The organism is Klebsiella sp. 18074 (assembly GCF_902705905.1).
Classification (GTDB): Bacteria; Pseudomonadota; Gammaproteobacteria; order Enterobacterales; family Enterobacteriaceae; genus Klebsiella; species Klebsiella terrigena.
The window spans coordinates 1-57,671 of the sequence record NZ_CACSIS010000023.1; the positions used below are offsets into that span (position 1 = coordinate 1).

The 57,671-nt window shown below is 56.7% G+C and carries 51 protein-coding genes (1 of these 51 running past the window's edge); 17 read left to right on the forward strand and 34 right to left on the reverse strand.

Going from position 1 to position 57,671, the window contains the following annotated elements:
- Positions 1 to 321: 321 nt before the first annotated feature.
- Entirely contained in the window at positions 322 to 888 is a 567-nt protein-coding gene (gmhB, locus tag GVK32_RS20435) for a D-glycero-beta-D-manno-heptose 1,7-bisphosphate 7-phosphatase (RefSeq protein ID WP_159872041.1), read from the reverse strand.
- A 188-nt stretch (positions 889 to 1,076) separates the two neighbouring features.
- On the opposite strand from gmhB, the gene metN reads away from it, so the two are divergent.
- The 6 genes from metN (at position 1,077) to proS (ending at position 6,704) form a co-directional block, all read left to right on the forward strand.
- Entirely contained in the window at positions 1,077 to 2,108 is a 1,032-nt protein-coding gene (gene metN, locus GVK32_RS20440) for a methionine ABC transporter ATP-binding protein MetN (RefSeq protein WP_159872043.1), read from the forward strand.
- Positions 2,101 to 2,754, forward strand: coding sequence for a methionine ABC transporter permease MetI (locus GVK32_RS20445; RefSeq protein ID WP_041144154.1), 654 nt, complete (start codon positions 2,101 to 2,103; stop codon positions 2,752 to 2,754). Before metN ends, GVK32_RS20445 begins: the two co-directional genes overlap by 8 nt.
- A gap of 84 nt (positions 2,755 to 2,838) precedes the next feature.
- Positions 2,839 to 3,654 (forward strand): MetQ/NlpA family lipoprotein, encoded by an 816-nt coding sequence (locus tag GVK32_RS20450; protein ID WP_123710042.1) that lies wholly within the window; start codon positions 2,839 to 2,841, stop codon positions 3,652 to 3,654.
- 108 nt (positions 3,655 to 3,762) lie between these two features.
- Positions 3,763 to 4,170, forward strand: coding sequence for an Rcs stress response system protein RcsF (rcsF, locus tag GVK32_RS20455; protein ID WP_159872045.1), 408 nt, complete (start codon positions 3,763 to 3,765; stop codon positions 4,168 to 4,170).
- A complete protein-coding gene (tsaA, locus tag GVK32_RS20460; protein WP_041144151.1) occupies positions 4,167 to 4,874 on the forward strand; it encodes a tRNA (N6-threonylcarbamoyladenosine(37)-N6)-methyltransferase TrmO in 708 nt (235 codons plus the stop codon). The genes rcsF and tsaA overlap by 4 nt, the downstream gene beginning before the upstream one ends.
- 111 nt (positions 4,875 to 4,985) lie before the next feature.
- Positions 4,986 to 6,704 carry a proline--tRNA ligase gene (gene proS / locus GVK32_RS20465; protein ID WP_159872047.1) on the forward strand — a complete coding sequence of 573 codons (1,719 nt, stop codon included), beginning with the start codon at positions 4,986 to 4,988 and terminating at the stop codon, positions 6,702 to 6,704.
- Positions 6,705 to 6,766: 62 nt separating this feature from the next.
- Here the strand turns inward: proS and nlpE are convergent, their stop codons facing one another.
- From nlpE to GVK32_RS20480, 3 genes are read right to left on the reverse strand one after another with little or no spacing between them, the layout of a single operon-like run.
- The gene (gene nlpE, locus GVK32_RS20470; RefSeq protein WP_159872049.1) at positions 6,767 to 7,465 is read right to left on the reverse strand and encodes an envelope stress response activation lipoprotein NlpE; all 699 of its coding nucleotides are present in this window, start codon (positions 7,463 to 7,465) and stop codon (positions 6,767 to 6,769) included.
- Positions 7,466 to 7,506: 41 nt separating this feature from the next.
- On the reverse strand, positions 7,507 to 7,920 hold the full coding sequence (arfB, locus tag GVK32_RS20475; RefSeq protein ID WP_123710046.1) for an alternative ribosome rescue aminoacyl-tRNA hydrolase ArfB: 414 nt from the start codon (positions 7,918 to 7,920) through the stop codon (positions 7,507 to 7,509).
- Complete coding sequence (locus GVK32_RS20480; protein WP_159872051.1) at positions 7,917 to 8,462, reverse strand: YaeQ family protein; 546 nt, start codon at positions 8,460 to 8,462, stop codon at positions 7,917 to 7,919. The genes arfB and GVK32_RS20480 overlap by 4 nt, the downstream gene beginning before the upstream one ends.
- Before the next feature lie 196 nt (positions 8,463 to 8,658).
- Between GVK32_RS20480 and GVK32_RS20485 the strand changes: the two genes are divergently transcribed.
- Positions 8,659 to 8,859, forward strand: a complete 201-nt coding sequence (locus GVK32_RS20485; RefSeq protein WP_041144146.1) for a YaeP family protein — start codon at positions 8,659 to 8,661, stop codon at positions 8,857 to 8,859.
- On the forward strand, positions 8,846 to 9,106 hold the full coding sequence (rof, locus tag GVK32_RS20490) for a Rho-binding antiterminator (RefSeq protein WP_041144145.1): 261 nt from the start codon (positions 8,846 to 8,848) through the stop codon (positions 9,104 to 9,106). Before GVK32_RS20485 ends, rof begins: the two co-directional genes overlap by 14 nt.
- 15 nt (positions 9,107 to 9,121) lie before the next feature.
- Here rof and tilS read toward each other — a convergent pair whose 3' ends face one another.
- The gene (tilS, locus tag GVK32_RS20495; protein ID WP_159872120.1) at positions 9,122 to 10,423 is read right to left on the reverse strand and encodes a tRNA lysidine(34) synthetase TilS; all 1,302 of its coding nucleotides are present in this window, start codon (positions 10,421 to 10,423) and stop codon (positions 9,122 to 9,124) included.
- A 69-nt stretch (positions 10,424 to 10,492) separates the two neighbouring features.
- Positions 10,493 to 10,882 carry a VOC family protein gene (locus tag GVK32_RS20500; protein ID WP_159872053.1) on the reverse strand — a complete coding sequence of 130 codons (390 nt, stop codon included), beginning with the start codon at positions 10,880 to 10,882 and terminating at the stop codon, positions 10,493 to 10,495.
- Positions 10,883 to 11,271: 389 nt separating this feature from the next.
- On the opposite strand from GVK32_RS20500, the gene GVK32_RS20505 reads away from it, so the two are divergent.
- Positions 11,272 to 12,369 carry a saccharopine dehydrogenase NADP-binding domain-containing protein gene (locus tag GVK32_RS20505; protein ID WP_159872055.1) on the forward strand — a complete coding sequence of 366 codons (1,098 nt, stop codon included), beginning with the start codon at positions 11,272 to 11,274 and terminating at the stop codon, positions 12,367 to 12,369.
- 214 nt (positions 12,370 to 12,583) lie between these two features.
- On the opposite strand, the gene GVK32_RS20510 is transcribed toward GVK32_RS20505, so the two are convergent.
- From GVK32_RS20510 to rpsB, 18 genes are all read right to left on the reverse strand, one after another.
- A complete protein-coding gene (locus GVK32_RS20510) occupies positions 12,584 to 14,728 on the reverse strand; it encodes a lysine decarboxylase LdcC (protein WP_159872057.1) in 2,145 nt (714 codons plus the stop codon).
- Positions 14,729 to 14,841: 113 nt separating this feature from the next.
- Positions 14,842 to 15,801 carry an acetyl-CoA carboxylase carboxyl transferase subunit alpha gene (gene accA, locus GVK32_RS20515; RefSeq protein WP_041144142.1) on the reverse strand — a complete coding sequence of 320 codons (960 nt, stop codon included), beginning with the start codon at positions 15,799 to 15,801 and terminating at the stop codon, positions 14,842 to 14,844.
- 12 nt (positions 15,802 to 15,813) lie between these two features.
- Positions 15,814 to 19,296, reverse strand: coding sequence for a DNA polymerase III subunit alpha (gene dnaE, locus GVK32_RS20520; RefSeq protein ID WP_159872058.1), 3,483 nt, complete (start codon positions 19,294 to 19,296; stop codon positions 15,814 to 15,816).
- 34 nt (positions 19,297 to 19,330) lie between these two features.
- Positions 19,331 to 19,927, reverse strand: coding sequence for a ribonuclease HII (gene rnhB / locus GVK32_RS20525; protein WP_041144140.1), 597 nt, complete (start codon positions 19,925 to 19,927; stop codon positions 19,331 to 19,333).
- A complete protein-coding gene (lpxB, locus tag GVK32_RS20530; protein ID WP_095103630.1) occupies positions 19,924 to 21,072 on the reverse strand; it encodes a lipid-A-disaccharide synthase in 1,149 nt (382 codons plus the stop codon). Before lpxB ends, rnhB begins: the two co-directional genes overlap by 4 nt.
- Positions 21,072 to 21,860 (reverse strand): acyl-ACP--UDP-N-acetylglucosamine O-acyltransferase, encoded by a 789-nt coding sequence (gene lpxA / locus GVK32_RS20535; protein ID WP_123710052.1) that lies wholly within the window; start codon positions 21,858 to 21,860, stop codon positions 21,072 to 21,074. The genes lpxB and lpxA overlap by 1 nt, the downstream gene beginning before the upstream one ends.
- Positions 21,861 to 21,863: 3 nt before the next feature.
- Positions 21,864 to 22,319, reverse strand: coding sequence for a 3-hydroxyacyl-ACP dehydratase FabZ (gene fabZ, locus GVK32_RS20540; RefSeq protein ID WP_004098761.1), 456 nt, complete (start codon positions 22,317 to 22,319; stop codon positions 21,864 to 21,866).
- 150 nt (positions 22,320 to 22,469) lie between these two features.
- The gene (gene lpxD, locus GVK32_RS20545) at positions 22,470 to 23,495 is read right to left on the reverse strand and encodes a UDP-3-O-(3-hydroxymyristoyl)glucosamine N-acyltransferase (protein ID WP_041144137.1); all 1,026 of its coding nucleotides are present in this window, start codon (positions 23,493 to 23,495) and stop codon (positions 22,470 to 22,472) included.
- A 3-nt stretch (positions 23,496 to 23,498) separates the two neighbouring features.
- The gene (gene skp / locus GVK32_RS20550; protein ID WP_041144136.1) at positions 23,499 to 23,984 is read right to left on the reverse strand and encodes a molecular chaperone Skp; all 486 of its coding nucleotides are present in this window, start codon (positions 23,982 to 23,984) and stop codon (positions 23,499 to 23,501) included.
- A gap of 122 nt (positions 23,985 to 24,106) precedes the next feature.
- Entirely contained in the window at positions 24,107 to 26,536 is a 2,430-nt protein-coding gene (bamA, locus tag GVK32_RS20555) for an outer membrane protein assembly factor BamA (protein WP_159872059.1), read from the reverse strand.
- A gap of 31 nt (positions 26,537 to 26,567) precedes the next feature.
- Positions 26,568 to 27,923 (reverse strand): sigma E protease regulator RseP, encoded by a 1,356-nt coding sequence (gene rseP, locus GVK32_RS20560; protein ID WP_159872122.1) that lies wholly within the window; start codon positions 27,921 to 27,923, stop codon positions 26,568 to 26,570.
- 11 nt (positions 27,924 to 27,934) lie between these two features.
- Entirely contained in the window at positions 27,935 to 28,792 is an 858-nt protein-coding gene (cdsA, locus tag GVK32_RS20565; RefSeq protein WP_159872060.1) for a phosphatidate cytidylyltransferase, read from the reverse strand.
- Positions 28,793 to 28,804: 12 nt separating this feature from the next.
- Positions 28,805 to 29,563 (reverse strand): (2E,6E)-farnesyl-diphosphate-specific ditrans,polycis-undecaprenyl-diphosphate synthase, encoded by a 759-nt coding sequence (gene ispU, locus GVK32_RS20570; protein WP_159872124.1) that lies wholly within the window; start codon positions 29,561 to 29,563, stop codon positions 28,805 to 28,807.
- Between the two features lie 239 nt (positions 29,564 to 29,802).
- Positions 29,803 to 31,005, reverse strand: coding sequence for a 1-deoxy-D-xylulose-5-phosphate reductoisomerase (ispC, locus tag GVK32_RS20575; RefSeq protein ID WP_159872061.1), 1,203 nt, complete (start codon positions 31,003 to 31,005; stop codon positions 29,803 to 29,805).
- Positions 31,006 to 31,246: 241 nt separating this feature from the next.
- Complete coding sequence (gene frr / locus GVK32_RS20580) at positions 31,247 to 31,804, reverse strand: ribosome recycling factor (protein WP_041144131.1); 558 nt, start codon at positions 31,802 to 31,804, stop codon at positions 31,247 to 31,249.
- Between the two features lie 289 nt (positions 31,805 to 32,093).
- Positions 32,094 to 32,819, reverse strand: coding sequence for a UMP kinase (gene pyrH, locus GVK32_RS20585; RefSeq protein ID WP_041144130.1), 726 nt, complete (start codon positions 32,817 to 32,819; stop codon positions 32,094 to 32,096).
- A gap of 147 nt (positions 32,820 to 32,966) precedes the next feature.
- Positions 32,967 to 33,818, reverse strand: a complete 852-nt coding sequence (gene tsf / locus GVK32_RS20590; RefSeq protein ID WP_041144129.1) for a translation elongation factor Ts — start codon at positions 33,816 to 33,818, stop codon at positions 32,967 to 32,969.
- A gap of 122 nt (positions 33,819 to 33,940) precedes the next feature.
- A complete protein-coding gene (gene rpsB / locus GVK32_RS20595) occupies positions 33,941 to 34,666 on the reverse strand; it encodes a 30S ribosomal protein S2 (RefSeq protein ID WP_041144128.1) in 726 nt (241 codons plus the stop codon).
- A gap of 323 nt (positions 34,667 to 34,989) precedes the next feature.
- Between rpsB and map the strand changes: the two genes are divergently transcribed.
- The 4 genes from map (at position 34,990) to GVK32_RS20615 (ending at position 39,924) form a co-directional block, all read left to right on the forward strand.
- Entirely contained in the window at positions 34,990 to 35,784 is a 795-nt protein-coding gene (gene map / locus GVK32_RS20600; RefSeq protein WP_041144127.1) for a type I methionyl aminopeptidase, read from the forward strand.
- A gap of 120 nt (positions 35,785 to 35,904) precedes the next feature.
- Positions 35,905 to 38,568, forward strand: a complete 2,664-nt coding sequence (gene glnD / locus GVK32_RS20605; protein ID WP_159872062.1) for a bifunctional uridylyltransferase/uridylyl-removing protein GlnD — start codon at positions 35,905 to 35,907, stop codon at positions 38,566 to 38,568.
- A gap of 34 nt (positions 38,569 to 38,602) precedes the next feature.
- Complete coding sequence (dapD, locus tag GVK32_RS20610; RefSeq protein ID WP_004872026.1) at positions 38,603 to 39,427, forward strand: 2,3,4,5-tetrahydropyridine-2,6-dicarboxylate N-succinyltransferase; 825 nt, start codon at positions 38,603 to 38,605, stop codon at positions 39,425 to 39,427.
- 107 nt (positions 39,428 to 39,534) lie between these two features.
- Entirely contained in the window at positions 39,535 to 39,924 is a 390-nt protein-coding gene (locus GVK32_RS20615; protein WP_004858100.1) for a DUF3461 family protein, read from the forward strand.
- 92 nt (positions 39,925 to 40,016) lie between these two features.
- Here GVK32_RS20615 and GVK32_RS20620 read toward each other — a convergent pair whose 3' ends face one another.
- The 3 genes from GVK32_RS20620 to dgt all read right to left on the reverse strand — a co-directional run bounded on the left by GVK32_RS20620 (position 40,017) and on the right by dgt (position 44,456).
- The gene (locus tag GVK32_RS20620) at positions 40,017 to 41,174 is read right to left on the reverse strand and encodes a CdaR family transcriptional regulator (protein WP_041144125.1); all 1,158 of its coding nucleotides are present in this window, start codon (positions 41,172 to 41,174) and stop codon (positions 40,017 to 40,019) included.
- A gap of 191 nt (positions 41,175 to 41,365) precedes the next feature.
- Entirely contained in the window at positions 41,366 to 42,805 is a 1,440-nt protein-coding gene (degP, locus tag GVK32_RS20625; RefSeq protein WP_159872063.1) for a serine endoprotease DegP, read from the reverse strand.
- 136 nt (positions 42,806 to 42,941) lie between these two features.
- On the reverse strand, positions 42,942 to 44,456 hold the full coding sequence (gene dgt / locus GVK32_RS20630) for a dGTPase (protein ID WP_159872064.1): 1,515 nt from the start codon (positions 44,454 to 44,456) through the stop codon (positions 42,942 to 42,944).
- Between the two features lie 86 nt (positions 44,457 to 44,542).
- Between dgt and mtnN the strand changes: the two genes are divergently transcribed.
- The 3 genes from mtnN to GVK32_RS20645 are packed head-to-tail and all read left to right on the forward strand — an operon-like array spanning position 44,543 to position 46,693.
- Complete coding sequence (mtnN, locus tag GVK32_RS20635) at positions 44,543 to 45,241, forward strand: 5'-methylthioadenosine/S-adenosylhomocysteine nucleosidase (RefSeq protein ID WP_123710058.1); 699 nt, start codon at positions 44,543 to 44,545, stop codon at positions 45,239 to 45,241.
- Complete coding sequence (gene btuF, locus GVK32_RS20640; protein ID WP_159872066.1) at positions 45,234 to 46,034, forward strand: vitamin B12 ABC transporter substrate-binding protein BtuF; 801 nt, start codon at positions 45,234 to 45,236, stop codon at positions 46,032 to 46,034. The genes mtnN and btuF overlap by 8 nt, the downstream gene beginning before the upstream one ends.
- A gap of 35 nt (positions 46,035 to 46,069) precedes the next feature.
- On the forward strand, positions 46,070 to 46,693 hold the full coding sequence (locus GVK32_RS20645) for a TRIC cation channel family protein (RefSeq protein ID WP_159872068.1): 624 nt from the start codon (positions 46,070 to 46,072) through the stop codon (positions 46,691 to 46,693).
- A gap of 91 nt (positions 46,694 to 46,784) precedes the next feature.
- Here the strand turns inward: GVK32_RS20645 and erpA are convergent, their stop codons facing one another.
- Both erpA and clcA read right to left on the reverse strand, forming a co-directional pair.
- Complete coding sequence (gene erpA, locus GVK32_RS20650; protein WP_041144119.1) at positions 46,785 to 47,129, reverse strand: iron-sulfur cluster insertion protein ErpA; 345 nt, start codon at positions 47,127 to 47,129, stop codon at positions 46,785 to 46,787.
- Positions 47,130 to 47,211: 82 nt separating this feature from the next.
- Positions 47,212 to 48,630 (reverse strand): H(+)/Cl(-) exchange transporter ClcA, encoded by a 1,419-nt coding sequence (gene clcA / locus GVK32_RS20655; protein WP_159872070.1) that lies wholly within the window; start codon positions 48,628 to 48,630, stop codon positions 47,212 to 47,214.
- 180 nt (positions 48,631 to 48,810) lie between these two features.
- On the opposite strand from clcA, the gene hemL reads away from it, so the two are divergent.
- A complete protein-coding gene (gene hemL, locus GVK32_RS20660; RefSeq protein ID WP_159872072.1) occupies positions 48,811 to 50,091 on the forward strand; it encodes a glutamate-1-semialdehyde 2,1-aminomutase in 1,281 nt (426 codons plus the stop codon).
- A 181-nt stretch (positions 50,092 to 50,272) separates the two neighbouring features.
- Here hemL and fhuB read toward each other — a convergent pair whose 3' ends face one another.
- The 5 genes from fhuB to mrcB form a co-directional block, all read right to left on the reverse strand.
- Entirely contained in the window at positions 50,273 to 52,255 is a 1,983-nt protein-coding gene (gene fhuB, locus GVK32_RS20665) for a Fe(3+)-hydroxamate ABC transporter permease FhuB (RefSeq protein ID WP_159872074.1), read from the reverse strand.
- A complete protein-coding gene (fhuD, locus tag GVK32_RS20670; RefSeq protein ID WP_159872076.1) occupies positions 52,252 to 53,142 on the reverse strand; it encodes a Fe(3+)-hydroxamate ABC transporter substrate-binding protein FhuD in 891 nt (296 codons plus the stop codon). The genes fhuB and fhuD overlap by 4 nt, the downstream gene beginning before the upstream one ends.
- Positions 53,142 to 53,939, reverse strand: coding sequence for a Fe3+-hydroxamate ABC transporter ATP-binding protein FhuC (gene fhuC, locus GVK32_RS20675; protein ID WP_133600610.1), 798 nt, complete (start codon positions 53,937 to 53,939; stop codon positions 53,142 to 53,144). The genes fhuD and fhuC overlap by 1 nt, the downstream gene beginning before the upstream one ends.
- Before the next feature lie 47 nt (positions 53,940 to 53,986).
- On the reverse strand, positions 53,987 to 56,194 hold the full coding sequence (fhuA, locus tag GVK32_RS20680) for a ferrichrome porin FhuA (RefSeq protein ID WP_159872078.1): 2,208 nt from the start codon (positions 56,192 to 56,194) through the stop codon (positions 53,987 to 53,989).
- Between the two features lie 287 nt (positions 56,195 to 56,481).
- Positions 56,482 to 57,671, reverse strand: the 3' end of a protein-coding gene (gene mrcB / locus GVK32_RS20685; RefSeq protein ID WP_159872080.1) for a bifunctional glycosyl transferase/transpeptidase. Its footprint extends 1,360 nt past the window's final position; only the last 1,190 of its 2,550 coding nucleotides appear in the window; the start codon falls outside the window, past its right edge — the gene reads right to left on this strand; it ends in the stop codon at positions 56,482 to 56,484.

Sequence of the window (57,671 nt, forward strand, 5' to 3'; positions counted from 1 at the left end):
CAGAGACTTGGTATTCATTTTTCGTCCGAGGACGTTAAGAATCCATGTCACTTTGAGTGCCCACACAGATTGTCTGATAAATTGTTAAAGAGCAGTGCAACGCGGCTTTCGCTCACCGTTGCGAGGTGGCGTATATTACGCTTTCCTCTTTCAGAGTCAACCCTTTAATTCAGGATTTTTTCTCTTCAACCGAACCGGCTAGTTGGTGTGAAGTGATTCACATCCGCCGTGTCGATGGAGGCGCATTATAGGGAGCCCGCCGGGAATGACAAGCGGAAAAATACAATTTTATTTCAACCGCTCATCTTTTATACGTAACGCTTATTTTTGCTGCTTTTTGATGGCTGCCGGCAGATCTGCGAGGCTATTAAGCACCCAGTCAGCGGCATTTTCCGCATCAGCCGTGACCGGCTTGCCGGTGCGCACCAGCACTTTAGTGCCAATATCCGCCGCCAGAGCTGCCTGCATATCTTCAACTTTGTCGCCTACCATATAAGAAGCGGTCATATCTATATTAAGGTAGTCACGCGCGGAGATAAGCATCCCCGGATGCGGCTTACGGCAATCGCAGGTCTGGCGGTATTCTTCAACGGTGCCCTGCGGATGATGCGGACAATAGTAGATACCGTCCAGATCGACGCCGCGGTCGGCCAGCGACCAGTCCATCCATTCAGTCAGCGTTTCAAACTGCGCTTCGCTAAACTTACCGCGAGCGATACCGGACTGGTTGGTGACGACCACCAGAGCGAAGCCCATCTCCTTTAATTGACGCATTGCATCAATTACGCCATCGATAAATTCAAAATTATCGATTTCGTGGACATAGCCGTGATCGACATTAATCGTGCCATCACGGTCGAGAAAAATTGCGGGTACTGACTGTGCCACCGGTTTACTCCTGATAAAGGCTAGTCTGATTAGTATCGCATGTTTCCTGATGCAAGAAAGTGCTCATTATACAGAGCCGGATTGATTTAGACGTCTGGATGCCTTAACATCCATTTCATTGACAGGCATCGCCTGGACACGGCAGAAGAAAATGCCACGGCAAACGGCTAACCGATAATAAATAACTGATGATTAAACTTTCGAATATCACCAAAGTGTTCCAGCAGGGGAACCGCACCATACAGGCGCTGAACGATGTCAGCCTGCATGTTCCTGCCGGGCAAATTTACGGCGTTATCGGCGCATCCGGCGCCGGTAAGAGTACGCTGATTCGTTGCGTAAACCTCCTCGAGCGTCCAACTCAAGGCAGCGTACAGGTGGGTGGTCAGGAACTTACCGCGCTTTCTGAAAAAGAGCTCACCCGCGCACGCCGCCAGATAGGCATGATATTCCAGCACTTTAACCTGCTGTCATCACGTACCGTTTTCGGCAACGTGTCGCTCCCCCTCGAGCTGGACAATACCCCGCCGGCGGAGATTAAACGCCGCGTGACCGAGCTGCTGGATCTCGTCGGCCTGGCCGATAAGCATGATAGCTACCCGGCCAACCTCTCGGGCGGACAGAAGCAGCGCGTGGCGATTGCCCGTGCCCTGGCCAGCAATCCGAAGGTTCTGCTGTGTGACGAAGCCACCAGCGCGCTGGATCCGGCGACCACCCGCTCCATTCTGGAGCTGCTGAAGGATATCAACCGCCGCCTCGGCCTGACGATTCTGCTGATCACGCACGAGATGGACGTCGTCAAACGCATCTGCGACTGCGTCGCGGTCATCAGCAACGGGCAGCTGATCGAGCAGGATACGGTGAGCGAAGTCTTCTCTCATCCGAAAACCCCGCTGGCACAGCAGTTTATTCAATCAACGCTGCATCTGGATATTCCGGATGACTATCAGGCACGCCTGAAGCCCACCGCGCTCCCCGATAGCGTCCCGATGCTGCGTATGGAGTTTACCGGCCACTCCGTCGATGCTCCGCTGCTCTCTGAAACCGCCCGCCGCTTTAATGTAAATAACAACATTATCAGCGCGCAGATGGATTACGCCGGCGGCGTGAAGTTCGGCATTATGCTGACCGAGATGCACGGCACGCAGGAAGACACCCAGGCGGCAATCGCCTGGCTGCAGGAAAATTATGTAAAAGTAGAGGTACTGGGATATGTCTGAGGCAATGATCTGGCTGCTGTTGCGCGGCGTGTGGGAAACGCTGGCAATGACCTTTGTCTCCGGCTTTTTCGGTTTTGTCCTCGGCCTGCCGGTAGGCGTGCTGCTGTACGTCACCCGCCCGGGGCAGATTGCCGCTAACGCCAAACTCTACCGAACCCTGTCGGCGCTGGTGAACATCTTCCGCTCTATACCTTTTATTATCCTGCTGGTGTGGATGATTCCCTTTACCCGCGTGATTGTCGGTACGTCTATCGGCCTTCAGGCAGCCATTGTGCCGCTGACGGTTGGCGCCGCGCCGTTTATTGCACGTATGGTGGAGAACGCGCTGCTTGAGATCCCAACGGGTCTTATCGAAGCATCCCGCGCGATGGGTGCCACGCCGATGCAGATCGTGCGTAAGGTCCTGCTGCCTGAAGCGCTGCCGGGTCTGGTGAACGCCGCGACGATTACGCTCATTACCCTGGTCGGTTATTCCGCCATGGGCGGCGCGGTCGGCGCCGGTGGTCTGGGGCAGATTGGCTATCAGTACGGCTACATCGGCTACAACGCCACGGTAATGAATACCGTGCTGGTATTACTGGTTATTCTGGTTTATTTAATTCAATTCTCTGGCGACCGTATCGTCCGGGCTGTGACTCACAAATAACATTATCGACACAACATCGTTCAGGGGCCTCCGCGCGGCCTGGACGACGCGTGTACACACAGACTCTTACAGGAAGGAAATAGCATGGCCTTTAATTTTAAAACCTTTGCGGCAGTAGGTGCGTTGATCGGTTCTCTGGCTCTGGTGGGCTGCGGCCAGGATGAAAAAGATCCGAACCATATTAAAGTCGGAGTCATCGTGGGTGCTGAGCAGCAGGTTGCTGAAGTGGCGCAGAAAGTCGCTAAAGAGAAATATGGTCTCGACGTTGAGCTGGTCACGTTCAACGACTACGTTCTGCCGAACGAAGCGCTGAGCAAAGGCGACATCGACGTTAACGCCTTCCAGCACAAGCCTTACCTCGACCAGCAGATTAAAGACCGCGGCTATAAGCTGGTCGCCGTCGGCAACTCCTTTGTTTATCCGATTGCCGGCTACTCCAAGAAAATTAAAACCCTCGACGAACTGCAGCCGGGCTCCCAGATTGCCATTCCTAACGATCCGACTAACCTCGGCCGTTCTCTGCTGCTGCTGCAGCAGGCGGGTCTGATCAAGCTGAAAGAAGGCGTTGGCCTGCTGCCGACCTCTCTGGATATCATTGATAACCCGAAAAACCTGAAGATTGTTGAGCTGGAAGCACCGCAGCTGCCGCGCTCCCTCGACGATGCGCAAATTGCCCTGGCGGTTATCAATACCACCTATGCAAGCCAGATTGGTCTGACCCCGGCAAAAGACGGTATTTTTGTCGAAGGTAAAGACTCTCCGTACGTCAACCTGATTGTTGCTCGCGAAGACAACAAGGACGCGGAAAATGTTAAGAAATTTGTTCAGGCTTACCAGAGCGATGAAGTTTTTGAAGCCGCGAATAAAATCTTTAACGGCGGTGCAGTGAAAGGCTGGTAATCTTTTTTCACCGTAATATCATTCAGGACGGGCTTTATGCCCGTCTTGTCATTTATGCAAGCACCTGATTCAATAGCGCCCTGTTTTATTATTCATTGAGGAAATACTATGCGTGCTTTACCGGTCTGTTTGTTAGCACTCATGTTAAGCGGTTGCTCTATGCTAAGCAGATCTCCCGTCGAACCTGTACAAAGCACGGCAACGGCACCTGCCAAATCGGAACCGGCAAAACCCAAGGCCGTGCGCCCGGCACCGGTAAGGATCTATACCGATGCGTCAGCGCTGGTCGGCAAGCCTTTCCGCGACCTGGGTGAAGTCAGCGGTGAGTCATGCCAGGCCTCAAATCAGGATTCACCACCGAACATCCCTACCGCCCGCAAACGTCTGCAAATTAACGCCGCGAAAATGAAAGCTAACGCGGTCCTGCTGCACAGATGCGAAGTCACCAGCGGTACGCCGGGATGCTATCGCCAGGCCGTTTGCCTTGGCTCTGCGCTTAACGTTTCGGCGCAATGAGTTCTTTTGAGTTTGCGCAGATAGGTGTTATTCGCTCGCCGTATAAAGAAAAGTTTGCCGTACCTCGCCAGCCCGGGCTGGTTAAAAACGGCGGCGGTGAGCTGCATCTTCTGCCCCCCTATAACCAGGCCGACGCCGTGCGCGGCCTGGAAAACTTCAGCCATCTGTGGGTATTGTTTGTTTTTCATCAAACCATGGACGGCGGCTGGCGGCCTACCGTGCGCCCTCCTCGCCTCGGCGGCAATGCGCGAATGGGCGTTTTCGCCACGCGCTCAACCTTCCGGCCAAACCCCATCGGCATGTCGCTGGTCGAGCTCAAGGGCATTCGCTGCCAGAAAGATCGGGTGATACTCGAGCTAGGCAGCCTCGACCTGGTCGACGGTACGCCGGTCGTTGATATCAAACCCTATCTTCCGTTTGCCGAAGCGCTGCCGGATGCCAGCGCCAGCTACGCCCAGCAGGCGCCGCTGGCTGAAATGACGGTCAGCTTTACGCCGGAGATGGACGCGCAGCTTGCGCTGCTGGAAAAGCGCTACCCGCAGCTTAAAGCGTTCATTCGCGAAGTTCTGGCGCAGGACCCGCGCCCGGCCTATCGTAAAGAGGAAGAAGCAGGAAAAACTTACGCCGTCTGGCTGCTCGATTTTAACGTGCGCTGGCGCGTGATTGCGTCTGGTTTTGAAGTCTTTTCTCTGGAACCACGCTAATTTTATTTTCCTCTCTTTTGGCATCTTTGCCACACTGGTAAACTAAACCACTTTTTTGTTTCAGGCTGGCCCTCCAGCCTGTTCCGATCGTCCAAATGGAACCGTAACAACATGCGTACTAGCCAATATCTGCTCTCCACACAAAAGGAGACACCTGCCGACGCCGAAGTCATCAGCCATCAGCTGATGCTGCGCGCCGGGATGATCCGCAAGCTGGCCTCCGGATTATACATCTGGCTGCCAACCGGTCTGCGCGTTCTGAAAAAAGTCGAAAACATCGTGCGTGAAGAGATGAACAACGCCGGTGCTATCGAGGTGTCTATGCCGGTCGTTCAGCCGGCAGACCTGTGGCAGGAAAGCGGTCGCTGGGAGCAATACGGTCCGGAACTGCTGCGCTTCGTCGATCGCGGCGATCGTCCGTTCGTCCTCGGCCCAACGCATGAAGAGGTGATCACTGACCTGATCCGCAACGAGCTGAACTCTTATAAGCAGCTGCCGCTGAACTTCTTCCAGATCCAGACCAAGTTCCGCGATGAGGTTCGCCCGCGCTTTGGCGTGATGCGTTCGCGCGAGTTCCTGATGAAAGATGCCTACTCTTTCCATACGACTCAGGAATCGCTGCAGGAAACCTACGACGCGATGTATGCCGCCTACAGCAAAATCTTCTCCCGCATGGGTCTCGATTTCCGCGCGGTACAGGCTGACACCGGCTCTATCGGCGGAAGCGCATCGCACGAGTTCCAGGTTCTGGCGCAGAGCGGCGAAGATGACGTGATCTTCTCCGACAGCTCTGACTTTGCCGCCAATATCGAATTTGCCGAAGCCATTGCGCCGAAAGAGCCTCGCGCCGCCGCAGCTCAGGAAATGACGCTGGTCGATACGCCGAACGCCAAAACCATCGCCGAGCTGGTTGAGCAGTTTAATCTGCCGATTGAGAAGACCGTGAAAACGCTGCTGGTTAAAGCGGTGGAAGGCAGCGCTTATCCGCTGGTTGCCCTGCTGGTTCGCGGTGACCACGAGCTGAACGAAGTCAAAGCGGAGAAACTGCCGCAGGTTGCCAGCCCGCTGACTTTCGCCACCGAAGAAGAGATCCGCGCTATCGTCAAGGCAGGCCCTGGCTCTCTCGGTCCGGTCAACATGCCGGTTCCGGTCGTTATCGACCGTACCGTTGCGGCAATGAGCGATTTCGCCGCTGGCGCTAACGTTGATGGCCAACACTACTTCGGCATCAACTGGGATCGCGACGTTGCCACCCCGGAAGTCGCCGACATCCGTAACGTTGTCGCCGGCGACCCGAGCCCGGACGGTCAGGGTACGCTGCTGATCAAACGCGGCATCGAAGTCGGTCACATCTTCCAGCTGGGCACCAAGTACTCCCAGGCGCTGAACGCCTCGGTGCAGGGCGAAGATGGCCGCAACCAGGTGCTGACGATGGGCTGCTACGGCATCGGGGTCACCCGCGTGGTCGCCGCAGCTATCGAGCAGAACTATGACGATCGCGGCATCATCTGGCCGGAAGCTATCGCGCCTTTCCAGGTGGCGATTCTGCCGATGAACATGCACAAATCCTACCGCGTGCAGGAGCTGGCCGAGAAGCTGTATAGCGAACTGCGCGCCCAGGGCATTGAAGTCCTGATGGACGACCGCAAAGAGCGTCCGGGCGTGATGTTTGCCGATATGGAGCTGATCGGTATTCCGCACACCATCGTGCTGGGCGACCGCAACCTCGACAACGACGATATCGAATATAAGCATCGTCGCGTCGGTGAAAAACAGCTGATCAAAACGGGCGACATCGTGAATTACCTGGTTAACGCCATTAAAGGTTAATTCCACGCCTGAATGCAAAAAGGCCTCGCATCTGCGAGGCCTTTTTTATCGGTGCTACTTTTCTACTGGCTACAGTCTTTGCCGGGGATAAACTTCACGTCCTTATCCGCCGTCAGCGTTTTCACCATTTCACCGCTGTCAGGGTTAGGCTCGAGGGTAAAGTGCCCTTCCACCACCAGCAGCACCGGACGCGTATCCGTTCCGCGCGCGGCGGCATAATCACGTTCAAGCTGGGCATTATTGGCAACCGCAGTTCGTTTGCCGGTGGCACAATCGGTAAAGGTCGCCGCATCCGCCATATAGAAATACATGCCGCGCATCGCCATCGGCGTGGTCGGCAGGCTGGCTTTCACCGACTCGAGGGTATAGTTCAGCGTTGATTCAATCGGGTTGCCTTCGCGATCGAGCATCTCCAGCTTGTCGCCCTTCGCGCGATAGTAGGATTTCTCCCCTTTGCTATCGGTCAATACCAGCTTATCCGCGGTGCGGGCCCAGGTACCGTACGACGCAAACGACGACGGCTCGCGGGTCACGCCCTGGTAGCGTTCATTCATCACCCAGCTGCCGTCTTTTTCGAGAAACAGCGAGGTTTCGATGCCTTCGCAATCGGCGCACGGCAGTATCCCGCGCCAGCTCTGCTGCATCGGCTTCAGCTCCGTCAGCGCCGCCGGTTGCAGCGTCTCAACTTCTGCCCGATGATTGCAGCCAAACAGCGCAAAGAGCGAACAGGCTGCCGCCACTGAGAATATGATTTTCTTCACTGTAAATTCCTTATAATCCATGCCACCCGTTCGTCGCATGCCTACTGACGAACCTTCCCACGCAGCGCTTTGACCGATGATTTTTGCGACTTAGAAGCAAGCCGACGCTCTTTTGATGCTCGGGTTGGTCGCGTTTCCCGGCGACTTTTTTGCGCTACGGTTAATTCTTGTATCAGCGCAATCAGGCGAGCGATCGCCGCTTCGCGATTCATCTCCTGGCTGCGGTATTCCTGAGCCTTAATGATAACCACACCGTCGGCAGAAATTAAGTGGTGACTGGCGCTGAGCAAACGCTCCTTGTAGTACTCAGGCAGGCTCGAAGCCTTAATATCAAAGCGCAGGTGGATCGCGGTTGACGCTTTATTCACGTGCTGACCGCCCGCGCCCTGCGCGCGGATCCCCGTCAGGGAGACTTCATCCTCCGCAATAGAGACGCTGCGGCTAAAGGTAATCATGCCGCCGGCTGCCAGGCCGTTAAATGAATTTCCAGATTATTCTTAGCGTCGGATAACCAGATGCTGCCGTCCTGAATGGTGGCCTGCAAAATCATCGTGCGATCGGCAAAGGCGCCGAGCTGCTCCAGCTGCGCATCGTCCAGATACCAGACCGTCAGCTTGCGGAACTGCGCCATTTTACTCTTATTCTGCTGCCACCAAACCTCGGCCGCCCGGCTATTGTAGGCAAACAATGCGACTTCCTGCGAACGCGAGCAGGCTTTTTTAATCCGCTTGTCGTCCGGTAATCCGAGCTCAATCCACAGTTCGACGCCCAGATGATCGTTGAGCAGCCACAGCTCGGCCTCGTCATCCGAGGAGAGGCCGCGGGTAAACTGCAGCCGCTCGTCGGCATACTTAATCCACGCCAGCAGGCGCAGCATCATGCGCTCCTGGGTTTCAGACGGATGCTGCGCCAGCGTCAGGCTGGCATCAATAAACCGGTTGCGATCCATATCGGCTACATTTACCGTCGCTTTATAAATCGTCGCTTTCAGCGCCATGAAAAAACTCCTGAAAAAAATGGCGTACATTGTAGCGAAACTGGCGACAAAAGGCTGTCGACAATCGAGGGATCCTTTTTCATCCTGCTGATATTGCTTAAATGACTATGGTATAGTCACCTTGCTAAACAGAGTTTATCTTCGTAGGCTTAAACTTGCATCCCACGGTTGAGTCAGAATACTGACAGGAGGGCATGTGGACCAATATTGTGAGTTAATACGCAAGCGGTATGCGGAAATAGCCAGCGGAGACCTGGGGTATATCCCGAATGCGCTGGGTTGCGTGTTGAAAGTATTGAATGAAATTGCGGCGGATGAGGCCCTTTCGGAGTCAGTCAGGGAAAAGGCCGCCTATGCGGCAGCAAACTTACTGGTGAGCGATTATGTCAATGAATGATACTTATCAACCCATCAACTGCGATGATTATGACAATCTCGAACTTGCCTGCCAGCATCATCTGGTGCTGACGCTGGCGCTCAAAGATGGTGAGCAGCTGCAGGCGAAGGCAAACGATCTTATCTCGCGCAAAAATATCGAGTATCTGGTGGTGGAACTTGGCGACAACAGTCGCGAGCTACGCCTGGATACCATCGCCAGCTTCAGCCACCCGGAAATCGGTACCGTGGTGGTGAGTGAGTCCTGAATAAAAACGGGTGGCTTAGCCGCCCGTTTTCCTCCATACCAGCCGTACGCCCTCGCTATCCTGCGCTTCTCCTTCACGGGTAATAAACAGCAAATCCGCGGCAGCAATGAGCGTTTCGCCGTAAAACAGCAGCGGCGTGGTATCGCGGCGCCAGGGCGCGATACCCAGCTCCTGCCAGATTTTCTTCAGCTTGCGCCCGCCGTGACGACCGACGATATGCAGATTGCCGCCGGCACGAAAGCGCACCGTCACCGCTTCGCCGGCGAGCGGAGCGCGCAGCGCCCCTCCGGCAAGCAGCAATAGCTCGCCCATCCCCTCCGGCAGCCGCAGCGGCTGACGGCTATCGGGCCATGAGAGCACCGCCTCCGTCTGGCCGGGGAGATATTTCACCCACCACAGCCGCTGCCGGTAGCGGCGAACGGTAAAGTCGCCGAGACGCAGGCAGGGAAACGCATCCTCCCGCGCCAGGGCAACCTCACGCCAGATCCGTTCCGGCATCTCGCGGGATGGCATCGGCGCGTTGTGCCACGCCAGCCAGCGGCGCAGCAGAGCGGCGCGGCGCGCGGCGCTCGCGGCGGCCAAAGGTTCAATCGCTAAGGTTCCGTCATCCGCCATCAGCGACGCCAGCTCTTCTGCCAGCATCTCGTCCAGCAGGCTCTCCTGTTCAGCACAGAGGTCGGCGCTACGAGCCACCGCCTCGGCGAAGTGCGGCCAGCGGGCGCTAAGCCGAGGAATAATCTGCAAACGCAGAAAGTTGCGATCGTAGGTATCGTCCTGGTTGCTCTCATCCTCAATCCAGCTGAGCTGATGGCGCAGCGCCCACTGGTGTAGCGCTTCCCGGCGGGTATGGAGCAGCGGACGCAGCAGCAGAGTGTCAGAAAAGGCGGAAGACGCGGCCATCGCCGACAGCCCGGTCGGGCCGCTGCCGCGCTTGAGCGCCAGCAGGAAGGTTTCACACTGATCGTCGAGATGCTGGGCCGTCACCAGCACCTCTCCCGGCTCGAGGGCCGTTCGGAAGGCCTGGTAGCGCGCCTCCCGGGCGTGCGCCTCGACTCCCAGACCGGTATCCGCCAGCACCACGCGCTCGACCACCAGCGGGACCTGCCACTGCTGGCACAGCTGCTGGCAGTGCGCGACCCAATCGTCGGCGTTGGCGCTCAGGCCATGATGAATATGGATAGCTCGCAGCCTTAACGTCGGATCCTGCGCGCGCCAGCAGACCAGCTGGTGGAGCAGAACCGTTGAATCGAGGCCGCCGCTGAAGGCCACCAAAAACTGGCGGTGCGGCTGAAGGTTTTGCGCAATATCTGGGGTCATCTTCATGATAGTGCTGGCTGAGAGGAGATAGCCCGGCACGTTACCGGCCGGGGCCATCTCTGGCAAGGACTACTGCTGATAAATTTCCAGCGGCAGACCGTCAGGGTCGTTAAAGAAGGTAAAGCGCTTATCGGTGAAGGGATCGATACGTATCGCTTCACACTTCACGCCGTGGGCCTCAAGGTGGGCCACCGACGCGTCAATATCATCCACGCTGAAGGCCAGGTGACGCAGGCCGCAGGCCTCAGGGCGCGACGGACGGGCCGGAGGCAAAGGAAAGGAGAAGAGCTCAATGACGTACTCCCCGTTCAGCGCCAGATCCCCCTTCCACGAGTCGCGCTCTTCGCGGTAGAACTCGCTCTGCAGCGTAAACCCGAGAATATCGCAGTAGAAGGCTTTGCTCTGCACATAGTTGCTCGCAATGATGGCAATATGGTGAACCCGTTTTAAACCTAGCATGTTTACCCCTCAGTTAATATCAACCAGGTTACTCGCACCGATTACTGCGGCGCAAGCCGCGAGCTATTTTTATTTCACCCCGCCGCTTGTGCAAAACTTATCCGGACGAAGGAGTGGGAAAATATAATTTATTTTCAACAAATTACATAATTAAACTATGTTAACGCGGCCCAAAACCTGATTCGATTCAGAAATAGAATACCTGGAGGATGAAAATGGTCATAAAACAGCCATCAAATGACCTCCCGCAAGTCATCGTGGCCTCACAAGGTATAATCTTCCTGATTTCAGTACCTCAGACACTGTTTTTCCCGCGATGCGGGGGAAACGATCATCAAAATCGAATCGCTACGTCTTAAGTCCAGGTCGATACCCAGAGAGGCCAAGCCATGAAGCGAGTTTTGATTGTTGGCGGTTATGGCAATGCAGGGAAATGCATTGTCGAGATGCTATTGGATGCCAGCGATGCTGCCCTTGTCGTAGCAGGGCGGAACGAAATGCGAGGCAGACAATTCATCGAGGAAAAAAACGTTGCTCCTGACCGGCTAACCTTTCTGGCATTGGATGCAACCGATCCTGAGTCGATGTTTAAGGCAGCGGATGGCGTTGATCTTGTCGTTATGGCCTCAGGAACGTCCATGTTTGCTGAAGCCACCGTCCGCTCGACATTGCAAGCCAGTACTGATTATATCGACCTTCAAGTTAATGCTGGAAAAACCCGGGTATTGCAGGAGATTGATCCTTTGGCTAAAAGTCAGGGGCGCTGTGTTATAACCGATGCGGGTTTTCATCCTGGATTACCTGCGGCCATGGTTCGGTATCTCATTTCCCGGGTACCAACGCTGACTACCGCGCGCATTTCCAGCCTTATCGCTATTGACTGGCATCAGTCTATGCCGATATCGGCATCAACAGTTGAAGAGTTCGTTGACGAGTTTCGCGATTTTGCATACGAAGAGTATGCTGATGGCCACTGGCGGGCCGCAGGAAAACCGCGGCGTGTCGTTTTCCCTTCGCCCTTTGGCCGCCGCTTGTGTACGGCAATGGGGCTTGCTGAAATGCACGAAATCACATCTTCATATCCTCAATTGACTGACGCCGGATTCTGGGTTGCAGGCTTTAACCCCGTCACTGATTTTCTGGCTATTCCACTGGCTTTTGTCGGGATGCGCTATTTTCCGAAACACCTCAAGCGCCCACTGAGCCGGCTTTTGCAAGGGTCATTGCTGCATTTTTCCCGGCCTCCCTATGGTGTGGTTCTACAACTTGACGGTAAGGCTGGGGTATCTGCGGAAGGTCCATTGATGCGAATCTCGCATCCAGATGCTTATGTCGTCACAGCCGCGCCAGTAGTGGCTACTATTCTGCAACTACTTGATGGTTCCATCAGTACGCCGGGTGTTCATCTCCAGGCCACAATCGTCGATATAGAACGATTCTTCGTGGATTTAGCACGCCTGGGTCTTCGAATCGAAGTCTTCATTTGAACTATTCGCTAATGAAGCAGCCCTTTGCAATGTTCGACGCTGCAGATTTACCGCTTATCATCACGGTAGAAATAGAAATACGATACCGTTTTCTTTGCCGATGCTTTATGCGACTTCTGTCCCCAGTGAGCGCACGTCTACCTCCCGGCGTTAAAAAGAATTAACCCCATGTTAAGTAATGAGGTTAGCTCCCTGTACTCTTTGCGCGAATAACTTAATGTGGGGTATCTTTTAAGACGCGTATGCGATATACCCCATCCTCGCCGCGCTTCGCCCCGTGAATGTCGGTTTCAAAGCCCGGATAATGGCGCCCAATGGAGCACAGCATCAGCAGGAAATCGAGCACCGCGCGGCTCTCCTCGGTAATCATCTCCCCGGGCATCAGCAGCGGCACGCCCGGTGGATACGGCAGGATCATGTTAGCGGATATGCGCCCAACCAGATTTTCCAGCTCAATGGTCTCCACCTCGCCTTTGATTTGCCGCTGCCAGGCCTGGTGCGGCGTCATCTTCATTTCCGGCAGGACGTCGAAGGCGCTCAGCATCAGCTGCGAAAGCTGGTGCTGACGGATCAGACGATGGATCCCCTGGGCCAGATCCTGAATGCGCATATTGCGGTAGAAATCCGGGTCTTCGGCGTAGAGATCCGGCAGCATATTCTTCACCCGCAGATTAAGATCGTAGGCGCGTTTAAACTCCGTCAGGCCACGCAGCAGCCCCATCGCCCGGGTTTTGTCGATGCCAATGCTGAAAAGGAACAGCAGGTTATAGGGCCCGGTTTTTTCCACCACCACGCCGCGCTCATCGAGGAACTTCGCCACCAGCGCGGCCGGGATGCCTTCGTCATCCATATTGCCCTGCTCATCCATCCCCGGCGTCAGGATCGTCACCTTAACCGGATCGAGGAACATATGGTCGTCATCGGCATCCTGAAAACCGTGCCACTGCTCACCGGTAGCAACCGGCCAGCACCGGGTCTCGGCAATATCTTCCGGCTGCCAGATATCAAAGAACCAGCCGTCCGCCTCTTCGCGCAGGCGCTGTACCTCTTTGCGAAAATCCAGAGCCCGCTCTATCGAGCGCTGGATCAGACGCTTGCCCGAATTCCCGCGCAGCATTGCCGCGGCGGTTTCAATCGAGGCGACGATGGGATAGCTCGGCGAGGTAGAGGTATGCATCATAAAGGCTTCATTGAAGGTCTCTTCGTCATAGCTGCCTTTAATATGGATCAGCGAAGCCTGCGACAGCGCCGCCAGCATTTTGTGCGTCGACTGGGTTTCAAAGATAACCTTTCCCGGCACGCGATCGCCGCTCATGCCACTCTTCCCCTGATAAATCGGGTGGAAATGGGTATAGGGCACCCACGCAGAGTCAAAGTGGATAGAGGGGACGTCGAGCGTCTCTTTTATCCAGGTGGTGTTATACAGCAGGCCGTCGTAGGTGGAGTTGGTGATCACCGCATGTACCGGCCACTGCGCCCCGCCCGTCGTGCTCACCTTGTGCTGAATGCTGTCGCGGGTAAACTCCCGCTTCGGGATGCCGCCGAGGATCCCCAGCGCATTGCGCGTCGGCTTCAGCCACAGCGGGACGACGTCGCTCATCATCAGCAGATGCGCCAGCGACTTGTGGCAGTTGCGATCGATAAGCAGCGTGCTCCCCGCCGGGGCAGAGTACATGCCGACAATTTTGTTCGACGTTGAGGTGCCGTTAGTCACCATGTAGCTCTGCTCCGCACCGAAGGCGCGGGCGATATACTCTTCCGCCTCCAGGTGCGGCCCGGAGTGATCGAGCAGCGATCCCAGCTCCGTCACGGAAATGGAGACGTCGGCCTTGAGCGTATTGCCGCCAAAGAAATCATAAAACAGGCAGCCTACCGGGCTTTTCTGGTAGGCGCTGCCGCCCATATGTCCCGGTGTGCAGAAGGTATATTTACCCTCCTGGACGTAGTTGAACAGCGCTTTGGTAAACGGCGGCGTGATGTTGTCGAGATACTCGCGGGTGTACTGGCCGATGCGGGTGGCAATCTCCTGCGCAAGGCCGAGAGCATACTCGAAGAACCACAGCGTCATACGCAGATCCTGGCCGCTGACGTCCATCGTCGAATGCGCGTTGATAAACGCGTACAGCGGAAGATATTCGTTGAGCTGATTAATATCGCTGCACAGCTCGACGTTATACTCATCCCAGTCAAAAATGACGCCGCAGATCCGCGGATTGTGTTCGATAAACTGCAGCAGGTCGGCGCTATTCTGCGGCCAGATGGTCTGAAAGCCTTGCTGTTGCAGGGCGACTTCCAGTTCTTTAACCGGTTCGTCTTTGTGATAGACGCCGTGGGGACCCATGATGGCAATGATATTCACGCATTCCTCCTGGAATAGACCTAAGGCAGGCATCATAGCAACCGCGCCTGCGTATCGCACATAAAAAAGGGCCGGAAAATCCGGCCCTTTTTACTGCATAACGCAAGGAATAATCAGGCGTAGCCGTAGTTCATCAGACGCTGATAGCGACGGTTTAACAGCTCTTCTTCGCTCAGGATATCGAGGTCCGCCAGATCGGCCAGCAGCTGCGCTTTCAGGCTTGCAGCGATGGCTTCCGGATTGCGATGCGCGCCGCCCAGCGGCTCCGGAATAATGGAGTCGATAAGCTTCAGCTCTTTCAGACGCGGGGCAACGATCCCCATGGCTTCAGCCGCCAGCGGGGCTTTGTCCGCGCTTTTCCACAGAATGGAGGCGCAGCCTTCCGGTGAAATAACGGAATAGGTGCTGTACTGCAGCATATTCACTTTGTCACCGACGCCAATCGCCAGCGCGCCGCCGGAGCCGCCTTCGCCGATAACAGTGCAGATGACCGGTACGCTCAGGCGCGACATTTCACGCAGGTTACGGGCAATCGCTTCCGACTGGCCGCGCTCTTCCGCGCCAACGCCCGGGTAGGCACCAGGGGTGTCGATAAAGGTGATGATCGGCATTTTAAAACGCTCAGCCATCTCCATCAGACGCAGCGCCTTACGGTAGCCTTCCGGTGCCGGCATGCCAAAGTTGCGACGAATTTTCTCTTTCGTCTCGCGCCCTTTCTGGTGGCCGATAATCATCACCGGACGCCCGTCCAGACGCGCAATACCGCCGACGATAGCTTTATCATCAGCGTAGGCACGGTCGCCGGCCAGTTCGTCAAACTCGTCGAACGCCAGGCGGACATAATCCAGGGTGTATGGGCGACGTGGATGGCGTGCCAGCTGAGCAACCTGCCATGCGCCGAGATCGGCGAAGATTTTACGCGTCAGCTCTACGCTTTTTTCACGCAGACGATGCACTTCTTCATCGATGTTAATATCGAGTTTCTCATCCTGACGGCTTACTGCAGTCAGGGAATCGATTTTCGCTTCCAGCTCTGCAATCGGCTGTTCAAAATCAAGGAAATTCAGACTCATAGTATTCCTGTATTAGTCAAACTCCAGTTCCACCTGCTCCGAGCCGATAAGGCCACGCAGATCGTTGAGTAAACGATCGCTCGGAGAGACGCGCCATGTTGCGCCGAAGCGCAGCCGCGCGCGCGCATCCGCCCTCTGATAGTAGAGGTGCACTGGAATAGTTCCCGAACGGTGGGGTTCCAGAGACTGACGGAGTCGGTTTAAAAGCTGGTCATCAATTTGCCTGTCCGTCAGCGAGATAGCAAGCCCGCGAGCATATTTTTCCCGGGCTTCGTCAATGTCCATCACTTCGCGGGCGGTCATTTTAAGCCCCCCGCTGAAGTCATCAAAGCTGACCTGTCCGCTGACGATAAGTATGCGGTCTTTTTCCAGCAATTGCTGATATTTATCCAGAGCGTCGGTGAATAACATCACCTCCAGACGCCCGGAACGGTCATCCAAAGTACAGATGCCGATACGATTGCCGCGCTTGGTGACCATTACCCGCGCAGCAATAACGAGCCCCGCCGCCGTAGTCACTTTACCACGATCGGTCGGATGCATGTCTTTGAGCCTGACGCCGCCTACGTAGCGCTCGATCTCTTTCAAATACTGGTTGATCGGGTGACCGGTCAGATACAGCCCCAGGGTCTCCCTTTCGCCATCGAGCACCACCTGCTCCGGCCACGGCTGGCAGTTAGCGTAGGATTGCTCGATTTGTTCCGGCTCTTCCGCCAGCACGCCGAACATGTCGGCCTGGCCAATGGCCTCGGCTTTTGCGTGCTGATCGGCGGCCTTCAGGGCGTCGCCAAGCGAATTCATCAGCGCCGCGCGATGCGGCCCGAGGCGGTCAAACGCCCCGGACATAATCAGTTTTTCCAGCACCCGGCGGTTGAGTTTTTTGGTATCGGTACGGGCGCAAAGATCGAAGAGCTCGCGGAAATAGCCGCCTTCGTTACGCGCTTCGATAATCGCTTCGATCGGACCTTCGCCGACGCCTTTAATTGCCCCAATGCCGTAGACGATTTCACCCTCGTCATTAACGTGGAAATGGTACAGGCCGGAGTTAATGTCAGGCGGCAGGATTTTCAGCCCCATCCGCCAGCACTCATCCACCAGCCCAACCACCTTCTCGGTGTTGTCCATATCCGCCGTCATTACCGCGGCCATAAACTCTGCCGGATAGTGCGCCTTCAGCCACAGCGTCTGGTAGGAGACCAGCGCATAGGCCGCGGAGTGCGATTTGTTAAATCCGTAACCGGCGAATTTCTCCACCAGGTCGAAGATTTTCATCGCCAGCTCGCCATCAACGCCGTTTTTCTTTGCCCCTTCCTCGAAGGTGCCGCGCTGCTTGGCCATCTCCTCCGGCTTTTTCTTACCCATCGCACGACGCAGCATATCCGCGCCGCCGAGCGTATAGCCGGAAAGCTCCTGCGCGATCTGCATGACCTGTTCCTGGTACAGGATAATGCCGTAGGTCGGCTCAAGTACCGTCTTCAGACACTCATGCTGCCACTGCACGTCCGGATAGGAGATCTCCTCCCGGCCGTGCTTACGGTCGATAAAGTTATCCACCATCCCTGATTGCAGCGGACCGGGACGGAACAGCGCCACGAGGGCGATCATATCTTCGAAGCAGTCCGGCTGCAGACGTTTGATCAGATCTTTCATGCCGCGCGATTCAAGCTGGAAAACCGCGGTGGTTTCCGAGCGCTGCAGCATATCAAAACTTTTCTTATCTTCCAGCGGAATGGCGGCGATATCCAGCGGCTCTTCGCCGTTCTTCGCGCGCCGCTTGTTGATCATCTCCAGCGCCCAGTTGATGATCGTCAGCGTACGCAGGCCGAGGAAGTCAAACTTGACCAGCCCCGCATATTCCACGTCGTTCTTATCAAACTGGGTGACCGGATGCAGCCCGGCCTCATCGCAGTACAGCGGGGCAAAATCGGTGATTTTGGTCGGGGCGATAACTACCCCGCCCGCGTGCTTACCGGCGTTACGCGTGACGCCTTCCAGCTTGCGCGCCATATCGATCAGCGCCTTGACCTCTTCGTCAGCTTCGTAGATTTCCGGCAGCTGCGGTTCGGCTTCAAAGGCTTTCGCCAGGGTCATCCCCGGATCCGGCGGCACCAGTTTTGAGATGCGATCGACGAAGCCATACGGATGGCCCAGCACGCGGCCGACGTCGCGGATAACCGCTTTTGCCGCCATCGTACCGAAGGTAATAATCTGCGATACCGCATCGCGGCCGTACATGTCCGCGACGTGCTCGATAACCTGATCGCGCTTTTCCATACAGAAGTCGACGTCAAAGTCGGGCATCGACACGCGCTCCGGGTTCAGGAAGCGTTCGAACAGCAGATCGAACTCCAGCGGATCGAGATCGGTAATTTTCAGCGCGTAGGCCACCAACGAGCCGGCGCCGGAGCCTCGTCCAGGACCAACAGGCACGCCGTTATCCTTCGACCACTGGATAAATTCCATCACGATCAGGAAGTAGCCAGGGAAGCCCATCTGGTTGATAACCTGCAGTTCGATCTCCAGACGTTCATCATATTCCGGGCGCTTCTCTTTGCGCACGGCTTCGTCGGGGAACAAGAATTCCAGGCGCTCTTCCAGACCCTCTTTCGATTTCAATACCAGGAAATCTTCAGTCGTCATCTCGCCGGTCGGGAACTGCGGCAGAAAGTATTCGCCAAGACGCACGGTGACGTTACAGCGTTTGGCAATTTCTACGCTATTTTCCAGCGCCTCGGGGAGATCGGAGAACAGCTCGCACATCTCATCTTCGCTGCGCATATACTGCTGCGGCGAATAGTTACGCGGGCGCTTCGGATCGTCGAGGGTAAAGCCGTCATGGATCGCCACGCGGATTTCATGCGCGTCGAAGTCGCCGGTCTCGAGGAAGCGCACGTCGTTCGTCGCCACCACCGGCAGCCCGCGCTCCTCCGCCAGCTGGACGGCGGCGTGCAGATAGGTCTCTTCGTTCGCCCGACCAGTGCGGATCAGCTCCAGATAGTAGCGATTGGGGAAGTGCTCTTCGTAGAAGTCGACGCACTGTTCAACCAGCGCCGCGTTGCCGCGCGTCATGCACACGCCGACGTCGCCTTTGCGCGCGCCGGAGAGCAGAATCAGCCCTTCCTGATGCTCAACCAGCCAGTCCCTGTCGATCCACGGCCCGAGAGCACCGTAACCGCGCTGATAGGCGCGGGAAATCAGCAGGGTGAGGTTTTGGTAACCGGCGTTATCGGCCGCCAGGACGGTAATTTCGGTCAGCTCATCGCCCAGCAGATCGCACTGGACGTGAAAATCCGCGCCGACGATCGGCTTGATCCCGGCTCCGTGTCCCGCTCCGTAGAACTTCACCAGCCCGCACAGGTTGGTAAAATCGGTGATCGCCAGCGCCGGCATGCCTAACGAGGCCACCTTTTTCACCAGCGGCCCGGTTTTCGCCAGCCCATCGATCATGGAATAGTCGCTGTGCACCCTGAGGTGTACGAAACGTGGTTCAGCCATCTTCAGATTCCGCGTTACTTGATTGCGTATTGATTCAGGACGCGAGGCCCAGCGCGCGTTTTACCGGGCCGAAACTGCGCCGATGATGCTCTGTTGCGCCATGCTCTATCAGCTTTTCCAGATGGAAAGCGGTGGGATAGCCTTTATGCTGCGCAAAGCCGTATTGAGGAAATTCCAGATCCAGCGTCACCATCTCCGCATCGCGCGTGACTTTAGCCAGAATAGACGCCGCGCTGATTTCCGCCACCCGGCTATCGCCTTTAACAACCGCCAGCGACGGGGCCGGCAGCGGCGGACAGCGGTTACCGTCAATCAGCACGAACTCCGGCGCTATGTGTAAGCCGGCGACGGCGCGCTGCATGGCCAGCATCGTTGCGTGCAGGATATTCAGCTCGTCGATCTCGTGCGGCTCCGCGCGGCCAAGGCTCCATGACAGGGCCTTCTCTTTGATCTCATCGAACAGCGCCAGGCGACGCTTTTCGCTTAATTTTTTGGAGTCATTCAGGCCAATAATCGGCTTTGCCGGATCGAGGATCACCGCTGCGGTGACGACCGCACCAACCAGCGGCCCGCGTCCAACTTCATCAACGCCGGCAACAAGGTGGGTATGCGGATAGACAAACTCAATCATTTTACTAACTCCAGTACCGCGTCCGCCGCCTGCTCATCAGCATTACAGCGAATTTGTTGATGCAGCGCGCGGAAGGTGTCGTGCATTTCATGGCTGGTTTTGCCGTCGGCCAGCAGCGGCCGCAGCGCATCGGCGAGCAGCTGCGGCTGACACTCATCCTGCAGCAGCTCTTTAACCAGCTCGCGCCCGGCCAGCAGGTTGGGTAGCGAAACGTAATCGGTTTTCACCAGCCGCTTCGCCAGCCAGAAGGTAAACGGCTTCATGCGGTAGCCAACGACCATCGGACATTTGGCCAGCATGCACTCCAGCGCCGCCGTCCCGGAGGCGAGCAGCGCGGCATCGCTGGCGATCATCGCATCACGCGCCTGACCATCCAGCAGGTGAACCGGGAGATCCGGCGCCGTTTCGGCTTTGATACGTTCAAACTGTTCGCGCCTTTTGGCGTTCACCAGCGGGACTAATACTTCCAGGCCGGGATAGTGGCCGCGCAAAATCTGCGCGGTTTTGAGGAAGTCCGCGCTGAGCATTTCAACTTCTGCCCCGCGGCTCCCCGGCAGCAGCGCCAGGCAGTGCGCGTCCCGGGCAATGCCCAGGCGGTCGCGCGCGGCGCCTTTATCCGGATCCAGCGGCATCGCATCCGCCATAGTGTGGCCGATGAAGCGGCAGGGAACGTTAAATTTGTCGTAAAACGCTTTTTCGAAAGGCAGAAATGCCAGCACCAGATCGGTCGATCTGCCAATTTTGAAAACGCGTTTTTGTCGCCATGCCCAAACGGACGGGCTGACGTAATGGATAGTCCTGATGCCCTGCTTTTTCAGGTTGCCTTCGAGAGTGATATTGAAGTCCGGCGCGTCGATACCAACAAAAACATCGGGACGCAGCTCGCCGAAGCGGCGGGTGAGATCGGCGCGAATGTGCAGCAGGCGGCGCAAGCGACCAAGCACTTCAACAATGCCCATCACCGCCAGCTCTTCCATTTCATACCAGGCTTCGCAGCCCTCGGCCTGCATTAGCGGCCCCGCCACGCCAACAAAGCGCGCATCGGGAATGCGAGCCTTGAGCGCGCGGATCAGACCGGCACCAAGAATATCGCCGGAGGTTTCTCCGGCGACCAGGGCAATAGTCAGGGGACGCTGTGCAGCCATTAACGAATCAGGCCGCGGGTTGAGCGGGCAAAGAAGTCGTAAAATGGCTGAGCTTCAGGATGCTGAGCCGCCAGTTCGGCGATTTCCGGCTTGGCTTCGTCCAGCGTTTTGCCGCTGCGGTACAGCAGCTTATACGCGTTACGAATGGCGGTGATCGCTTCACGGCTGAAGCCGCGGCGTTTCAGGCCTTCGATATTGACGCCAAACGGCGTCGCGTGGTTGCCCTGGGCAATAACGAACGGCGGAACGTCCTGCGCAACGCCGGAGCAGCCGCCAACCATCACGTGGGCACCGATAATGCAGAACTGATGCACCGCGGTCATACCGCCGATGATAACGTAATCATCCAGCGAGACGTGCCCGGCCAGGGTCGCGTTATTGGCCAGAATGCAGCGATCGCCAACCGTACAATCATGCGCCACGTGGGCGTTGATCATCAGCAGGTTATCGCTGCCCACCTTCGTTAATCCACCGCCCTGTACTGTACCGCGATGAATGGTGACGCTTTCGCGGATGCGGTTGCGATCGCCAATTTCCACACGCGTCGGTTCGCCAGCATATTTCAGATCCTGGTTAACTTCGCCGATGGAAGCGAACTGATAGATCTCATTATCGCGGCCAATCGTGGTATGGCCGTTAACGACAACATGAGACTTCAGTACTGTACCTTCGCCAATCACGACGTTAGCACCAACAATACAAAAGGGACCAATGTGAGCGTTAGCACCGATAACGGCACCTTCTTCTACAATGGCTGAAGGATGAATAAAGGCGGTTTTATCAATCACGTATCAGGCCTCCCGGCTACGCGCACACATCATCGTTGCTTCGCAAACCACTTTCCCGTCAACCGTCGCGACGCCTTTAAAACGCGTCAGGCCGCGGCGGGTTTTCTCAAAAGTGACTTCCATAATCATCTGATCGCCTGGTACTACCGGACGTTTGAAACGCGCTTCATCAATCCCGGCAAAATAGTACAGTTCGCCCGGCTCGAGCTTACCCACGCTTTTGAATGCCAGGATGCCGGTGGCCTGGGCCATAGCTTCCAGAATCAGTACGCCTGGTAAAATCGGTTTACCAGGGAAATGCCCCTGGAAAAACGGCTCGTTAACAGAAACATTTTTTACTGCGCGCAGAAAACGACCTTCTTCAAAATCCAGCACGCGGTCTACCAGCAGGAACGGGTAACGGTGAGGCAGAAGTTCCAGAATCTCTTCAATGTGCAGAGTATGAGTGTCAGTAGTCAAAATACTCTTCCTGTCTAAATATACTAAAAGGCAATAATAACACGGCCTGCGGCAATCTTATGAATGCAACAGGCCGAAAATTTTCACGCTTCACCTTCCAGGCAGCCGCTTTATCGGCTACGTGGCATGATTCGCGTTTGGCTGGGTGCGCTAATCTTGTTGATTAACCTTGCGCTCAACTGCTTTGAGTCGCTTGCTCATATCATCAATATTCATCACCAGCGCGGCTGTTTTACGCCAAACCTTATTCGGTTGCAGCGGGATACCCGAAGAGTAAACGCCAGGTTCGGTGATAGGACGCATAACCATCCCCATCCCCGTGACGGTCACTTTGTCACAGATTTCCATATGGCCGTTGATCACGCTGGCACCACCAATCATGCAGTAGCGGCCGATTTTCAGGCTGCCCGCCATGATAACGCCGCCAGCAACGGCGGTATTGTCGCCAATCACGACGTTGTGCGCAATCTGGCACTGGTTGTCGATAATGACGCCATTACCGATCGAGGTGTCATCCAGCGCACCGCGGTCGATGGTGGTACAGGCGCCGATCTCCACGCGATCGCCAATAATGACGCGACCCAGCTGCGGGATCTTCACCCAGTTACCGCGATCGTTGGCGTAACCGAAACCGTCTGCACCGATCACGGTGCCGGACTGGATCAGACAATTTTCGCCGATCTCAATCTCGTGATAAACGGTGACGTTGGCCCATAAACGCGAGCCGGCGCCAATTTTTGTCTTTTTACCAACGAAGCATCCGGCGCCGATAACCACGTTATCGCCGAGCTCTACGTCGGATTCGATAACGGCGTTAGGGCCGATCGCTACGTTCTTACCCAGCTTCGCCGTGGCATCAATGACCGCGCTGGGCGCGACATTCTGCGCCGGCTGCGGCGTGGTATCAAGTATTTGAGCCATGCGGGCGTAGGTCAGGTAGGGATTACGCACTACCAGCGCGGCGCCGTGGGCAAAAGGTAAATCATCCTGCGTCATAACAACGGCAGAAGCCTGGCAATCGGCCAGGCGATCACGGTATTTAGGATTTACCATGAACGTAATATGGCCCGCTTTTGCGGCCTGCATGGATGCAACGCCGGTGATGACGATATCGCCATCACCGTGTAATTCTGCATCCAACTGCTGCGCAAGATCAGCCAGTCGAATTGAAGGCATTACTTAGTTAACCTGTTTCAGCACATCAGCGGTGATGTCTTTTACATCGCTGCTGTTGTATGCAACGGCATTAGAATCTACAACCAGATCGATGCTCTGGCTGTTCGCGACGCTTTTCACAGCAGTCTGGATACGGGTAACCAGCTTGCCACGTTCTTCGTTAGAACGACGTGAACGATCCTGCTCAAAAGACTGTGCCTTCTGAGAGAAAGTCTGGCGCTGAGCCATTACGTCTTTTTCCAGCTTGGTACGATCGGCGCCCGGCTTCATGGACTGCAGACGCTGCATTTTAGACTGCAGGTCACCTTCCATACGCTGCAGCTCGCTCGCGCGGCCTTTGAACTCGTTTTCCAGCGTATTAGAAACGCCTGTTTTCTGGGCAACCTGTTGGAACAGGCTGTTCATGTTTACCATTGCAATTTTATCTGCCGCCTGTGCGGAAGTTACCATTGCTAAACCCAGACCTGCAGCTAATAACCACTTTTTCACAATTAACTCCTTACCATCCCATGAGTACCCAGGGGTACCGTTATTTGCGTGGCCAGGCGACAACCGAAGTTATCGCCTAAAGTCAGCGCGATACTGCACTTACATTCCTTTGTAGCCCACAGTTACCAGGTTTTACCAATGTTAAACTGGAACTGCTCGGCTTTGTCTCCCTCGTACTTTTTAAACGGTTGGGCGTAGGAGAATACCAACGGCCCCAACGGCGACATCCACTGTACCGCAATACCTGCGGACATACGGATGTTGCTCGGATCGCCATAATCCGGATAGCCACCGTACGCGCTCGAATCCCAGTGCGTATCCCACACGGTACCCATATCCCAGAAGAAGGAGGTACGGACCGAGTTAGCATACTTATCGCTGATAAACGGCGTCGGAGCAATCAGCTCCAGGCTGGCAACCGCCATGGCGTTACCGCCGACCGCATCATCAGACTTACAAGGTGCAGATTCGGTGCTCTTACAGTTGCTGTCATAGTTGTCATCGCCATCGTGACGACTATTGGCCGGGAAATAAACCGCTTTCGGACCAATGGTGTTCGACTGGAACCCGCGCACGGTGCTTGAACCACCGGCGTAGAAGTTCTCGTAGAACGGCATCTCTTTGCCGCCAAGGCCGTCACCGTAACCGAAGCGGGTACGTCCCAGCACAACCCATTTGTGATCGTTATCGATCGGCACGTAGGTCGCGGTATCCAGCGTGGCTTTGTAGTATTCGTTGTCTGAACCCGGAATAGTCACTTTACCATTCAGGTTAACGCGTGAACCTTCCGTCGGGAAGAAGCCGCGGTCCAGCTTGTTGTACGTCCAGCCGTAGTTAAAGGTGAAGTCGTTGGCGCTGAATGAGTTTTTATCGTCCGTATTGCTCGGATATTGACCCATTGAGTTCAGGTAGCGCCACATCGACACCTGCGGCTGCATGTTAGACAGGGAGTTATGGACATAACCCACGCCCGCACGCAGCGTATTGTATTCGTTAACCGGGAAGCCCAGCGTAACGTCCGTACCGTAGCTCTTGTTGGTATAGTCGGACAGGTCCGCATCGTTCGCATCGAAGTCGTTATAGAACACACGACCACCGAGGCTAACGCCATCAACGGTGAAGTACGGGTTTGTGACCGACAGTTCAGTATAGGTCTGGTAATCGTTTTTGGTGCCGTTAATTCCAACGGAATAGCCGGTACCCAACCAGTTGTCCTGCTGAACGCCCGCCTGGAAGCTTACGCCGCTTTCAGTACCGTAGCCGATACCAAAGTTGAAGCTACCGGTGTTACGCTCCTTGACCTTATAGACCACATCGACCTGATCCGGCCTGCCCGGCACGCGCTGCGTATCGGTATCAACGGTTTCGAAATAGCCTAAACGGTTCAGACGGTCTTTACCCTGGTCAACCAGATCGCTGCCCAGCCACGCCCCTTCCATCTGGCGCATTTCGCGACGCAGAACGGAATCTTTCGAGGTGTCGTTGCCTTCAAAGCGAATTTTACGCACGTAGTAGCGGTTCCCCGCATCGACGTTAACATGCAGCTTCACGGTCTTGTCGGCGTCGTTGATTTCCGGCTGCGACTGCACGCGCGGATAGGCGTAACCGTAGCGACCGAGGAGTTTCTTAATATCATTCTCCATTTTGGTCACTTTGGCGCCGTTATACAGCTCGCCCGGCTCGACTTTGGTCAGTGCTTCGATTTCCGCCGAATGCCCCGCCAGATCGCCCGTCACCTGCACACCCGAAAGCTTGTACTGATCGCCTTCGGTTATGTTCACGGTGATGTAGATGCCTTTTTTATCCGGCGTCAGGCTCACCTGGGTGGAGTCGATGTTGAAACGTGCGTAGCCGCGATCCAGGTAGTAGCTGCGCAGAGTTTCGAGATCCCCTGCCAGTTTCTGCTTCTGGTATTTGCGATCGCCAACCACGTTCCACCACGGCACTTCATCGCGTAGCTGGAAGGTAGATATCAGTTCGTCCGTGCTGAATGCATGGTTACCGACGATATTGATTTGCTGGATTTTCGCCGAGACGCCTTCCTGGAACACCAGCTTCAGGTCGACGCGGTTACGCGGCAGCGGCGTGACGACAGCTTTTACGCTGGCGCTGTACTTACCGACGCTATAGTAGAAATCTTCCAGCCCTTTCTCGATATCAGCGAGCGTAGTACGGTCAAGGGACTCCCCAACGCGCACGCCGGATGCCTCAAGGTTTTGCTTGAGCATGTCATCCTTCACCGACTTGTTACCGGAGAAAGTGATGCTGGCAATCGTTGGGCGCTCTTTCACCTGCACCAGCAGGGTATCACCATCGCGCAGGACGCGAACGTCCTCAAAGTTGCCGGTGGCAAACAGAGCACGAATGGTGTTACTGATATCATCATCGGTCACCGTATCGCCAGGACGCACTGGCATACTGAGGAGGGCCGCACCAACAGCGACACGCTGCAAGCCTTCGAAATGAATGTCCTTCACCACGAACCCTTCAGCACCGTATACGGTTGCGCTGCTAAACAGCAGCGACGCTATGAGCAACTTTTTCATCGCCATCGTTATTATGCGTTCTTCCTAACAAACTCTCTTACAACCGAGAGAAATCATTGAAAAGTGCAAGCCCCATTAACAACACCAGCAGTATTGAGCCAATGCGATAACTAAAGTCTTGAACTCGCTCGGATACCGGCCCGCCTTTTAGCTTTTCAATCGCTAAAAACAGCAGGTGCCCCCCGTCCAGGACGGGAAGCGGGAACAGGTTGATTATTCCGAGGTTCACGCTTATCAGCGCAAGGAACATCAGATAGTAAATCAACCCAAACTCCGCTGACATTCCAGCCCCCTGGGCGATAGAGATCGGCCCGCTGAGGTTGTTCAGTTTGACATCACCGGTTATCAATTTACCCAGCATCCTGACCGTTAACGACATCAGTTGCCAGGTTTTATCCGTGGCTTCAGCGATGGCGGCAAACGGCCCGTACTGACGAACTGTCTTATATTCATCGGGCAGCGGGATGACCTTAGGCACAACCCCTGCAAATCCCTCAGACTGACCTTTACTACCGGACTTCGAATCTGGTGTCAGCGTCACTGACAGAGGACTCCCCTGCCGTTCGATGTCCAGAACCAGCGCTTTACCGGGATTATCACGCACCAGATTAACAAACGTCATCCACTGCGTTAACGGTTGACCATCGACTTTAACGATCCTGTCGCCCGCTTGCAAACCCGCCTTCTGCGCTGCCGAATTCGATTGTACTTCTGCCAGAGCCGTATCAACCTGCGCGCTCCGGGGCTGAATGCCCAGCGATGTCACCGGATCCTGTTTGTCCGGCTCGAACGCCCAATGGCGTAAATCGAGGATTTTATCCTGGCGTTGGCTGGTCCCGAAAGGGGCGACCGAAACTATTGTTTGCTGGTCTCCGATCTTCGTTACCAGCGCCATACGCACAGCATCCCAATCAGGCGTTTCGATGCCATCTATCGCTTTAAGTTCCGTTCCTTTTGCAATTTGTGCGTGTGCGGCAATCGAATCGGGCACTATTTCGCCAACAACCGGACGAACGCCAGGGACGCCGATGATAAACACCAGCCAGTAGGCAAAGATGGCAAAAATGAAGTTCGCGATCGGTCCGGCGGCGATTATCGCTGCGCGCTGACCGACAGTTTTATTATTGAAAGCGTAGTGGCGCATCTCGGGCGCCACCGGCTCGACGCGCTCGTCGAGCATCTTGACGTAACCGCCGAGTGGGATAAGGGCGATAACGAATTCCGTCCCCTGCTTGTCAGAGCGCCGCCATAGCGCTTTGCCAAAGCCGATGGAGAAGCGTTCAACGCGAACGCCACAGCGACGAGCCACCCAGAAATGGCCAAACTCATGCACGGTGATCAATACGCCCAGCGCAATGATAAAGGCGGCCAAATTCCAGAGAACGCTTAGCATAAAACCTTCCGTCAAATCGTCCTGAAGACCAACAATAGCAGACACGCGAATACCGGTACCGCCGCCGTCAGGCTATCGATACGATCCAGAATTCCGCCGTGTCCGGGAATCAGATGCCCGCTATCCTTGATGCCGGCCTCTCGCTTAAACATACTTTCCGTCAGGTCGCCGAGCACCGAAGCCAGCGCCGCAACGATAGAGCAAATGAGCAGTACCGCCGGCGTAACATCGAGATTCGCCCACTGGCCGTACGCCCAGGAAATAACCGCTGCGGTAACCAGCCCGCCAAAAAAACCCTGCCAGGTTTTGCCCGGTGAAACCTTCGGCGCCAGCTTGTGCTTACCGAACATTTTGCCAAACATATAGGCACCGGAGTCCGCGCCCCAAACCAGAATCATCACGTACAGTAGCCACAGCGCGCCGCTGTAATGGTTATCCGCGTAGTGCCAGGCGCGGAGCGTCAGCATGCCCCAGAAGAACGGAACGATGGTCAGAATGCCAAAAGCCAGGCGCAGCGTTTTAGAGTTCCGCCAGAAGGCAGCGGAAGCCGGGTAGGAAAGGACCAGTAGCAGGGCCGCAATCCACCAGCCCAGCGATGCCCATAGCGACCCCTCAACCACCGGTTGATGGACGTCATAGTGATACTCAGGCATCAGGAAAAGCATCAGCGCCAGCAGCAGGCCGCAGAGCAGCGCCAGCCAGACGCGTTGGGTCGTTGAGGTGAAGCCGCTTAGCTGCCCCCACTCCCACGCGGCGAGCATACAAACGACCAGCGTGACGATGGCGAAACCCGCAGGCGGCAACAGGAAAAGCGCCGCAATCACCACGGGGATCAAAACAAAAGCCGATATCAGGCGATACTTCAGCAAAAGTGACCCCCATCAGGCATTGCTGCCACCCGGCTCAGTGCCGCCGAAACGACGCTCTCGATTAACAAAGGCATGGAGTGCACCTTCAAAGTCCTGTTCAGCAAAATCGGGCCAAAGAACATCGGTAAAGTAAAGTTCGGCATAGGCAATTTGCCAAATCAAAAAATTACTGATTCGATGCTCTCCCCCGGTCCTAATAACTAAATCTACAGGTGCCAGTTCATGCATACAGACCTGCTGACTCAGCATGTCTTCCGTGATCTGTTCGGGCTGAAGTAACCCGTTTTTTACCTGTTCGGCCAGATTGCGGACGCCCTGAATGATATCCCAGCGCCCACCGTAGTTCGCCGCAATATTCAGCGTTAAGCCCGTGTTATTCTCAGTGAGCGCTTCCGCTTTGCGGATCCGCTCCTGCAGGCGAGCATTAAAACGCGTGGTTTCGCCGATGATACGCAGGCGAACGTTATGCCGGTGCAGGCTTTTGACTTCGCTATCCAGCGCCCAGACGAACAGCTCCATCAGCGCGCTGACTTCCTGCGCCGGACGGTTCCAGTTCTCACTGCTGAATGCGTATAACGTCAACGCTTCAATACCATTGTTCGCCGCGAAGGAAACTGCGCGACGGACTGACTTCGCTCCGGCCTTATGACCGAATGCGCGAATTTTCCCTTGCTGTTTCGCCCAACGTCCGTTGCCATCCATAATGATGGCGACATGACGGCAGCCATGTACAGGTGATATTTCGCTGACAGGTTGATTAGCAGACAACATAACGCGTTTTAAGTCCATAATAAGGATTAGCCACGCCGCTAAACGCAAGCAACCGGTCAGCGCTATATACGCATTTTTATCCAGTGCCGAGGCTGCGGCTAATCGCAGAGAACAACCAAGAGCTTTACGCAAAAAAGCCGTGTCATACCACGGCCACCGCAATCTTAGACAACGATCGGGTGGCGCAGACTATATCACTGAAGCCCAGCGCCCACAAATATCACAACGTATTGCGTCGGTCAGCCCCGCGCCGCCAGATGTTTCAGCTGCCGGTGAGCAGCGGCTCTCGCCTGAGCATCGATAATCAGAACCTCTTCAATGCTTTGCGGCTCATCCAGCGCCAGCTGCTCCAGCACAGCCAGGTTAACCGCCGCAATATCGGTGAAGCGAATCTCCGTAGCGAGGAACGCGGCTACCGAAATTTCATTGGCAGCATTCAGCGCCGTCGTCGCCGCCTGACCGACATCAAATGCCTCCATCGCCAGCTTCAGGCACGGATAGCGTCCGTAATCCGGCGCGGCAAAGCTCAGATTGCTCAGACGGCAGAAATCCAGCGCTTCAGCCCCAGAGTTCAGGCGCTGCGGCCATCCCATAGTGTGGGCGATCGGCGTACGCATATCCGGCTCACCGAGCTGTGCGAGAACGCTGCCATCGCGATAGCGCACCATTGAATGGATAACGGACTGCGGGTGAATCAGCACTTCCATCTGTTGCGCCGAGGCGTTGAACAGCCAGCGGGCTTCGATATACTCCAGCCCCTTATTCATCATCGTGGCGGAATCGACGGAAATTTTGCGTCCCATTGACCAGTTAGGGTGGCGGCAGGCCTGATCCGGCGTCATTGCCGCCAGCTCAGAGAGCGCTGTATCCCGGAAAGGACCACCGGAACCGGTCAGCAGAATCGACGAGACGCCGTTCTGCGTTAAGTCAGCGTATCCCAGATTGTGTTGAATTGTTTCCGGCATACTCTGAAAAATAGCGTTATGTTCGCTATCGACGGGCAACAGGCGCGCGCCGGACTGCTGCACGGCGTCCATAAACAGACGACCGCAGGTCACCAGCGCCTCTTTGTTGGCCAGCAGCACCGTTTTGCCGGCCCGAATGGCCGCGAGCGTAGGAACCAGCCCTGCGGCGCCGACAATCGCCGCCATGACCTGGTCAACGTCATCCAGCGCGGCGACTTCCGCAGCGGCGTGCTGGCCGCTCAGGACTTCGGTACGGCTGCCGCGTTCGCGCAGCGCGATACGCAGAGATTCGGCGCTTTTCGCATCATCCATGACCGCGTAGCGGGGGGTGAATTCCAGACATTGTTCAACCATACGGTCGACATTTTTCCCCGCGACCAGCGCGGCGACGGAAAAGCGTTCGGGGTTATGGCGCACGACATCCAACGTGCTGCAGCCAATTGAACCGGTCGAACCGAGAACGGTTAAGTGCTTCATGAGGCGTCCAGAAGAAGTAAGACAGGATAAAAAGAAAAACGCCGCCAGCAAGCCCTCGCGCATTAGCAATCAGGAGGCGGGCAGGCGGTGTATCGCCTTCAACAAGAGTGTCAAAGGCTACAGGGCCGACCTTTTCAACGCAATCCCTGGAGCTGAGCGTTCGGTCTTCTGTACGGCGTTTCAGACTGTACGCCCGTCCCGTTCATCAAACGGCAATGAGGACGGGCATAACGGCAGGAAATCAGAACTGCATCAGTTCCGCTTCTTTATCTGCCAGCGCCGCATCCACTTTCTTAATGGCGGCGTCAGTCATTTTCTGCACGTCGTCCTGAGAACGGCGATCGTCATCTTCGCTGATCTCTTTGTCTTTCAGCAGCGCTTTCACTTTATCGTTAGCGTCGCGACGAACGTTACGTACCGACACGCGAGCCTGCTCGGCTTCTGCGCGTACGATCTTAGTCAGATCTTTACGACGCTCTTCGGTCAGCGGAGGCAGCGGAACGCGGATATCGCTGCCCGCAGAGCTTGGGTTCAGACCGAGGTCAGAAGCCATGATCGCTTTTTCAACGGCCGGGCTCAGGGAGCGGTCGAACACGTTGATTTTCAGAGTACGGGAGTCTTCTACCGTTACGCTTGCCAGCTGACGCAGCGGCGTAGGCGTGCCGTAATACTGCACGACGATGCCGTCCAGCAGGCTGGGGGAAGCACGACCCGTGCGTATTTTGCTGATTTGGTTTTTGAACGCTTCAACGCATTTTTCCATGCGCACTTCAGCATCTTTTCTGATGTCGTTAATCACGTTACTAATCCTTGGAAACTTGTCTCAGGCAGACTAAACGCCGCACAGCTGCTATCAGGTGAGCTAAGTATAGTCCCGTTTAATTCATGACGACGCCCTGGGCGCGTCTGAGTAAAAAGCCGCTACTAAGGTAGAGCGGAATCTTACCTTCATTTCTACACAAAATCATTCACGTTGTATCGAGGCAACGGCGGAGCGAACTCCCCAGCAGCTTACTGAAGTCAGCGGCTGAGGTGAGCAAAGGCGGCCAACGCAGAGACAGTCTGAACGATGAAGCGTATTACGGAAATTATTCCGTAATTAACGTACCTTCTTTTTCGCCCATCACCACGCGGCGCAGCGCGCCGGGTTTGTTCATGTTGAATACGCGAATCGGCAATTTATGGTCACGCGCGAGGGTAAAGGCGGCCAGATCCATTACTTTCAGCTCTTTATCAAGCACTTCGCTGTAGCTCAGCTGATCGTACATGGTGGCAGACGGGTCTTTAGCCGGGTCAGCGGTAAACACGCCGTCGACTTTGGTCGCTTTCAGCACCACGTCAGCTTCAATTTCAATACCGCGCAGGCAGGCTGCGGAGTCGGTCGTGAAGAACGGGTTGCCGGTACCCGCAGCCAGAATAACGACGCGGTTATTACGCAGCAGGCTGATCGCCTCTGCCCAGCTGTAGTTATCACAAACGCCGTTCAGCGGAATCGCTGACATCAAGCGAGCGTTCACATAGGCGCGATGGAGGGAGTCACGCATTGCAAGGCCGTTCATGACCGTTGCCAGCATGCCCATGTGGTCGCCCACAACGCGGTTCATTCCCGCTTTCGCCAGACCAGCACCACGGAACAGGTTACCGCCACCAATCACTACGCCAACCTGAATACCCAGTTCAACCAGTTCTTTGATTTCCTGAGCCATACGGTCAAGTATGCTTGCATCAATACCGAAGCCTTCCGAACCCTGCAGAGCTTCGCCACTTAACTTAAGCAGAATACGTTTGTAGACGGGTTTTGCATTGGTAGCCATGTTTCTTTCCTGAGACTGTCAACGAGTGAGATGAGTTAATTCTGGCGACATTGTATGTCGCTTTTCAGCGCAGCCACTATAAGGGTTGGCTGAATTTACAAAATGGGCACAAAAAGAAGCCGCCCTCAGGCGGCTCCTTTTAAAAAATTAAGACTGCTTGGACATCGCAGCAACTTCTGCTGCAAAGTCAGTCTCAACTTTTTCGATGCCTTCGCCCACTTCAAAGCGGATGAAGCCAGTCACGTCTGCGTTGTGCTCTTTCAGCAGCTGAGCAACAGATTTGCTTGGGTCCATAACGAAAGGCTGGCCGGTCAGAGAAACTTCGCCGGTGAATTTCTTCATGCGGCCTTCAACCATTTTCTCTGCGATTTCTTTCGGCTTACCGGACTGCATCGCGATGTCCAGCTGAACCTGGTACTCTTTCTCTACCACTTCAGCAGAAACGTCTTCCGGCTTAACGAATTCTGGCTTGCTTGCAGCGATGTGCATAGCCAGCTGTTTAACCAGCTCCTGGTCTGCGCCTTTAGCGGCAACAAGAACACCGATGCGCGCACCGTGCTGGTATGAACCCAGCACTTCGCCTTCCAGGGAAGCAACGCGACGGATATTGATGTTTTCACCGATTTTAGCAACCAGCGCAACACGCTCTTCTTCGAACTGAGCTTTCAGTACGTCAACGTCGGTGATTTTACCGGCAACAGCTGCGTCCAGAACTTTGTTAGCAAATGCCTGGAAACCGCCATCTTTTGCTACGAAGTCAGTCTGGCAGTTAACTTCCAGAATGATGCCGTAGGTACCGTCGATTTTGGTGATGATCACGCCGTCAGCAGCAACGTTACCTGCTTTTTTCGCCGCTTTGATCGCGCCGGATTTACGCATGTTTTCGATTGCCAGCTCGATGTCGCCGTTAGCTTCAGTCAGTGCTTTTTTGCAATCCATCATGCCTGCGCCGGTACGTTCGCGCAGCTCTTTTACCAGGGATGCGGTAATTTCAGCCATTCTTTAATCCTCGGGAGAGATATGACCTGCCCGGTTCCAGGAACCAAACAGGTTTAAAAGTGAAAAAGGGGCCAAATATAGGCCCCTATTTATACACGGTACTAAATAAGGGCTAGACCTTATTATTCAGCTTCTACGAAGCTTTCTTCCGCTTGAGAAGCCAGATCCTGAGAACGACCTTCACGCACGGTTGCAGCTACTGCACCCAGGTACAGGCTAACAGCGCGGATTGCATCGTCGTTACCCGGGATAACGAAATCTACGCCGTCCGGATCGGAGTTAGTATCAACGATAGCAAATACCGGGATACCCAGGTTGTTTGCTTCTTTGATAGCGATGTGTTCGTGGTCTGCATCGATAACAAACAGTGCGTCCGGCAGGCCGCCCATGTCTTTGATACCGCCCAGGCTGTTTTCCAGCTTGGCCAGTTCACGAGTACGCATCAGCGCTTCTTTCTTGGTCAGCTTCTCGAAAGTACCGTCCTGGGACTGAGTTTCCAGGTCTTTCAGACGTTTGATGGACTGACGAACGGTTTTCCAGTTAGTCAGCATACCGCCCAACCAGCGATGGTTCACGAAGAACTGATCGCAGCTGTTAGCAGCGTCTTTTACCGCTTCGCTTGCAGCGCGCTTAGTACCAACGATCAGGATCTTGCCTTTACGAGCAGAGATCTTGTTCAGTTCAGCCAGAGCTTCGTTGAACATCGGTACAGTTTTCTCAAGGTTGATGATGTGAACTTTGTTACGCGCGCCGAAGATGAAAGGCTTCATTTTCGGGTTCCAGTAACGGGTCTGGTGACCAAAGTGAACACCAGCCTTGAGCATGTCGCGCATGGAAACAGTTGCCATGTTTAAAACCTCTATAGATAAAGTTGGGGTTATGCCTCCACGTATCCCATATTACCGACCCCAAAGGGCACCCCGGAATATGTGTCGATACGTGTGTGTTATATACACAAAGTGAGATTTGTCGCTTCAGTCCATCCTGTGTAGTACGAAATGGAACGGAAGTCCGGCGCGCTTTATACCACAAAATAGGATTGGACACCAACTCTTGTTGACGCTGAGTGCTGTTAATGATTCTCAATTTGGCACCAGGTCACCCGGACTGTTAACATTGACGGGACTTACTCTATTATTGTCGAAAAAATCGACACAGCTGGACACAATCCATGGCTATTTCTATCAAGACATCTGAAGACATCGAAAAAATGCGCGTTGCGGGCCGCCTGGCCGCCGAAGTGCTCGAAATGATTGAACCCTATGTAAAACCGGGCGTCAGCACCGGCGAGCTGGACCGCATCTGTAACGATTACATCGTCAACGAGCAGAAAGCGATCTCCGCCTGCCTTGGCTACCACGGCTTCCCTAAATCGGTGTGTATCTCGATTAACGAAGTGGTGTGCCACGGTATCCCGGATGATGAAAAACGGCTGAAAGACGGCGATATCGTCAACGTTGACGTCACGGTCATTAAGGATGAGTTCCACGGCGACACCTCCAAAATGTTTATCGTCGGCAAACCGACGATCCTCGGAGAGCGTCTGTGCCGCGTCACTCAGGAGAGCCTCTATCTGGCCCTGAAGATGGTCAAACCCGGCATTAACCTGCGGGCCATCGGCGCGGCCATTCAGAAATTTGTCGAAGCGGAAGGTTTTTCCGTGGTGCGTGAATACTGCGGGCACGGCATTGGCCGCGGCTTCCATGAAGAGCCGCAGGTGCTGCACTACGACTCACCGGAGACCAACGTGGTGCTCAAGCCGGGAATGACCTTTACCATCGAGCCGATGGTCAACGCCGGTAAGAAAGAGATCCGCAGCATGAAAGACGGCTGGACGGTGAAAACGAAAGACCGGAGCTTGTCTGCCCAGTACGAGCATACTATTGTGGTGACGGATAACGGCTGCGAAATTCTGACGTTACGCAAGGATGACACCATCCCGGCGATAATCTCGCATAACGAATAACGAAAAGCCGGCGCCCGCCGGCTTTTTTATGACGGGCTTCCTACGGACCGCCGCAGGCGACGTTAAAAATCGCTCCCGGCGATTTTTTTAATGGGCGATATTTTTTCTTATGGTGGCGCGATGAGCAACTCTTTACCTGGCACTCTCCCCCTAGCCCTCTCGGGCCAACCTGAGAATCCGGGCGCCTGGCCGCAGGACGATTTAGCCTGCGCGACGATTAAGTCCCATCTCGAGCTTTTCCAGCGCTGGCTGGGGGAGGCTTTCGATGCCGGCACCGCCGCTGAGCGGCTGATTGAAGCCCGCACCGAGTTTATCGATCAGCTGCTGCAGCGCCTGTGGGTGGAGTACGGCTTCGGCTCGGTTTGCGACATGGCTCTGGTGGCGGTAGGCGGCTACGGTCGCGGTGAACTGCACCCGCTCTCCGACGTCGACCTGCTGATCTTAAGCCGTAAAAAACTCTCCGACGAACAGGCGCAGAAGGTCGGCGAGCTGCTGACGCTGCTGTGGGACGTCAAGCTGGAGGTCGGGCACAGCGTGCGCACCCTCGAAGAGTGCCTGCTGGAAGGGTTATCCGATCTCACCGTCGCCACCAACCTGATCGAATCGCGCCTGCTGATTGGCGACGTCGCGCTGTTTCTTGAGCTGCAAAAACACATTTTTAGCGACGGCTTCTGGCCGTCGGAGAAATTCTTTGCCGCCAAGGTAGAGGAACAGAACGAACGCCATCAGCGCTATCACGGCACCAGCTATAACCTTGAGCCGGATGTGAAAAGCAGCCCCGGCGGCCTGCGGGATATTCATACCCTGCAGTGGGTCGCCCGTCGCCACTTCGGCGCCACCTCGATGGATGAAATGGTTGGTTTCGGTTTCCTGACGGAGGCGGAACGCAACGAGCTCAACGAATGCCTGCATCAGCTGTGGCGAATTCGGTTCGCGCTGCACCTGGAGCTAACCCGCTACGATAACCGATTACTCTTCGACCGCCAGCTCAGCGTCGCCCGTCGCTTAGGCTATGAAGGCGAAAGAAATCAGCCCATCGAGCACATGATGAAGGATTTCTTCCGCGTCACCCGCCGGGTAAGCGAGCTGAACAACATGCTGCTGCAGCTGTTTGATGAAGCCATCCTCGCGCTGACCGAAGATGAAAAGCCGCGGCCGATTGACGATGATTTTCAGCTGCGCGGCTCGCTCATCGATCTGCGCGACGATACGCTGTTCATCCGCGAGCCGCAGGCTATTCTGCGCATGTTCTATATTATGGTGCGTAACAGCAGCATCACCGGCATCTACTCCACGACGCTGCGCCACCTGCGCCACGCGCGCCGCCACCTGACGCAGCCGCTGTGCTATATCCCGGAAGCGAGAACCATTTTTCTCAGCATGCTGCGCCACCAGGGTGCGGTGAGCCGCGGGCTGCTACCGATGCACCGCCACAGCGTGCTGTGGGCATACATGCCGCAGTGGTCGCATATCGTCGGCCAGATGCAGTTCGATCTGTTCCATGCCTACACCGTGGACGAGCATACGATCCGCGTCCTGCTCAAGCTGGAGAGTTTTGCCAAAGAGGAGACCCGCAGCCGCCACCCGCTGTGCGTTGAGCTGTGGCCGCGCCTGACCCATCCTGAGCTGATTCTGATTGCCGCCCTGTTCCACGACATTGCTAAAGGCCGCGGCGGCGATCATTCGGTGCTCGGTGCCCAGGACGTCCTGAAGTTTGCCGAACTGCACGGCCTGAACTCGCGAGAAACTCAGATGGTCGCCTGGCTGGTTCGCCATCATCTGTTAATGTCCGTCACCGCCCAGCGCCGTGATATTCAGGATCCCGAGGTCATCAAACAGTTCGCCGAAGAGGTGCAGACGGAAAACCGCCTGCGCTACCTGGTGTGCCTGACCGTGGCCGACATCTGCGCCACCAACGAAACCTTGTGGAACAGCTGGAAGCAGAGCCTGCTGCGCGAGCTCTATTTCGCCACCGAAAAACAGCTGCGCCGCGGCATGCAAAGCACGCCGGATATGCGCGAACGGGTTCGCCATCATCAGCTGCAGGCGCTGGCACTGCTGCGGATGGAAAACATCAATGAAGAGGCCCTGCATCAAATCTGGAACCGCTGCCGGGCCAACTACTTCGTGCGCCACACGCCAAATCAGCTCGCCTGGCACGCGCGTAATTTGCTCCGGCACGATCTCAATAAACCGATGATCCTGCTCAGCTCGCAGGCCACGCGCGGCGGCACCGAAATCTTTATCTGGAGCCCGGACCGACCCTATCTCTTCGCCGCCGTCTGCGGTGAACTTGACCGCCGAAATCTGAGCGTGCACGACGCCCAGGTCTTTACCACCCGCGACGGGATGGCGATGGACACCTTTATCGTGCTCGAACCGGACGGCAGCCCGCTCTCCGCCGATCGCCACGAGATGATCCGCCTCGGGCTCGAGCAGACCATTACTCAGCGCAGCTGGCAGCCGCCGGCTCCGCGCCGACAGGCGGCAAAATTACGCCATTTTTCCGTCGTCACCGAGGTCAATTTCCTGCCCACGCATACCGACCGAAAATCGTTTCTTGAACTGATTGCGCTCGATCAGCCCGGCCTGCTGGCCCGGGTCGGCCAGGTCTTCGCCGACCTCAATATTTCCCTGCACGGGGCCAGAATTACGACAATTGGTGAGCGAGTAGAAGATTTATTTATAATCGCCACGGCAGATAGGCGTGCGCTTAATAATGAGCTACAACAAGAAGTACAACAACGGTTGACAGAGGCCCTCAATCCAAACGATAAAGGGTAACGAACTTTTATGTGTAATAGAGAAAGAGTAAACAATGCAGCAATTACAGAATGTTATTGAGTCCGCCTTTGAGCGTCGCGCCGACATCACGCCGGCAAATGTGGATACCGTAACCCGCGAAGCGGTTAACCAGGTCATTTCCCTGCTTGATTCCGGCGCTCTGCGTGTCGCTGAAAAGATCGATGGCCAGTGGGTCACCCACCAGTGGCTGAAGAAAGCGGTTCTGCTCTCTTTCCGTATTAACGATAACCAGGTTATCGACGGTGCGGAAAGCCGCTACTTCGATAAAGTACCGATGAAATTCGCCGACTACGATGAAGCGCGTTTCCAGAAAGAGGGCTTCCGCGTGGTTCCGCCGGCGGCCGTTCGCCAGGGCGCGTTCATTGCCCGCAACACCGTGCTGATGCCGTCCTACGTCAACATCGGCGCCTACGTTGACGAAGGCAGCATGGTTGATACCTGGGCTACCGTCGGCTCCTGCGCGCAGATCGGTAAAAACGTGCACCTCTCCGGCGGCGTGGGTATCGGCGGCGTGCTGGAACCGCTGCAGGCTAACCCAACCATCATCGAAGATAACTGCTTTATCGGCGCGCGTTCTGAAGTTGTCGAAGGCGTTATCGTCGAAGAGGGTTCCGTTATCTCGATGGGCGTGTACCTCGGCCAGAGCACCAAAATCTACGACCGCGAAACCGGCGAAGTCTTCTACGGTCGCGTACCGGCCGGCTCGGTGGTGGTTTCCGGCAACCTGCCGTCGAAAGATGGCAAGTACAGCCTGTACTGCGCGGTGATCGTGAAGAAGGTTGATGCGAAAACTCGCGGCAAGGTCGGCATTAACGAACTGCTGCGTACCATCGACTAAGCAGTATAAAAAGCGGGAGATATCCCGCTTTTTTTATATTTGACGCTGGCGAAGATGGTTTTTTTCGTTAATTATTCAAAGGTTATGATGATATCAAAGGTACCGTTATGTACGATAATCTGAAAAGTCTGGGCATTACCAATCCTGATGAAATCGATCGCTATAGCCTGCGGCAGGAAGCTAACAACGACATTCTGAAAATCTATTTTCAGAAGGACAAGGGCGAATTCTTCGCCAAGAGCGTTAAGTTTAAGTATCCGCGTCAGCGTAAGACCGTGGTCGCCGATGGCGTAGGCCAGGGTTATAAAGAAGTGCAGGAGATCAGTCCCAACCTGCGCTACGTTATCGATGAGCTCGATCAGATCTGCCAGCGCGATCGCACTGAAGTCGATCTGAAACGTAAGATCCTCGACGATCTGCGTCATCTTGAAAGCGTCGTCACCCACAAGATCAGCGAAATTGAAGCCGATCTGGAAAAACTGACCCGCAACAAGTAAGTCTGCTCCCCTTCCCTGGCCGGCGATGCCCGTCGGGGCTATGTGTACAGCCGCCCGGATAAGGCGTTCTCGCCATCATCCGGGATTATCCCCTACCTCTGTTCATCCAGCTGCAGCGCAATATAGAGCAGCAGCCGATCGTCGAAACTGCCCAGGTCCAGCCCCGTCAGCTCTGAAATACGATTCAGCCGGTACTCCAGCGTATTACGATGAATAAACAGCGCCTTTGAGGTCGCCAGCGGCTGAACGTTATGGCGAAACCAGGCCTGCAGCGTGCGTCGCAGCAGACCGTTATTGTCCATCGCCTTCAGGCGAACCAGCGGACGGGCCAGTTCGTTGGCCTGCCAGCCGCCGCGCAGGCTATCGAGCAGCACCGGCAGCATCAAATCCTGATAAAAATAGCTCCGGCTCTCCGGCATGCGCTCCTTGCCGACCATCATGGTGGTGCGAGCGGTACGATACGAGCGCGCAATGCTCCCGGGCCCGGTAAAGAAGTTGCCTAACGCCACGCGGAAACGCAGCTGGCCGTTTTCCTTCATTCTGGCGATAAGCTGGTCAACCCGTTTGCAGTGATCTTCCGCATCCCAGCGGCCAAAGGCGTTGAGCGCGGGCTTAAGAACCACCATCTCCGTTAATGAGACAATCGCCACCAGGTTATTGCGATCCGGGGTGGTCAGAGCCGTCTGCAGCTGCTGCAGCTCCGCCATTGCGCTATCCACGCCCAGCTGGCCGCTATCGACCTCAATCATTGCCACCACCCGCGGCTGATTCAGGTCGATTCCCAGGCGCTGCGCCCATTCGGTGAGCGCCGGGGTGTTCTCTTCTGCCTGAATCAGGTTCATCACCAGCTCTTCACGCAGGCGGCTGTCCTGGGCCAGCAGGTGCATCAGCCGGGACTGCTCCAGCATCATCTCTGCGGTCATGCATACCAGCTCGCCATACTTGCGCAGCGTTTCAGGCTCGCCGGTCAGACCGATGACGCCGACGATTTCCCCTTCCAGACGTAGCGGCAAGTTGATCCCCTGGCGTACGCCGTGCAGGTGGCGGGCCACCGCATCATCGATATCGACAATCCGCCCCTGCGAGAGAACCAGCAGCGCGCCTTCGTGCAATTCACCAATACGCTCACGATCGCCGCTGCCAATAATGCGCCCACGAGCATCCATTACGTTGATATTGGTATCAATGATGCGCATGGTACGCGCCACAATATCCTGCGCCATTTTGGTATCAAGATGCCAGCCAGCCATGTAACCCTCCCGTGAGCAGGGCACCAGCATAAAAGAGTTGGGTTAGCGGTGCATTGTGCGTATGCACAAAGAGCGGGAGAGAAGTATGGAGTTGTGGAAGGAATCACAGAATGACGGTTCGGTCGCGGTGCAGGGTAAAAAAAAGCCCCTTCCCTCGGGCGAGGAGAAGGGGCCGGTGTCGCCGACAGAGATTACTGCATCAGCAGGTAGATAGTGCTATCACCGCGCTGAATATTCAGCGCCAGCACCGACGGTTTAGCGTCAAAGATTTTGCGCAGATCGGCAATATTTTTCACCGGCTGCTGGTTAGCACCGACGATAATATCGCCTTTCTTCAGGCCAATCTGCGCCGCAGGGGTCCCGGCCTTGACGTTATTGACCATTACGCCTTTATCCTGGCCCTTGTTGCTCATTTCAGCCCCTTCGATACCGTTGAAGATGCTGCTGGAGTCAACCTGGGTCTGGTTGCTCTGCTGCAGCTCAACGGTCGCGGTGACCGGTTTGCCATCCCGCACCAGGCCAAGCTCGACTTTGCTGCCGATAGGCATCGTTCCGACCTGCGCACGCAGTGCGGCAAAGCTGCTAATCGGCTTACCGTTCAGCGAGGTAATCACGTCCCCGGCCTTGATACCGGCTTTCGCCGCGGCAGAGCCCGGCATCACCTGGCTGACGAAGGCGCCGCGCTGGGCATCGACCTTCATCGCTTTTGCCAGCTCGGAGTTCAGCTCGGTCCCCATGATCCCCAGCTCACCGCGTTTCACCTGGCCATATTTGACCATCTGCTCGGTCAGGTTTTTCACCATGTTGCTCGGAATAGCAAAGCCGATGCCGATGTTGCCGCCGTCCGGCGCGAGGATCGCGGTATTGATACCGATCAGTTCGCCGTTCAGGTTCACCAGCGCACCGCCGGAGTTACCGCGGTTAATCGCCGCATCCGTCTGGATAAAGTTTTCGTAGTTTTCCACGTTCAGGCCGCTGCGGCCGAGAGCGGAAACAATACCGGAGGTCACGGTTTCACCCAGACCGAACGGGTTACCGATAGCCACGGTGTAGTCGCCTACGCGCAGGGCGTCGGAGTCAGCCAGCTTAATTGCCGACAGGTTTTTCGGATCCTGAATCTGAATCAGCGCAATATCGGAACGCGGGTCTTTACCCACCACTTTGGCGTCAAATTTGCGCCCGTCGCTGAGCTGAACTTTGATGGTCGTCGCATTGTCCACAACGTGGTTATTGGTGACGACATAGCCTTTCGCCGCATCAATAATGACCCCGGAGCCCAGCGCCATAAATTTCTGCTGCTGGCCGCCGTCAGCCGGCGCACCGCCGCCCTGCCCGCCGCCCTGACAGAACGGAGAGCTTTGGAACGGTGAACCGTCCTGGCAGAACGGCGAGTTGTCGCCGAAGAACTGCTGGAAGTTACGCGGCATCCGCGGCGTGTTCACGGTGGTGCTGCCTTCAACGTTGATGCTGACGACCGACGGCATGACTTTTTCCAGCATCGGGGCCAGACTCGGCATCTGCTGCGCATTAGTCGCCGAAGAAGCTGTTTCTGCCGCGCTCGCAGAGAGCGGGGATAACGCTAGACCTAAACTCAGAGCCAGTGCACTCATTGCTAACGTGGTTTTTTTCATATGTCTCATATCTCGATTTTAGATAACGCAGAATTGCTATGTAAGTGACTATCAGAGTCATTTTATCGCGCTAAGTTCCGGAATAAAGCACTGCCAAAAAGTAAAAAATTATTGTCCGTCTTTACAAAACCTGTACCTATTCTACCGCCATCAGCCGCCGATATTCATCCCATGCATACAAGTCCGTCATCCCGCTAATATAGTCCTGGATCAGGCGGCAGCGATAATAGTATTCCATCAGTGGAAACTCTGCAGAATCTGCCGGAATTTTGTTTACCGCCTCCACGTAGGCCAGCCGATGTCGCGTGGAAAGTTTCTGAAATAGCCGCGAAGCGATAGGCAGACTTCTCACTCTCTCTTTTTCGACTAATAAGCTGAACTCCTCCAGCGATAATTTCAGCAGCGGCTTATAGATATCTAACAGGCCGCTAATAACGCGATAGCCCTGCAATTCCAGCTGCTCTACATCCGGATGGCTAAACACATGTTTTATCGCCACGTTTTTATATAGCTCCAGCAGCTGACTGCAGTCGCTATCATCCTCAAGCAGCGCGTGATTAAAATCACCGGTAAAAATCTTCGCGATGTTATCTATAAAGCGTCGGGCCGCATACGGCACCAGTTTATTCAGCGTATTCACCCGTAAATACATAAAGAACTGATCTTCTGTACTCCGACTTAGGGAATTAGAACGTGATTTTTCCCACGCATTTTCTACCACCTGGGAAAATAACGAACCTTTTTCATGCTGCCCCCATGCGTCGTACAGATGCTGATAGAGTTGCTCTACGCTGAAAATTCGTTTTTCTACCGCATCTTCAAGATCGGCGACGCAATATGAGATATCGTCCGCCGCTTCCATAATCCATGTTAAAGGAAAGCGATTGTAAGGAGCCAGATCCAGTTCTTTACGTAACCTCGCAATATAGCCCTCTTCGGCTAAATAATAACCAGGTTTCTTCATTAAATAGCTGTGACTGGCAGGCGCATCACCGCGCCACCAGGCCGGGCGAGTATATTTAAGAATACAGCCAACCTGCGCCCAGGTAAGATTCATTCGCATTAGCGTATGCACTAAACGAATCCCCTGCGCGTTGCCCTCAAACCAGCACAGATCCTGGCGGATCTTACTGCGCAGCGCGTTCAGTGACGCCTCGCCCGGCCGCAGGCGCAGCACCTCAACCGTGCAGCGATCGTTGGGCGACGCTTCGTTAGCCGCATCGTCCGGCGCGAGGCGCTGGCTGAACCAGTCATTGATTGCCGCCTCGCCAAAATGGCCAAACGGCGGGTTGCCGATGTCGTGCATCAGGCACGCCATCTCGACGATGCTCTCAAACGGCCCGCCGAGCTCATCCAGGCCGTAGGTCGTCAGCAGCTGCTGCTCCTTCAGCCGGCTCAGAACCTCTTTGGCAATGTAGCGTCCAACCTGCTGCACTTCGAGAGAGTGGGTAAGTCGGGTGCGCACCGCCGCGTTGCGCTCCAGCGGAAAGACCTGGGTTTTCTGCTGTAAACGGCGAATGGCCGGGGAGTTAATAATGCGCCCGCGATCGCTTTCGAAAATACGCAGGATTTCACGCTCCGTTTCGACGCCCTGCGGCGAGCGATAGCGTCGGCGCCAGTTAATCTTGTTGCGAAAATCAATCTTTGCCATAGCCTCTCCCGCTCGCGAGCAATAACGTTTCCCTTTGAGTGCATGATAGACTATGCAACTAAACCTGACACATCGCGAGTAAATCTATGAAAATCGGCATTATTGGCGCCATGGAAGAAGAAGTTACCCTTCTGCGCGACAAAATCGAAAACCGCCAGACTATCACCCTTGGCGGCAGCGAAATTTATACCGGCCAGCTTCACGGTACCGACATCGCCCTGTTGAAATCGGGGATCGGTAAAGTTGCCGCGGCGATGGGCGCGGCGCTGCTGCTGGAAGTCTGCAAGCCGGACGTGATTATCAACACCGGCTCCGCGGGCGGTCTTGAGCCAACGCTAAAAGTCGGTGATATCGTTATCTCCGACGAAACCCGCTACCACGACGCCGACGTGACCGCATTCGGCTACGAATATGGCCAGCTGCCGGGCTGCCCGGCAGGCTTCAAAGCCGACGATAAGCTGATTGCCGCCGCGCAAACCAGCATCGAAGCGCTGAATCTTAACGCGGTACGCGGTCTGATCGTCAGCGGCGACGCGTTCATCAACGGCTCCGTCGGGCTGGCGAAAATCCGCCATAACTTCCCGCAGGCCGTAGCGGTCGAAATGGAAGCCACCGCCATCGCGCACGTCTGCTATAACTTCGGCGTCCCGTTCGTGGTGGTTCGCGCCATCTCCGACGTTGCCGATCAGCAGTCCCATCTGAGCTTCGACGAGTTCCTCGCCGTCGCCGCCAGGCAGTCCACCCTGATGGTGGAAAATCTGGTGCAGAACCTGACGCGTGGCTAAATCGCTAAAACAGGCGCTTGCCGCCCTGCTGCTGCTGGCCCCGGTGTGGCTCTTTGCCGCGCCGCGGGTGATTACGCTATCCCCGGCCAATACCGAGCTGGCGTTTGCGGCAGGCATCACGCCGGTTGGCGTCAGCAGCTATTCCGACTACCCGCCGGAAGCCACCGGCATCGAGCAGGTTTCCAGCTGGCAGGGGATGAACCTGGAGCGCATTGTCGCCCTCAGGCCCGACCTGGTCCTGGCGTGGCGCGGAGGCAACGCCGAGCGGCAGGTTAATCAGCTAAGCTCCCTCGGTATCAAGGTCATCTGGGTCGATACCGCTACCATCGAAGAGATTATCACCACCCTGCGACAGCTGGCGCAGTGGAGCCCCCAGCCGGAAAAGGCCCGCCAGGCGGCGCAGCAAATGCAGAACGACTATCGCGCGCTGAAGGCCCGCTACGCCCACCTTCCGAAGAAGCGCGTCTTTCTCCAGTTTGGCAGCAACCCTCTTTTTACCAGCAGCCAGGGATCGATTCAGGATCAGGTTCTGACGCTGTGCGGCGGGGAGAATATTTTCGCTGCCAGTAAAGCGCCCTGGCCCCAGGTCAGCCGCGAGCAGGTTCTCGCCAGGCAGCCGCAGGCCATTGTCATCACCGGCGATGCCCGCAAAATTCCCGAAGTCGAACGCTACTGGCATAATCAGTTAAAAATTTCCCTGATTGCGCTGCATAGCGACTGGTTTGAACGCGCGAGCCCACGTATTATCCTCGCCGCAAAACAACTCTGTACTGCGCTCGAGCAGGTAAAATAATCGCCTGTTAACCAGGCGCTAAGCGGGAACTGACGATGCTTGTCTATTGGCTGGATATTATTGGCACCGCCGTATTTGCGATCTCCGGCGTGTTGCTGGCCGGCAAACTGCGGATGGACCCTTTCGGCGTGCTGGTGCTGGGGGTGGTGACCGCCGTGGGCGGCGGGACGATCCGCGATATGGCGCTCGCCAACGGCCCGGTGTTCTGGGTTAAAGACCCAACGGACCTGGTGGTGGCCATGGTGACCAGCATGCTGACTATCCTGCTGGTACGTCAGCCGCGCCGGCTGCCGAAATGGATCCTGCCGGTGCTTGACGCCGTCGGCCTGGCGGTATTTGTCGGCATCGGCGTCAATAAAGCCTTTATTGCCCACAGCGGTCCGCTGGTCGCGGTCTGCATGGGGGTGGTGACCGGCGTCGGCGGCGGCATTATTCGCGACGTGCTGGCGCGTGAAATCCCGATGATTTTACGTACCGAAATCTATGCGACGGCCTGCATTGTCGGCGGTATCGTGCACGCAACGGCCTACGATACGTTTAACGTGTCGCTGCAGAATTCGGCGATGATGGGGATGGCCGTGACGCTGGTCATTCGGTTGGCGGCAATCCGCTGGCACCTGAAGCTGCCGACGTTTGCGCTGGATGATAACGGGCGTTAGGAAGCGGGCTTGGCGGCGTAAACCGGCCGCAGTCGGGGAAGAGGTGCCTGCTGCGCGGCCCGTCCATGGGCCCCACTTCGGCGGGATCGAATCAAACGCTAAACGAAGATCCGCAGCCGCAGGTGCTTTTCGCATTCGGGTTGGTCACGATAAAACGTGAACCTTCGAGGCCTTCGGTGTAATCGACGGCACCGCCGACCAGATACTGCAGGCTCATTGGGTCAACCACCAGGCCAACGCCCTGTTTCTCGATGGTCATATCCCCTTCGTTAACCTGATCGTCGAAGGTGAAGCCGTACTGGAAACCGCTGCAGCCGCCGCCGGTGATATAAACGCGCAGCTTCAGGTTCGGGTTGTCTTCATCAGAAATCAGGAATTTTACTTTTTTGGCTGCGGCTTCGGTAAACTCCAGCGGCAACACGACATCATCACTCATTTTATGCTCCCATTAATACTGCCGATCCGCTTAAAGAATAACCGGACCTTTTGAGCCATTATCTAATACCCTGGTAAATCGTTCAAGTATTCTCCCCGGCAACCGCACGCGCTTTTGCCTCCTGTTCAACGGCCTGTTTCGCCAGCGTTCTTTCAAGGATAGTTGAATACAAGGGTTTACCCCCCAGAAATTGAGCCAGTAGTGTTGCGCCGAGGCAGGTAATAATCATTGGCAAAATGAGCTGATAGTTATCGGTCATCTCCAGCACCAGCACAATTCCGGTCAGCGGCGCGCGCACCGAGGCGGCGAGCAGCGCGCCCATTCCGGCGATGGCAAAGGTGCCGGGATCGAGATGATAGCCCGGAAACAGCGGCGTCGCCGCCATACCGAATGCCGTTCCCAGCAGGGTTCCCAGCGCCAGCATCGGCGCAAAAATCCCGCCGGGTGCGCCGGAGGAGAAGCACAGCAGCGTGGTAATCACCCTGGCAATAAAAATAAACAGCAGCAGGCCAACGGAGAAGTTACCCGCCGCGGCAATAGGAATGAGGTTAAACCCGCCCCCGGCAGCCGCAGGCTGGATCAGCCCGAGAATACCGCAGCTGCCGCCGATCAGCCCGCCAATCAGCACCCACTTTTTGAGATCGCCGCCGTGAAGACGCTGGAACATATCCTGGGTACGCAGCACCAGGGTGTTAAAAAGCGGGCCTATTGCGCCAAAAATCATCCCCAGAATCAGATACAGCCACAGGGTATTAACCGGCGCGTTGCTCAGCTTACCGACCTCGATAATCGCCCCTTCACCATTAAATATGCGAAATACGATGCTTGACATAATCACGCCGGTAAACACGGCCTTAATAGAGATCAGGTTGTAGCGGAACTGCGGACGCATCTCTTCAATAATAAATAGGATCCCCGCCAGCGGCGCGTTGAACGCGGCGGAGAGGCCCGCGGCGGCGCCGGTTGCCAGCAGCGTATGGCGCGCTTCAGGGCTGCGCATGCGGAAAACGTCCACCACCATGCGCCCAAGATTCCCGCCAAGCTGCACCATCGGCCCTTCACGCCCCAGCACCATGCCGGCGCCCAGGGTCCCCATCCCGCCGATGAACTTCACCGGCAGCACTCGCCACCAGCGAACGGGACGCAGCTCTTCCAGCGCCCCTTCTATTTCCGGGATCCCGGAGCCGCCCGCTTCCGGCGCAAAACGGCGCACCAGAAAGTAGCCGACCATCGCCAGCAGCGCGGAGAAAATAAAGGCCAGCGGCCAGACCAGGAACCAGTGGTCCGCTACCTGCACCAGGGTTTCGATGCGCAGGTTCTGTACCCAGTTGACGCTCTTTTCGAAAGCGACGCCCACCAGCCCAGCCAGGGTTCCGACGACGGCGGCCATTAACAGCACCGCCAGCGGCGTTTTGTCTCGCTGGATTAAGCGGCGAACCACGTCACCACGGCGCAAGCGCACGATTTGTTTTGCTTCAAAAGAGGAGGCTTCTGCTTTCATACTCTCGTCGATTAATAGTCATACAAATAACACAAAGGACATTTTAACTGCCAGGACGCGCCCCGTCGCGGAAAAAATTCACCGTACTACCTTTGTTTCAATTGGGCAAAACTTTCATAACTATCCTGGAATAACTTAGAATAACCAACAAAACATTTTTCACGAACCAGGATCCAGGCAATGAGCAAATCTGCAACTCTCTATAGCGCCGCGCGTGAACTTATCCCCGGCGGCGTAAATTCGCCGGTACGAGCCTTCAGCGGCGTTGGCGGCACACCGCTGTTCATCGAACGTGCGGACGGCGCCTATCTGTACGACGTCGACGGTAAAGCCTATATCGATTATGTCGGTTCCTGGGGGCCGATGGTACTCGGTCACAACCACCCCGCCATTCGTAATGCGGTCATTGAAGCGGCGCAGCGTGGCCTGAGCTTCGGCGCACCGACGGAAATGGAAGTGAAAATGGCGGCGCTGGTAACGGAGCTGGTGCCGACGATGGATATGGTGCGGATGGTTAACTCCGGCACCGAGGCCACCATGAGCGCCATTCGCCTGGCGCGCGGTTTTACCGGCCGCGACAAAATCATCAAATTTGAAGGCTGCTACCACGGTCACGCCGACTGCCTGCTGGTCAAAGCGGGCTCCGGCGCCCTGACCCTCGGCCAGCCGAACTCCCCGGGCGTGCCGGCCGATTTCGCCAAACACACCCTGACCTGCACCTATAACGACCTGGCGTCGGTCCGCGCCGCGTTCGAGCAGTATCCGCAGGAGGTTGCCTGCATTATCGTTGAACCGGTGGCGGGCAATATGAACTGCATCCCGCCGCAGCCGGAGTTCCTGCCGGGCCTGCGCGCGCTGTGCGACGAATTTGGCGCCCTGCTGATTATTGACGAAGTGATGACCGGCTTCCGCGTTGCCCTGGCGGGCGCCCAGTCTTACTACGATGTGGTCCCTGACCTGACCTGCCTGGGCAAAATCATCGGTGGCGGCATGCCGGTGGGCGCCTTTGGCGGCCGTCGTGAAGTGATGGATGCGCTGGCGCCGACCGGCCCGGTCTATCAGGCGGGCACCCTGTCCGGCAACCCGATCGCCATGGCGGCGGGCTTCGCCTGCTTAAGCGAAGTGGCGCAGCCGGGAGTTCACGAAACGCTGACGGATTTAACCAACCAGCTGGCCCAGGGGCTGCTGGACGCCGCGCGCGACACGGGTATTCCGCTGGTGGTGAATAACGTTGGCGGCATGTTCGGCCTCTTCTTTACCGACGCCGAAAGCGTCACCTGCTATCAGGACGTGGTGAAGTGCGACGTTGAGCGCTTTAAGCGCTTCTTCCACCTGATGCTTGAAGAGGGCGTGTATCTGGCGCCTTCGGCGTTTGAAGCCGGATTTATGTCCGTTGCCCACAGCGAAGAAGATATCAACAATACCATCGCCGCCGCGCGCCGCGCGTTCGCCAAACTGTAGCCCACGCGCTCCCGGGCAGGCATCACGCCTCGCCCGGGAGCCGCGCCCATCTAGCGGCTCTGCTTCCTCAGCAAATAGATAAAGTACGGCGCGCCGATAAAGGTCGACAGCAGACCTGCCGGGATCTGTAGCCCACGCGCTCCCGGGCAGGCATCACGCCTCGCCCGGGAGCCGCGCCCATCTAGCGGCTCTGCTTCCTCAGCAAATAGATAAAGTACGGCGCGCCAATAAAGGTCGACAGCAGACCTGCCGGGATCTGATACGGGAACATGATCATCCGCCCGCACCAGTCGGCAAACACCAGCAGCAGGCCGCCAATCAGCCCGGACATCACCATATGCGGTATCGTGCGGCGGAACCCCATCATGCGCGCAATATGCGGCGCCATCAGACCAACAAAGCTTAACGGGCCGATGGTCAGCGTTGCCGTGGCCGTCAGGCAAGCGGCCAGCAGCAGCAGGCCGATGCGTGACGGCGTCAGCGCAACCCCTACCGCGCGCGCCGCCTCTCCGCCGAGCGGCAGGATCGTCAGCCAGCGGCGGCACAGCGGCGCCAGGGCCAGCAGCACCAGCATCGCGCAGCCGCTGTACGCCACCATCTCCGGCGTCGCGCCGTAGGTTGAGCCGGAGATCCACGTCAGAATCTGCGCCATCCGCGGATCGCCGCTGGCCTGCAGCATCATCAGCAGCATGGTGAAAGCGGTGCTCAACGCCATGCCCGCCAGCAGCATCCGATGCGGCGAAAAGCCGCCGCGTCCGGCAGCAACCAGAATCACCAGCAGCGTCGCCGCCGCGCCGAGGCTGCCGGCAGGCAGTAGCCAGCCAAAGGCGTTGCCGGGGACAAAGAACAGCATCACGACCACGCCAAACGCCGCGCCGGAGCTGATCCCCAACACTTCAGGGCTGGCCATCGGGTTACCGGTCAGGCGCTGAATAATACAGCCCGCCACCGCCAGCATCACCCCGGCAAACAGGGCCGCCAGGATCCGCGGCCAGCGCCACGGCATCAGCTGATCCAGCAGCGTACCGCTGGCCCAGTGCCAGCTCTGCGCATCGCGGCCAAAGGCCAGCGCCGCAATCACCGCCAGCAGCAGAATCACCAGCCCGCCGAGGGCGAACCACAGCACGTTCTGCCGCTCCGCCAGCACCTTATCGCCGGCGTTCATCACCGGGGCGCTAATACTGCGCAGGCGCGGCAGCAGCCACAGCAGCAGCGGCGCGCCGACCAGCGCGGTCACCGATCCGGTTGACACCTCCATCCAGACGCGGGCAAGCCACAGAATGATTTGATCGGAGAGCCAGAGGATCAGCGCGCCAATCAGCGCCGCCAGCAGCAGGCGCGAGAGCAGGCGGCGGGCACCGAGCATTTTTGCCAGTAGCGGGGCAAACAGGCCGATAAAGCCGATAATCCCCACCGCATTCACCAGCATCGCGCTGAGAACAATCGCCAGGGAGAGCGCCCCGAGGCGTGCCAGGGAGAGCGCCAGGCCGAGATTGCGCGCCACGCCGTCGTCCAGCCCCATCAGGGTGAGAGGCCGCAGCAGCAGTAGCGTGAGCATCGCGCCGCCGAGCAGCTGCGGCCACAGCCGCTGTACCACGCTCCAGTCGGTTTGCGTCAGGGTGCCGGTGCTCCACAGGAACATGCTCTGCAGCTGGTCGTGATGGAAAATGACCATTAGCTGATTGAGCGCCCCGCAGTAAAGGCTGACGACCAGGCCGGCGAGGATCAGGGTCACCGGCGAGAGTCGTTTGCCCCAGGAGACGCCAAACACCAGCGCACCGACCAGGCACGCGCCCGCCAGGGCGGCGAACTGCGATGCCAGCACGCCGGGGATCGCCCACAGCGCGGTAACCGTCATCCCCAGCTGGGCGCCGGTGGCGACGCCAAGAGTCGTCGGCTCCGCCAGCGGGTTGCGCAGCACCTGCTGGAACAGGACGCCGACCAGCCCCAGACCCGCGCCCACCAGCAGCGATACCGCCAGCCTCGGTAGCAGGCTGTAGTGAAACAGCATCTGGGCGATGCTATCGATATCAGGCTGCCACAGCGCCTGACGCCACTCGTTCTGCGGCAGCGCGGTGCGCAGATTAAAGAGGCTGAGCGCGAAGGCGGCAATCAGCAGTATGGCCAGCAGCAGAGCCGCCAGAGGAGAAATTCGCGATCTCACGACGGGCCTCCCTGAGCGTCAGCCAGCACGCGGGCAAAGTGCATTGCCGAGAGCGTGGCGCCGTAAAACCACACCGCCGGAACGCGCTGGAAGCGCCCTTCGCGGACAAACGGCATCGCCCGCCACAGCGGGGAGCGCATCAGCTGCGCCATTTCGCTATCGTTGCCGTGGTCGAAGCAGATCACGTCCACATCCTTATAGGCCGCCAGCCGGTCGATGCCGACGGTCACGCTGCCCCAGAAGGTGCTCTCCCCGTGCCAGGCGTTTTTGATACCAAAGCGCTCGAGGATTTCCTGAAACAGGCAGTTATCACCGAAAACCAGGACGTGGCGCGGGTCGAGCAGGCTAATCATCAGCAGCGGCCGATCGCCGCGGCGGGCGAAGCGCGGGCCCAGTTCGTCCATCAGCGCGTCGAACTCTGCCAGATGGCGCTTCGCGGCCTGCTGCTTGCCGATAAGCTCGGCCATCTCGTTGAGCGACTGCTGCGCCATCATCAGCGGCCGCTTGCCGTCGCTGAAGGTAAATCCGCGCCCCGGCGCAATACGTGCCAGCTTCTCTGACGACGGGCCGTAGCCTGCCGACCAGACGATATATGAAGGGTTCATCTGCGTCAGCAGTTCAAGATTGGGTTCCGTGCGCAGCCCGACGTCAATGACCGAGTCCGGCAGCGCCGGTTCATTCACCCACAGGCGATAGTTCGGGATATCGGCGACGCCGTACGGCACGACGCCAAGCGCCATCAGCAGTTCTATCGGCAGCCACTCCAGCGCCACGATGCGCTGCGGGTCGACGGTCGCCGCCCGCGCGCCGCGCATCTGCCACAGCAGCGGCGATAGCGCCATCGCCGTCAGTAAACGTCGACGGGTGATCACGTTGTTTTTTTCCATTAATAGACGAAGCTTACCGGCGCACTGCCCGCCGGATGCGGCAGAATTCCCATCGGGATACCGTAAATTTGTTCCAGCGTTTCGCTACGCATCAGCTCAGTCGACGTGCCCTGAGCAATCATCTCGCCGCCGCGAAGGGCCACCAGATAGTCGCAGTAGCGGGCCGCCATATTGATATCATGCAGCACGGCAATCACCGTCAGGCCGCGCTGCTGGCTCAGGCGATGCACCAGCGCCAGCACGTCAACCTGGTGGGCGATATCCAGCGCCGAAGTTGGCTCATCCAGCAGCAGACAGCGGCTGTCCTGGGCCACCAGCATGGCAATCCACGCGCGCTGGCGCTCGCCGCCGGAGAGGCTATCGACCAGCCGATGCGCCAAGGGTTTCAGCCCGACCAGCGCAATGGCCTCCTCGACCTTCTGTCGATCCGTTGCGCCAAAGCGCCCCAGCGCCCCGTGCCACGGATAGCGTCCAATCGCCACCAGCTCACGCACCGTCATCCCCTCCGCCGCGGGCAGCTGCTGCGGCAGATAGGCCACCTTGCGGGCAAATGCCTTGCTGCTCCAGCTATCGAGAGGCTGACCGTCGAGCAGCACCTCGCCGTCTGACGGCGGCTGATGGCGACCGAGCATTTTCAGCAGCGTCGATTTGCCGGAGCCGTTATGACCAATCAGGCCGGTCACTTTTCCTGCCGGGAAGGTTAACGAAAGCGGATGCAGCAGCGTACGGCCAGGCACGCGAAAGGTCACGCGATTCAACGAAAACGTGGTATCGGATTGCGGAGTGTTTTCCTGCATAGCGGCCAACTTGTTTAACGGCGCGGCGAACCGCGCCCGGTGAGTGATTAGAAACGGAAGGTTCCGGTCGCAATGACCTGACGCCCTGCGCCCCAGTAGCACGCATATTCGCTATAGCAGCTGGAAACGTACTCGCGATCGAACAGGTTATTGACGTTGATACCCACCGACGAGCCCGGTAAACCAAAGCGCGCCAGATCGTATTTCACCGTCGCATCCATCAACGCGTAGCCCGCGACGCCGAAGGAGTCATTCTGCTTCGCATCGGCGGTATCGTTTTTGTAGTAGCTTACCGTAGAGCCAACGTAGCGCGCGCCGGCGCCGACCGTCAGGCCGCTCAGCGCGGTTTCGTGGAAGGTGTAATCCGCCCACAGCGACGCCATATTGCGCGGAACTTCCGCCGGACGTTTGCCGTTAAATACGGTGTCGTGCTGGTACTCAGCATCGGTGTAGGTATAGGCTGCGGTGAGGTTGATATTGGCGTTCACCGCCGCTTTCGCCTCCAGCTCCAGGCCGCGAGCGCGGATCTCGCCGGTTTGAATGCTAAACGTCGGGTTGCGCGGATCTGCCGTCAGGTTTTTATCCTTGGTCAGCTGGTACACCGCCGCGGTCACCACCACCGGCATATCTTTCGGGACGTATTTCACGCCCGCTTCATACTGCTCGCCGCGCGACGGATCGAACGGTTTGCCGTCGAGGCCCGAGCCTGAAACCGGCTCAAACGACTGGCTGTAGCTGAAGTACGGAGAGATACCGTTGTCGAACAGATAGTTAATACCGCCGCGCCAGGTAAACTGCTGGTCGTGATTTTCGGCCAGAACGTTAGTGGAGCGCGTCAGCGTAGAGGTCGTGGCGTAGTCATAGCGTCCGCCCAGCGTCATCACCCACTTATCCCACTCCATCTGATCCTGGGCATAGAGGCCGGTCTGCTCCATCCGGTTGAGCACCGCGTACGGGAAGTACACCGAGACGTTTGGATTACCGTACTGCGGATTGGACATGCCGATCGGATCCGCAGAACCGTAGTCGGCATTGACGTCGTTGCGCATGCGCGAATAGTCCACGCCGGTCAGCAGCTTATGGTCCACCGCGCCGGTAGCAAAGTCGGACTGCAGCTGGGTATCAACGGTGAAGGTGTTGAGATGTTCATCAGAACGCACGTAGGCGCGGTTGATCTGTCCCGGTGCCGTGTAGCCGTTGCCGTAAACGGAGCGATAGAGCGTATTGACGTCGGCGTAGCGCAGGTTCTGACGAACGGTAAAGGTATCGTCAAACTGGTGTGAGAAGCTGTAGCCCACCATCTGCTGGCGGCGCGACATCTTGTTGCTCGGATCGCCTTCATTGAAATCGGTCGGCAGCTTATGTGCCTTGCCGTTGGCGTCGTAGTACGGCACCACGGTCCCTTCGCGCGGAAGCCAGCCGTAGTAGCCCGCATACGGATCGCTCTGGAAGTTGCTCAGGAAGGTGAAGTCGGTTTTATCATCCGGGCGCCAGCTAAAGGATGGCGCCACCGCGTAGCGGGTCGATTTCGCCATCTGCTGCTGCGCGTCCTGGCTGCGGCCCAGGCCGGTCAGGCGATAGGACCATACGCCGCTATCATCAATCGCATCGCTAAAATCGAAACCCGTCTGCCACAGGTTATCGGTACCCATTTTGAACTGAATTTCTTTCAGCGGCTCGGTCGTCGGGCGCTTGCTGACCATGCTGACGATGCCGCCAGGGTTGCTGTTGCCGTACAGTACGGAGGTTGGTCCGCGCATCACTTCCACGCGCTCGAGGAAGTAGGGGTCCATCGACACTTCAGAGTAGTTATTCCCCTGCAGCTTCATGCCATCCAGATACTGGTTGGTGTTCACCGTTGTCGAGGTCGTAAAGCCGCGAATTGTCACCACGTCATAGGTCGTTGAGCTGCCGCGAGTGGAGAAAACGCCCGGCGTGTAGGCCAGCGCTTCTTTCACCGTTGTCGGCTGCTTCATCTCCATTTCCTGGCGGGTCACCACGGAGATCGACTGCGGCGTTTTTTCAATCGGGGTATCGGTTTTAGTGGCAGTTGCTGAACGCTTTGCCGCGATAGTCGGAGCCGGTCCCCAGGCGCTTTCCTGGCTGACGGGGGCTGCGATAACGGTAATGGTTTCTTCTTTTTTCGGTTCAACTGCCGCCTGTGCATAGACAGACATGCCGCTAACCGCTGTGGCTACTACGACTGCAATTTTACGCAGCGAGTGATTTGGCTGAGCAGTTTTTAGACGCGCCATTGGTAGATCTCTGATAAAGGTGAATGATAACGTAAACGAGAATTATTATTATGACGGCTGACATAATAGGCGAAACGCGAAATGCAAGGCAAGCGATATGCCATCGCGAAGATATCAAAGGCTGAATAAATAACCAGACGGTAATTGTGGGGTTAAGTGACTGTTAAGTAATCTACATAAATGAAAAAGCCCCCTGATACTGAAGTATCAGAGGGCCAGTGTTGTAACAACCTGTTCGCACCATCATGCAAGCTGCAGCGAGGCGACTTGAAGAATCAAGCGGATAGTTAATTGCTGCCGAACATATCCTTAATCCAGCCCGCTACGCCGTCGCTTTTTTCCTGCTTCGGCTGCTGCTGCTGCGTCGCTGGCTGCTGCTGCTGAGGCTGCTGACCGGACTGATTAAACGGATTGTTCTGCTGCTGCTGCTCAAGCTGCTGCTGCTGGATCTGCTCACCCTGACGGCAGAGCGCATCCGGCGCGGTGGTCCATACCGGCAGGGTACGCACCCCGCCGCTGCAGACAAAGTTACCGCTGCCATCGACGCCCATATCCACCACGTCTTCCGGCGCCGTCAGCACCAGCGGGGTTGGCGTCTGGTTGGCCAGATAGCGCTGATAAATCGACATTGCGCCGCTGGCACCATACAGCTTCGTCGGTTGGTTGTTATCGCGACCCACCCAGGTAATCGTCACCTGGCTTCCATCGATACCGGCGAACCACGTATCGACGTTGTTGTTGGTGGTCCCGGTTTTCCCTGCCAGATGCAGGCCCGGATATTTCGCCCCAAGCTGGCGACCGGTGCCGCGCTGCACGACCTGCTGCATGGTCCACAGCGTCATGTATGCGGCCTGCGCAGGAACCGCCCGCTCCGCCTGCGGATAGCTCTGATACAGAACGGTGCCATCTTCGGCGATCACCGAACGCAGCGCCGACAGCGTGGCGCGGTTACCGCCGCTGGCGAGGGTCTGGAACGCCTGCGCCACTTCAATCGGCGTCAGGTTCAGCGCCCCGAGGATCATCGCCGGGACCGGACTGAGCTGGTCTTTCGGCGCCCCCAGTTTGACCCAGGTATCGATCACCGCCGGCAGGCCCAGTGCCATCCCGAGGTTGACCGTCGGCACGTTCATCGAACGCGTCAGCGCGTCAACCAGCATTACCTGGCCGCTAAAGCGACGATCGTCGTTCTGCGGGGACCAGGTCTGGCCGTTGGAGAGGCGAATCGTCACCGGCGCATCGGCAATGGCGGTATTCAGACGGTACTGGTTCGGCTGGCTTAACGCGGTCAGATAGGTCGCCGGCTTGGCCAGAGAACCAATCGAGCGACGGGCCTGCATCGCGCGGTTATAGCCCGCAAACTGCGGCTCCGCGCCGCCGACCATGGCCCGTACCTCGCCGGTATAGCGGTCAACGACCACCATCGCGGTTTCCAGATCCGGCAGCTTACGCTGCTTCTTCAGCGCCGGGATCCCTTCGG

What these genes read in the sequence shown, in the direction of transcription:
- metN (WP_159872043.1), top strand. Translation starts at nt 1,077, where the DNA reads ATGATTAAACTTTCGAATATCACCAAAGTGTTCCAGCAGGGGAACCGC.
- GVK32_RS20445 (WP_041144154.1), top strand. Translation starts at nt 2,101, where the DNA reads ATGTCTGAGGCAATGATCTGGCTGCTGTTGCGCGGCGTGTGGGAAACG.
- GVK32_RS20450 (WP_123710042.1), top strand. Translation starts at nt 2,839, where the DNA reads ATGGCCTTTAATTTTAAAACCTTTGCGGCAGTAGGTGCGTTGATCGGT.
- rcsF (WP_159872045.1), top strand. Translation starts at nt 3,763, where the DNA reads ATGCGTGCTTTACCGGTCTGTTTGTTAGCACTCATGTTAAGCGGTTGC.
- tsaA (WP_041144151.1), top strand. Translation starts at nt 4,167, where the DNA reads ATGAGTTCTTTTGAGTTTGCGCAGATAGGTGTTATTCGCTCGCCGTAT.
- proS (WP_159872047.1), top strand. Translation starts at nt 4,986, where the DNA reads ATGCGTACTAGCCAATATCTGCTCTCCACACAAAAGGAGACACCTGCC.
- arfB (WP_123710046.1), bottom strand. Translation starts at nt 7,920, where the DNA reads ATGATTACCTTTAGCCGCAGCGTCTCTATTGCGGAGGATGAAGTCTCC.
- GVK32_RS20480 (WP_159872051.1), bottom strand. Translation starts at nt 8,462, where the DNA reads ATGGCGCTGAAAGCGACGATTTATAAAGCGACGGTAAATGTAGCCGAT.
- rof (WP_041144145.1), top strand. Translation starts at nt 8,846, where the DNA reads ATGTCAATGAATGATACTTATCAACCCATCAACTGCGATGATTATGAC.
- tilS (WP_159872120.1), bottom strand. Translation starts at nt 10,423, where the DNA reads ATGACCCCAGATATTGCGCAAAACCTTCAGCCGCACCGCCAGTTTTTG.
- GVK32_RS20500 (WP_159872053.1), bottom strand. Translation starts at nt 10,882, where the DNA reads ATGCTAGGTTTAAAACGGGTTCACCATATTGCCATCATTGCGAGCAAC.
- GVK32_RS20505 (WP_159872055.1), top strand. Translation starts at nt 11,272, where the DNA reads ATGAAGCGAGTTTTGATTGTTGGCGGTTATGGCAATGCAGGGAAATGC.
- accA (WP_041144142.1), bottom strand. Translation starts at nt 15,801, where the DNA reads ATGAGTCTGAATTTCCTTGATTTTGAACAGCCGATTGCAGAGCTGGAA.
- dnaE (WP_159872058.1), bottom strand. Translation starts at nt 19,296, where the DNA reads ATGGCTGAACCACGTTTCGTACACCTCAGGGTGCACAGCGACTATTCC.
- rnhB (WP_041144140.1), bottom strand. Translation starts at nt 19,927, where the DNA reads ATGATTGAGTTTGTCTATCCGCATACCCACCTTGTTGCCGGCGTTGAT.
- lpxB (WP_095103630.1), bottom strand. Translation starts at nt 21,072, where the DNA reads ATGGCTGCACAGCGTCCCCTGACTATTGCCCTGGTCGCCGGAGAAACC.
- lpxD (WP_041144137.1), bottom strand. Translation starts at nt 23,495, where the DNA reads ATGCCTTCAATTCGACTGGCTGATCTTGCGCAGCAGTTGGATGCAGAA.
- bamA (WP_159872059.1), bottom strand. Translation starts at nt 26,536, where the DNA reads ATGGCGATGAAAAAGTTGCTCATAGCGTCGCTGCTGTTTAGCAGCGCA.
- rseP (WP_159872122.1), bottom strand. Translation starts at nt 27,923, where the DNA reads ATGCTAAGCGTTCTCTGGAATTTGGCCGCCTTTATCATTGCGCTGGGC.
- ispU (WP_159872124.1), bottom strand. Translation starts at nt 29,563, where the DNA reads ATGTTGTCTGCTAATCAACCTGTCAGCGAAATATCACCTGTACATGGC.
- ispC (WP_159872061.1), bottom strand. Translation starts at nt 31,005, where the DNA reads ATGAAGCACTTAACCGTTCTCGGTTCGACCGGTTCAATTGGCTGCAGC.
- pyrH (WP_041144130.1), bottom strand. Translation starts at nt 32,819, where the DNA reads ATGGCTACCAATGCAAAACCCGTCTACAAACGTATTCTGCTTAAGTTA.
- tsf (WP_041144129.1), bottom strand. Translation starts at nt 33,818, where the DNA reads ATGGCTGAAATTACCGCATCCCTGGTAAAAGAGCTGCGCGAACGTACC.
- rpsB (WP_041144128.1), bottom strand. Translation starts at nt 34,666, where the DNA reads ATGGCAACTGTTTCCATGCGCGACATGCTCAAGGCTGGTGTTCACTTT.
- map (WP_041144127.1), top strand. Translation starts at nt 34,990, where the DNA reads ATGGCTATTTCTATCAAGACATCTGAAGACATCGAAAAAATGCGCGTT.
- glnD (WP_159872062.1), top strand. Translation starts at nt 35,905, where the DNA reads ATGAGCAACTCTTTACCTGGCACTCTCCCCCTAGCCCTCTCGGGCCAA.
- dapD (WP_004872026.1), top strand. Translation starts at nt 38,603, where the DNA reads ATGCAGCAATTACAGAATGTTATTGAGTCCGCCTTTGAGCGTCGCGCC.
- GVK32_RS20615 (WP_004858100.1), top strand. Translation starts at nt 39,535, where the DNA reads ATGTACGATAATCTGAAAAGTCTGGGCATTACCAATCCTGATGAAATC.
- GVK32_RS20620 (WP_041144125.1), bottom strand. Translation starts at nt 41,174, where the DNA reads ATGGCTGGCTGGCATCTTGATACCAAAATGGCGCAGGATATTGTGGCG.
- degP (WP_159872063.1), bottom strand. Translation starts at nt 42,805, where the DNA reads ATGAAAAAAACCACGTTAGCAATGAGTGCACTGGCTCTGAGTTTAGGT.
- dgt (WP_159872064.1), bottom strand. Translation starts at nt 44,456, where the DNA reads ATGGCAAAGATTGATTTTCGCAACAAGATTAACTGGCGCCGACGCTAT.
- mtnN (WP_123710058.1), top strand. Translation starts at nt 44,543, where the DNA reads ATGAAAATCGGCATTATTGGCGCCATGGAAGAAGAAGTTACCCTTCTG.
- GVK32_RS20645 (WP_159872068.1), top strand. Translation starts at nt 46,070, where the DNA reads ATGCTTGTCTATTGGCTGGATATTATTGGCACCGCCGTATTTGCGATC.
- erpA (WP_041144119.1), bottom strand. Translation starts at nt 47,129, where the DNA reads ATGAGTGATGATGTCGTGTTGCCGCTGGAGTTTACCGAAGCCGCAGCC.
- clcA (WP_159872070.1), bottom strand. Translation starts at nt 48,630, where the DNA reads ATGAAAGCAGAAGCCTCCTCTTTTGAAGCAAAACAAATCGTGCGCTTG.
- hemL (WP_159872072.1), top strand. Translation starts at nt 48,811, where the DNA reads ATGAGCAAATCTGCAACTCTCTATAGCGCCGCGCGTGAACTTATCCCC.
- fhuD (WP_159872076.1), bottom strand. Translation starts at nt 53,142, where the DNA reads ATGGAAAAAAACAACGTGATCACCCGTCGACGTTTACTGACGGCGATG.
- fhuC (WP_133600610.1), bottom strand. Translation starts at nt 53,939, where the DNA reads ATGCAGGAAAACACTCCGCAATCCGATACCACGTTTTCGTTGAATCGC.
- fhuA (WP_159872078.1), bottom strand. Translation starts at nt 56,194, where the DNA reads ATGGCGCGTCTAAAAACTGCTCAGCCAAATCACTCGCTGCGTAAAATT.